We start from the raw sequence: 57,671 nt of genomic DNA, 5'->3' as shown, positions 1-57,671 counted from the left end.
TCGCTTGCTCGCAGAAAACCGCGGATGTTTCCGCTGATGGCGGTGCCCCGAAGAATGGGGGACTTCTGTGCTGGGGTCTGTTCTGTCTGGGCTGCGGTTTGAGCTTCTGCCTGAAGTTCAGTTTGTGCAGAGGAAAGGCTTGCTGTTAACGCGATTGCTGTAATAAGAACGTGTTTCATTAGCGAACCTCGTAAATCTTAGTTGCGTTCAAGGTCTCTCCGCTCTTCAGGAATACCTTGATCTTGATTTCGGTAGTCTTTCCTCGGATGATTCCTACCTGCCTGTCAAAAGCTGTTCCATGAAAATCGGTTTCGGTGAGAACGTCATCCTTTTCGCCGGACTGGCTAATGACAATGCGCTTGATAAACTGGGGATTGTTTTCGGGCAGCCCGTTAACCTTGAAACGGATCATCTGGTAAAAACGATTGGTGTGGTTCTGGGGCGGGCGCGGAACGCGGAGGCGGATCTTCTTCGGTCCTTCGACATCCAGGGTGGCATTAGTCTTGGGGAAACATCCCAAGGTCTTGCTAACCTTGCTTGTGTTGCCTGCCAGGTCTTCTGCAGTAAAGTTGTAGTTGTGGATGCCCTTGGTGGTCTTCAAGGTGTATTCACCGGAGTTTCCGTAAATCTGGTCGATGCCCTTGACTCCATCTACATAGGGGGTCAGTATGACCTGGTCACCTTCAGTATCCTTGATATTTAACTTGATAAAGCACTTGAGGGAATCGGTCCTTGTGATGCCGATGGTTGGAGAAATTGTATTGATGGTCTTGCTGTTCTTCTTGATGGCCAGCTTGAGTGTTGCCTTTTCGGTTCCGTATTTTTCAGAATTGTATTCCACTTCCACCAGTTCGCTGTTCCAGTTTTTCCAGGAGTCCTTGATGGATAGGTTGTAACGCAAGTGTCCATCGGGATTGCGCAGGAGCAGGTTGTCAGAAACCTTGCCATCGTGGGTTACCGTAAGGGTGGCATTGGGGTCGGACGGATCAAATCTTCCTTCGATGATGGTCGCAGACGGATCGCTAACGGTAAGGGGAGAGCTGGTGATGAGAGTCAAGGGCTCGTGGCCTGCCACAGAATCCCTGGGGGCGGAACTGACATAGTAAGTGGCCAAGTTTCCGCAGTCAAAGCTGGTCTTTCCCACTTGGCAGGTGACTGTAAATTTCTTCGGACCTTGCTGTTTCGGAGACCATTCCGGGGTGAAGGTGACGGAGCCTTCGTCGGAGTTCTGCATTTCGCCGCCGATACCGACCTTGATGCCCTGGGTGCACTGGCCCTGGATTTTTACGGAGTTTTCGCGGATGGTGTCCGGCAGAGCCTCGAATTCGCAACGCACGCCATCCTTCAATTTTTTCAGGGCTTCTGTACGGAGCTTGTCCAGTTCGCCGGCTTTCTTGAGCAGTTCCTCTTCCGTGATGGTGGAGTCGCCTGCCAGGCTGTCAATCTTGTCCAGGAAATCGGCGTCGGCTCCGGCGCTCAGGTCAATGACGACCAACTTGTCGCGGTGGGTGACAATGGCTTGATTTTCGTGGATGGATACGGCCTGAGTTCCCATGAACATGTCCATCTTACCAAAAATCAGGGCTGCAATGGGTGTCTGGCGTTCGCTAAGTCCTGTCAGACCGTAGGTTCCTCGGATAGCTGCCGTGGCGGTGCCCGTCTTGAACTTGAAATGACTTCCGCCATTCTGTTTCTGGACGTCGAACTTAATCTTGCCCGACTTGATTTCGGCGGTGATGTAATTCTTCCCGTCGTCTGTCATCACTTCGGTCATGGACACCAGGGAATTCTCTTCGATGGAAAAGTTACTTCCGTCGGGGAGGGCGATGATTGCCTGGGATTCCAGCAGGGTACGGATCAAGTCGCTCTGGTTGACCTTGTTTCCAACATTAAGGTCTTTCCAGTCTCCCTTGCCTTCCTTTTGGATCGTTACTTCGCCAATGCGGGAACGGACCTTGCCCGAGGCGGACTTGGCGGCGAAGGAGTTGGCTACCAGAAGGGCCAGGAATATCGCGATAACTCTAGAATAGCGTGAACACATATTGCCTCTCGTTCAAAGGGGTCTTCATGTCTTTTGGGGCAAATATAGCTTTAGGGGAAGATTCCTTTTTGTATCAAAAATAAAAGTTTGATGTATTCCGTGGACTAAAACCCCTTGGAGATTTGCTCTTTTGGCGAAAAAAGCTATATATATAGAAGTATTTCATAAAAGGATAGCACTATGGAAGTTGAAGAACTGACCGTTGCATTCAGCGACGAAGACTCTGGCGAAGAAGTCATCAAGGAATTGGGCAAGGAGATCCTCTCCAAGGGCGCATGGCCGACCGTCATGTTCCACTATCAGGAAAAGGATCCCAAGACCGGTGAATTCGGTGAACCTAAGGTTAGCCTCCGTCGTTATCGCAAGATGAACGGAAACTTCAAGGCCCAGGGTAAGTTCAAGATTACCGGCAAGGCCCAGGCTGAAGCTATCATCGAAGTTCTCAAGAAGTGGTACAACATCTAATGGACCCTGCTAGTTATAACATCGACTTTCTTACCGAAGGCGACATCGAGAAGTTCCCTTATCAGGACAAGTTTGAAAAGATGGCTCGCAAACTCCTGGCCGAAGAAGGCAAGGAGAAGGACGTCAATATCGTCATGTGTTCCGACGAATTCGTCCGCGAAATGAACAAGAATTACCGCGGTCTGGACAAGGTGACCGACGTGCTCTCCTTTGAATGGCATGCCGAGTTCCCCGGTGAACCCGAAATGCTGGGTGAAATCTACATCGCCCAGGAACAGGTCCGCAGACAGGCTCCGGAGTACGGCAACACTTTCTACGCCGAACTGAAGCGTGTCATTGTTCACGGCCTTTTGCACCTGTCCGGTTACGACCACATCAAGGCTGCCGACCGCAAGGTGATGCGCGCCCGCGAGTGCGAATTTCTTGGACTTGACCCCTACAAGGAGAAGGACTGATGGAATCTCCTGAAAGTTGGGCGATTGTTTTTTTAATCCTTTTCCTTTTTGTTTCCTTCTCTTTCTCGTTAATCAAGGCTGTGTTCAGTGGCATTTACGCCAAGCGTGATGCCAAGGACCGCGAAGGCCGTGAAGAGAAGGTGGCCGCCCTGGTGGAACTGGGCGGATTCAACGAGACCATTTCCATTGGCCGAATCTTCTGCAATGTGGGTAGCGGTGTCCTGGGATTCTATCTGTTCGAGATGCTCCCCTGGGCAAAGGACTTCTGGATTCTTGCGTTCCTGGCCTATATGGTGGTGGCCTGCATCTGCATTTATACCCTTACGGTTTTCTGCGCCAACGTTCTCGGAAACCTGAAACCCGACACCTTGGCCATTGTGCTGATCCCTCTGTTCAAGTGGATCCGCCTGCCCTTTGCGGTACCCGCAAAAATCTGCCACTGGATGTTTGTCAAGATCTTGAAGGTCATGGGTTACGATTCCAAACTCAGCTTCCTGCCCGAAGAACGCCGCGACGCTGTTCAGGCCGACTTGTCTGACGTCCAGGGCGACGATGGCGAAGGTCTGGAAAAAGAAGAACGTCAGATGATTCTGAACATCTTCGACTTTGTGGAAACTCCGGTTCGCGAAATCATGACTCCCCGCGTGGACATGTGCGCCATCGATGCCGATACCAGCCTGGAAGATTTGGTGAAGGTGCTGAACACCGAACGCCATTCCCGCTTGCCGGTGTATAAGGAAACCGTCGACAACATCGTAGGTATCCTTTCTAACCGCGATTTTTTGCAGTGGTACACCGAACATCACGAAACCGAAACTTTCGACATCATGAAGTTGGTGATGCCGCCGGTATTCGTGCCCTACCACAAGAAAATTGACGACATGCTGACCGACCTGCGAAAGACCGGTAACCAGCTGGCCATTGTGGTCGACGAATATGGTGGAACCGCGGGCCTTGTAACCCTGGAAGACATCCTTGAAGAAATCGTTGGCGAAATCCGCGACGAAGACGACGTGGATGAGGAACAGGACGTCCAGAAACTGAAGGACGGCCGCTACATCCTGGATCCGCTGATGACCCTGTCCGACCTGGAATACGAACTGGGCGTGGAACTGGAAGCTCCGGAAAATTCCCATGTGGAAACCCTTTCCGGCCTGATCCAGGCAACCCTCGGAATCATTCCCTCTCCTGGCGCCGAAGTGGTCATCAAGGGCTACACCTTCCGTGTGCTCAAGATGGAAGGCAACCGCATGGAAAAGGTTCTCATGATCCAGCCCGGCAAGAACAAGCCCAAGTCCGGTCCCCGTACGCAGGCCTTCCGCGTCACTTGATTTTGTTTGATTTGGGGACGCAGATCGAGTCCCGCAAACCTAAAAAAGAAGCCCGCCGAAGCGGGCTTCCTTGCGTTAAATTCGCGGTCTGTTTCGTCTGACGATCTAGGTTAAAGTTCGTCAACCGCTTCAGCACGGAGGTTCGTCACGATGTGGTCCTGGCGCTGGGGAGTGTTGTTTCCCATGTAATAGGCCAACATCTTGCCGAAGTTGGCGTCCGGCGGGAGAATCACGGTTTCCAGACGCATCTGGTCGCCAATGAACTGCCCGAATTCTTCGGGGCTGATTTCGCCCAGACCTTTGAATCGGGTGATTTCCAGACCAGTCTTGCCGATTTCCTTGGCGGCCTTGTCGCGTTCGGCTTCGTCATAGCAGTACTTGGTCACGTTCTTGTTACGCACGCGGAACAGCGGAGTCTGCAAGATGAACAGGTGCTTCTGTTCTACCAGTTCCGGGAAGAACTGCAGGAAGAAGGTCATGAGCAGCAGGCGGATATGCATACCGTCCACATCGGCATCGGTTGCGATAATCACCTTGTCGTAACGCAAGTCTTCAAGGCCATTTTCGATATCCAGAGCGCTCTGGAGCAGGTTGAATTCCTCGTTTTCGTAAACCACCTTCTTGGTAAGTCCGAAACAGTTCAAGGGCTTACCGCGGAGACTGAACACGGCCTGGGTCTGCACGTTGCGAGCCTTGGTGATGGAACCGGATGCAGAGTCACCTTCGGTGATAAAGATCATGGATTCCTTGTTCAGTGCGTTCTTCACGTCGGTCAGGTGGACCTTGCAGTCGCGAAGCTTCTTGTTGTGCAGGCTTGCCTTCTTGGCGCGTTCGTTGGCCAATTTCTTGATACCTGCAATTTCCTTGCGTTCGCGTTCGTTCTGGGTAATGCGATCCTGAAGGGCCTTTGCGGTTTCGGGATTCTTATGGAGGTAGTTGTCCAGTTCCTTGGAAACGTAATCCACGATCCAGGTACGGAGCTGAGCGCCTCCCGGAGAAACGGTGGTGCTGCCCAGTTTGGTCTTGGTCTGGGATTCGAACACCGGTTCCTGGATACGCACAGAAATGGCGCCGATAATGCAGTTGCGGACGTCAGACGGATCCAGATCCTTCTTGAAGAAGTCGCGGGCGCCCTTGACGATACCTTCGCGGAAAGCCTGCTGATGGGTACCGCCCTGGGTGGTATACTGGCCGTTCACGAAACTGTAATAATGTTCGCCATACTGGTTGCCATGGGTAAAGGCGATCTCAATGTCGGACTGCTTGAAATGGGCCACCGGATAACGGATAGAATCGTCTACGTGCTTCTGGAGCAAATCCAGGAGGCCGTTGGGGCTGACGTAGGTCTTGCCGTTCATGATGAGGGAAAGACCGTTGTTCAGGTAGGCATAGTTCCAGACCTTTTCTTCCATGTAGGCGGGAAGGAATCTGAAGTTCTTGAAAATATTGGCGTCCGGTTCGAAGAAAATTTCGGTACCGTTCTTTTCGGTGGTGTCCTTTTCCTTTTCTTCGCGGACAAGCACACCCTTGCTGAATTCTGCTTCCTTGACGCGGCCATCGCGGTAGCTCTTGACGATGAACTTGGTAGAGAGGGCGTTTACAGCCTTGGTACCCACGCCGTTCATACCTACAGACTTCTGGAAGGCGTCGGAATCGTACTTACCACCGGTATTGATCTTGCTGACGCAGTCGATGACCTTGCCCAGGGGGATGCCGCGGCCGAAGTCGCGGATGTGGGCGGAGTGATCTTCAATGTCGATAATGATCTTTTTACCGGCGCCCATGACGAATTCGTCGATGGAGTTGTCGATAATTTCCTTGACGAGAACGTAGATACCGTCGTCGGGGCTCTGGCCATCGCCCAGCTTGCCGATGTACATACCCGGACGTTCGCGGATGTGTTCGTTCCATTCCAGTGTTCTAATGCTGTCGTCTGTATACTTTGCTGCTGCCATAATCTTTAAATCAGAACGTTTAAGGTTAAAAAATCAGTTCAAAATGTCTATTTCAAAATGTCTATTTCAAAATTTTTCACAAAGATAAACTTTTTCGCTGACACTTTAGTGTCAAGATAGTTCTGCCCCTGCGAACTTTTCGGTCGACAATATAGTAAAAACGAAATGGGAACTGTTCAAAAGAGCAGTTCCTTGTCGCAAAAAAAAGGCCTGGCCCTGGGCCAAGCCTTTTCCATAAAAATTTGACCTTGTGGGTTAGACGCCCAGAGAAACTCTCATGAGCAGGCTGAAACCATGGAAAGTGTGGTTAATGGGTTCATAGGTGTTAAAGAAGTATTCACCATGAATCCAGGTGTTGAGACGTCTGTTACGATTCAGTAGGATGCCGCCACCAATGTGAGCCTGGAGGCCGTTGTCGCGGATTTCATCGCTGTTGTATTCGTAATCGATGTCAAAGGTTGTTGCAGACATACCCACGCCAATGTAGGGGGCAATCGGACCAGAGAGGATGGGGTAGTAGAAAGAGAAACCCCAGGCGATATAGTCTGTAGTGATGTCTTCGTACTTATCGTAATTATAGTAGTAGTAATCGCCGTTGTTAACCTTGTTATTTCTGTCGACTGTATTGACCTTGTGGCTGATGTTGAGGGTCAGCATGGTGATTGTGTACTTGGAATCGTACGCAAAGAAGAAATCGTAGGAGGTCAGGGGTTCGTAATCGGTGAATGCGTTGATTTCGTCACCGATGAACTTGGTCAGACCGAGACCGACACCGAAGTAGAGATTGGGAATGCGAGGCTTTTTGGCGGGTGCAGGTTCTGCGGCCGGAGCTGCTTCATAAACTGCGGGAGCCGGTGCTGCAACAGGCTGTGCGGCGGGCTGTTTTGCGGGGGCCTTTGCTACGGGCATGGGAGCCGGAGCAGCTGCGACTGGTTCTGCTGCCGGTTTGGGGGTAGGCTCGGCGACAGGCTCTGCAACCGGTTCGGCGGCAGGTTCTGCCTTGGCGACGGATTCAGCTGCGGGCTCAACGGCAGGTGCTGCAGCCTGATTTTCGGAACTCATGACTTCGGCCAGTTTTGCAAGGGCCTTGTCCATATTCTCTTCCTTGAGAATCTTGACCTGGTGATTCCAGACAGGCTTGTTTTCGGAATCCTGGATCTTGGCGCTGACCATGGTGGCCTGACCCAACTTGCTGACGTTGATGGAGGCTGTCTTCTGGCAACCTTCGGCAACAATCTGGTAGCTGCCCTGGCTGTCAACGTAGTTCTTGAAAAGGGAAGGAATACTAGCCTGGGTTTCGGCGGAAATGCCACTGGCTTCTACAGGAGAAAGGCAGAGAGGCTCTGCTGCGGAAATATATGCGGCAAGAGAAAAAAAGACAGGGATAAAAATTTTCTTATTCATACCGCAAAAGGTAAATAAAAATACGACGGAACGCATGGTTCCGCCGCATTTTCCGTTGTAAAAATGTGTGGTGTTAATCACATTTTTTCTGGGGTGTGGATTTTAACGGATTTGACGTCCTTTGAGATTGAAGTAGCGAGTAGATCCGTTAACATCGGTCTTTTTGATGTTTACGCTTCCCTTGCGAACAATCAGCTGGCTGCCAACTGTGTTTTTCGGGGAAATTTCGCGTTTCCTGGCGATACTGCTCACTTCAAAGTTGGCGGCAGAGGCTTTTTCGACGTCGAATACCTTGCCAGTAGAGGAAATTGCCTGGAGACCGTTGGCCAGGAAGGCGAAGGGGGCATTCCAGTTGATAGCCACTTCGTTACTGGCGTAGCTGCACTTGTTGTCGTAGAAGGATTTGGCGGGAGCGCTTTCATCGCGGTAGTCTACGTTGCCGCAGGACTTGATGTCGGTGGCGGCGGGGTTGGGACCGCCAGAAAGCATGCCGGGGACGGGGGCTTCAACGGTGTCAGCTGTGCTGGGACGATGGTGGGGGTGCATAACCTGGTTCACGCCATAGCCAGTCAGGTAAGACATATCCAGGGGGTTTCTTCCCATGAGGTAATCCAACAGACCTACTGCAGCATCCAGATACTTCTGTTCCTTGGTCAGGATGTAGGAGTAGATCAGGGCCATGCCCTTGTTGGCAGCGAAGCTATTGGAACCCCAGTTGAAATCCTTGCCGTCCATGGCGACGCCATAGCCGTTATCATTCAAAAGGTCAACGATCTTGTCTCCGAGACCCAAAACCTGAATTCTTGCAGAATCCACATCTGCCTTGTCAAAAATGGTGGGGTTGGTGGATACGGTGTAGGAAGTCAGCATAAAGGTGGTAGACCAGGTGGGCAGAGACGTTCTGGAATGGAACAGGGGGACTTCCTGGAACTTTGCCTTGATGGTTTCGTTCTTGCTGATTCGGAAAAGTTCGGCGGCGGCCCAGATTCGTTCGTCTGTAGCGGAGTTGTCGGAATAGGTTCCGGTGCCGACGCCCGAGGGCTGTACAAACTTTGCGTTAGGATTCAGTGTACCCCAGTAGTAAGCTTTTTCGGCGGCGCGAACGCACTTTTCTGCAAAAGCTTCGTCATAAGGTTTGTAGATGTCTGCTGCGAGAGCCATGACAGCTACGAAGTTCCAGGTAGCGGTGATGCTCTTGCCGATTGCGAAACGGACGGATTTGTCTTTTTCGGGCATGATTTCACCACAGAAATTCTTGGTGGTCAACTTGTGGAAAATACCGCCGTCGACATCCTGCATGGTCAGCATCCATTCAAGGTTCCAGCGGATTTCATCAAGAATGTCGGGAACGTCGTTCTTGCTTTCGGGAATGTTCAAATTCAGGGACTTGAAATAGTCTTCGTTCAGACGGTAAAGCTGAAGAAGGGTGTAGGTTGTGATGCCGGAGTTGACAATGTATTTGCCGTAGTCACCTGCGTCATACCATCCCTTGGCTCCATTAAAGGTGGAGATGTTGTCGATGATTCCTGTGGATTCGTGGTATCGAACAGCTGTGTCCGGGTGGCCTGCTGCGCGGGCGTACTTGCCGGCGAATTCTTCGGTCAGTTCGGTGGATGAACGCTGGAAGTAGAAGAACTTGAGGGCGGCCTTGCCGATTGCCTCATAGGCGTTATCGCTGACAATAATGGGGTAGCCTACGGCTTCATCGCCAATGTAGGCCTGGTAGGTGCCAGCCTTGGAAAGTTCGGAAAAATCTACAAGGGAGGCTGCTGTATCGCCTGCGGGTGCCCAAGGTGCCGCTGCAGGAACCTTTACGGACAGAGCCTTTGAACCGGAAGCGTCCTTGAAGGTAACTTCCATGCCTTCTGCGCCAACGACTGCAATTTGCTTGAGTCCCTTGGTCAAGAAGCCAATCTGGTTCTGGTGAACTGTTGCTGCCACAGCACTTTGGGCTGCTATAGTAGAGAACGCAGCGACAGTCAGGAATCTTGCGATACTTTTTTTGAAATTCATAAACCAATCCTCATGTTTGACTATAAAATTAAACAGAGCGAGGATTGTCTTGCTGAAATAATTGCACAAAAGTGTTTTCTGCTGAAAACACCCTAATGTGGAATGTTCTAGTATGTCTTACTTGGAAGAGAGTGCCTTATATAGGGCACGGATGGCATTGCCGCGGTGGCTGATGACTTTCTTTTCTTCAAGTTCCATCTGGGCGAAAGTTCTGGTTTCGCCATTGGGAACGAAGAGAGGGTCGTATCCAAAACCCATATCGCCTACGGGTGCATAATTGATGTTGCCTCGGCATTCGCCTTCATAAATCTTAGGCTCGGTCACGGAGAACTTTCCGTCTTCGCCCTTGATGACTTGCTGGTAGGAGAGGGCGCAGAAATAGCGGGCGGCGCGATCTTTGATTCCCTCAAGTTTTGCCATTAGTTTGTCATTGTTGGCGTTGTCATCGCCGTGACCGCCGGCATAGCGAGCACTGTAAATTCCCGGTTCGCCATTTAGTGCAAAAACTTCAAGACCGGAATCGTCGGCAAGAACGGTTGCTTCGATACCGCGGTCGGCGAGCCACTGGGCGGTAACGCTAGACTTGATGATGGCATTGGCGGCAAAGGAGTTTCCATCTTCTACGATATCCCCGTCAAAACCGATGTCCTTGAGAGTCTTGAATTCATAGTGGTCTGTTCCCAGGATGTGGGCGAAATCACGAATTTTACCTGCGCTGCCGGTAGCGATAACAAAAAGACTTTTCATGGGTGAGGTTCGGTTAAAGGTTGATGGGGAAGATTAGTAGTGTTCCGGTTTAAGGACAATGAGGATTGCGTCGACGACGATACCTACGCCGCAAAGACCTCCAGTGCAAAGCCAGAGGATTCCCGTCCAGATTTTTCCTTCGTAAAAACGGTGCAGTCCTAGATAGCCTAGTAAGATACAGAGGGCTAGAGCTATCCACTTGTTGTGTTCACCTTGTGCGGGCATAAGCATTCCTTTATTTACCGAGTTAAATATAGAAATTGTTCCTTTCCTGTAACACTTGGATATGTTTGATGTGTTACCCAAAGGAAATGAATTTTTAGAATCAAAAAAAATAAAGTCGGGCGGAGTTTTTTATATTCCCTAATGAATATGAAAAATTATACCGTTAAATGTTTTAAGGTCGGGGCCGTTCTCGCTGCATCGGCTTTTTCTTTTGGTTTGATGTCTTGTGCCGGAAGTAATTCCGGGGTCGATAAGAAGACTGAAATTGATTCTTCTGCAGAAATGGTTGCGCCTGTCATTCCGCTGCCGCCTCCTTCTTCACCGGTTGCCGTTTTCGAAATGAAAGTGGTTTCTGCAGACAAGCAGATTCGTGTGGTGGAAAAGCCCACCATGGCTGCCCTTGATTTTGCCGCCTATTTTAACAATCCTATCCGTTGGGCCGGTAAGGATGAAAAGCCTGAAAATTATACTGGTAAGATGGCTTCCGCCGAGCTGAAGGATTATCCGTTCCCCATGCTGGATTCTCTTTCTGCTTATGAACCGGCCGTTGTCGGTGGACGTGCTCCCATTTCTTGGGAACCTTTTGCCAAGTTGATGTATACCCAGTTGGGTAACGATTCCCTGAATGTAATTTTGAATTCCGTGGAAGCGGTCAAGTGGGACGAACCTGAAGTGTTCCGTGCCTTCCAGAATGTGAATCGCATGTGGGGTGTTCCCATGAGTGACGGTTCTGTGGAATGGTGGGTCGAGGTGATGCCTGCTTTCTGGACGGGTCGCAGTGTTTTCTATGGTAAGCTGAAGTACAAGTCTACTGGAGAGGCTGCTGAAATCCTGAATTACTATCTAACTGGTGAGATGAATGCGGATGATGCCATGAACTGGGCTCGCACTTTGTCTTCTTACTGGTATCCGACCTTGAATACAGATTTGGAACCGCATACGGCAGGTGCTCCCTGGGAAAATGGTAAACCCTTTGCCGTGATGCGTGGCAATCCAATGGGCACGCCTATGTGGATCGGCTTTGAAGTTCCTGCGTTCCGTATGAGTGATGAGGCGATTCGAGCTAAGCAGGTGGCTGATTCTCTGGCCAATTCCGGCGAAGTGATTCCGGTGGAACGTCACTTGGATACAACGTCTGCATTCCGCCTTGAAACTTTGAATGAAGTGAAGGGTTCCTGCCCGGCGAACGAAGCTACCGCAACATTCCGCAAGGCTCTGGCAGAACAGATGGCGAAACTGCCCAAGGAACAGAATGCCTGGGCCGAAGTAGATGCTAACGGCAAGAAGGTGGAGGGAGGTTTCCTCTGGTTCCGTCGCAATGCAAATTATCTGCTGGCTGACAAGATTAGTGCCCAGGATTCTCTCCATAATCCGCTGCCCCGAATGGTAGAATTGAAGCAGTATCTGGATTCTCTTGGTATCCAATTGTTGGTTGTTCCAGTTCCGGTGAAAGAAGAAATCTATGGTGAAAAGCTTGTGCCGGGGACTGCTGCTGACTTGTGCGTCAATCCTGAAGGTCGAGCCTTTACTCAGGAACTTCTGGAAGCGGGTATCGATGTGCTGGATATTTATCCGGCACTTATGTCGGCAAAGGCTGGCGATGAACCGCCTCATTTCAGCTACCAGCGCTACGATACCCACTGGGCCTTGCCGGGTGAACTTGCTGCCATGGAACTTTTGGCCGGCCGCGTGACGCAGTATAGCTGGTACGCAGAGACGGGGGCTCAGCCTGGTTCCCTGAATTTGCAGGAAACGACCACCTTGCGTGAAGGTGATCTGGTGGCTCATTTGCCGGATGCAGAAAAAGCAAAGTATCCTGCGGATACCTTGAACGTGATGAAGGTTTATAAGGGAACTGAAACTTATAAGGGTGGTAAGAATGCTCCTATTCTTTTGATGGGGGATTCTTTTACGGGTGTGTTTGAAAGTGTGGATCAGAAGAGTGGTGGACCGGGTTCCTTGCTGGCTTATGCAACAGGTTTGGATGTACAGGTGCTTACCAGTTGGGGCGGTGGCCCTGGCGTGCGCAGCCGTATGATGAAGATGAAGAAGGATATGCAAAGCAAGAGACTCGTTGTCTACATGATGACAGCAAGAGACCTCTGGCAATCCCCCATGGAGTGGGACGCGCTTCGGTGATGATTAGTTTTGCTCCGGGCGATGCGTTTCGGTTGGGTGAAAACGTATGAAAAAGTCGAAATACATCTTTAAGCTGTTTGTTCCTGGAACTTTGTTTGTTCTGGGGGGTATTGGGTTGTATTGGCTTTGGGGTGGTCAGGGTGGAAATCCTAGCTACTTGGAAATGGCTTGTGGCTTTGAGGGTCGCTCTGTGGATTGCGCTGATTCTACGGATGATTGGCGAAGGGGGCTTGCGTTTTACGACAGTTCCCTTGCAGCTTCGGGTGATACCTTAGGTTCCCTAAAAAAATTGCTCTGGAATTTCTGGGATATAAAATTTGCCGGGGCGGGGGAGGCTGCGGTATCGGAAGGTTCCATTTTACCGTTGAAGGTTCTTGATGCGAAAACCTCGGGTTGTATGGGATTGGCCTGGCTTGCCATGATGGTGGCTGAGGCTCGTGAAATCAATCTTTCTGCAATTCTCTTGCCGGGGCATGTTTTTTTACGCTATGGCTCAGTAAACCTGGAACCTAATCGCCAGGGGTATTCCTACACGGATGACGAATACCGTGAAAAATACAAGTCTGGACCATGGACGGGTTTTGAATTTAAACCGTTGACATCCTCCCAGTTCATGGGGCTTGCCGCCTTTAACATGGGCAATCTGTATTTAAAAGATGATGTACATCACGCTCTGATTTGGTATCGGGTTGCAGAACAGTTTTTTCCTGATTATGAAGGCATAAAGGTAAACCAGCAGGTTGCAAAGAATAGTCTTTAATTTTATAAATTTGGTTGTCTAACCAGGACTATTTATGCCTAAACATCTCAAAAAATATTTGACATCGTTCTTTGCTTTGGGAATGGTATTTTGTTCTCTTTCGTGCTCCGATTCTGAACCGGAGGCGAAGATTGTGATGCCGGAGTATCTTCAGCCTGTAATGGATAGGGATTCTGTCGAAGGTATGCTCCGGATTCTTGCCGCAGGGCACTCAACCTTCTTGGGCTCGGAATATGGTAAGGTCAATGAACGCCCCGTGATGAAGGTGGAATTCGATTACAATTTTTCTGTGGGACGACATGAGGTAACCTGTAAGGAATTTAACGAACTGAAACTGGTGCAGATTCCTTGCGACAACGATAGTCTGCCTGCAACCAATGTTACCTTCTATGATGCGGTTCTCTTTGCCAATGGCAAAAGCGTCAAGGATCATAGGGATACAGCCTATTCCTACACGAAGGCTGTTTTTGACACAGAAGGACATTGCACTGATTTAGAGGGTTTTGTCTTCAGGCCAGAAACCGATGGCTACCGTTTGCCAACGGAAGCGGAATGGGTCCTGGTGGCCTCTACGGGTTGGAATCCTGATTTGTCTTGGAATGCCGGCAATTCTGACTATGTACTGCATCCTGTGTGTTCCGTGAAAAAGACAGGAAATACCCTGTCTAGGAAAGCCGTTAAAGAAGAATTGATGCTTTGCGATATGGCAGGTAATGCCATGGAGTGGGTGAATGACTGGCTTGGTTATTTCAAGGATACTACGATTTTAAATTATACGGGAGCTCCTGATGGAGGCTCTCTTGGTGAACGTGTTGTAAAGGGTGGAAGCTATCGTAATGATTTAACATCCTTGAATGTGTATTCTCGTGGCGATATCTATACGGTGACTTCTTCGACTAGGGCGGACTATGTGGGATTTAGACTGGCTTATGGTAAAATCGCCAACGCAACATGGTTGTCTTCTGATGGCTCCGCCAACGGGAGCCGCGTACTTTCTCTAGTTAGCTCGTCTACCATGCAGTCCCTGGTGGGAACATTTTCTGCAAAGCTTGCTTTCCGAAACAATGTATCTGGAAACTTGAGCTTTGTGAATTATGCCAGTGGCCGTTCTACCGTTAGGGAAATCCATGATACACTGTCGGTTTATCATCCGGATATTTCCCCTGATGGTTCCAAGGTGGCCTTCTGTACCAAGTCGGAAGGAGTTAGCGGCCGTTCTGAACTTTATGTGCGTAATTTAGATGTGTCTGGTTTCGGTCTGGTTAAACTTGATGTTGAAAGTGCCGCTATACCTCGCTGGCGTGTTACCGAAGATGGGGATACGACGATTGTATATGTGACGGATGCTGGCAACAATAAAAATGATGATTCCTTTAAAGCAACTTCTACATGGCAGGTTTCTTTTGCAAACGGCAAGTTCGGTACTCCCAAGAAACTGTTTGATGGAGCCTATCATGGCGGTGTTAACGAAAAGTTGGCTGTAACCGGTGCTCGTTTGCTCCGTGCAAAAGTTGCCCGTAAGGGGGAAACCCTGGCTTCTTCCGCAAAGGATGAAGTATGGTACAATGGTGAACAGGCCTGTAACGTTTCCTTGTCTAAAGATGGCTCTGCAAGAACCTTATTCCTTGATTTTGGTGGAAAGACTGGTGCTGACTTTGTAGGCGAAAAATACAGAACTCACCAGCGCCTGCTGATTGCCGATGAGTCTGGCAAACTGGTACAGTCTGTTGCCGCTCCCGAAAACTATACCTTTGATCATAGCGAATGGGCTCTAAGAAACAATTGGAGCGACAAGGAAAATTTTGCTGTAGCTACTCTTACCGATTTGGAAGGTTCTCATGTTAGAATTGCCTTGATTAATCTTGCTGACAGTAGCGTGGTTGAACTGATTGAAGGTGATGACCTTTGGCATCCTAGTCTGTGGATTAAGCACAGCGGTCACGCAGGAGGAGAGTCTACGATTGATTGGGATAGTGCTGGCGTCTACCTCGGAGATGGCCATAATCTTGAACAGGCTCGCTATAGAATCAAGATTCAGAAGTTCTGGGAACAGTTAGACCGTACAGAAGTCCTGATGGTCGGAAGTTCTCGCAGTGAAATGGGCTTGAATCCCGACCTCTATCCGGAATGGAATATGCTGAATGTGGCTGTGTCGGGTATTGACGGTCATCGAGACTTGAATTTTATCCGAAACTACGCCTTGAAGCATGCAGACCGTTTGAAGGCTATTGTATTCTCTGTCGATTTGGATAACTGGCGTGGTGTCGAAGATCACTGGGCTTTGATTAGAGATTTTGTGCCTGGGTATATTTATGACGAAAACCACAATCATTGGGAAGATGGAATTCCAGAAGGCTTTGTTGATGCGGTTCGTGAAGCCTATCCTGCAGAAGATGAACTCGTGGAACAGTTTAGTGAACGCGGAAATATTTGGTCTGCTTCTCGCGGCTGGAATTCTGATCCGGTTGACGTCCTGTTTGACTCTGTCTTTACCGATAAACAGCTGGAATTCCTGGATAGTTGCTTGCAGGAAGTGGAAGCTCTGACTGATATTGCTGCAGAAAAAGGCATTTATCTTATAGGTATAATTTTCCCGCAGGCACCCCAATATGCCAATACCGGTAGCTTTGGTGTTTATGGCCTACAACGCAGTATCGCTGTTGAAAAAATCCAGTGGCTGAATGATTTGGCCAAGCGAAAGAAACATTTTATCCTGATGGATGAATACAAGATGGGTTACCATAACTACGCTGATGAAATGGCCTATAATCGTGACCATTTAAGTAGTGTGGGTGCCGAATACATAACAACCCGCCTTGTTGATGTGTTGAAAGGACTTAAGTAATGAAACGTGTATTTAGCCTTGCCTTGTGCATGATGGTCTTGCTTTTCTGGGGCTGTTCGGATTCTGCTAGCAGCTCTACGGAAGAAGGCTATATGCCAAAGGGAATGGTGTATTTTGATCCTGCCGCAGAATTTGACAACTTCCTTGGAACCGATGATGAAGATGCCAAGGAAAATGAAAAGACCAAGATGCGGGTCCTTTTCAACTACAGTTTCTACATGGATAAGCATGAGGTTACTTGTGGCGATTACAAGAAGTTGGCCAAGGGCGAAAAGTGGGGGAAGTTCGTTTCCTGTTCAAAAGAAAATTTGCCTGTGACGAACGTGACCTTCTATGATGCGGTTCTATATGCGAATGCCTTGAGTAAGCAAGAGAAGTTGGATACGGTTTATTCCTATACGGGAATGACTTTTGATTCCGACGGAAACTGCACTAACCTGGAAGGCTTCGTCTATAAAATGGAAAATGTGGGCTTCCGTTTGCCCACTGAAGCGGAATGGGCTTTTGCCGCAAAGACAAATTGGCTCCCGAAGAAAAGCTGGAATAGCGACAATTCTGATTATGAAGTTCATGAAGTCTGCACTACCGGCGATGATTTGAATGTGTGCGATCTGGCCGGTAACGTTGCGGAATGGGTGAACGACTGGCTGGGAAAATTTGCCGATACTACAGTGTATAACTTTGTGGGGGCGCTGAACGGCGGCTCCCTTGGTGAACGCATTATCAAGGGGGGGAGCTATCAGAATTCTCCCAAGTCCATGCATGTCTACAGCAGGGGAGACGTTTATACCGTAACATCTTCAACGAAGGCCGATTATGTGGGCTTCCGACTTGTCTATGGTCCCTTCCTTTCTGCGGTATGGTTGAGCAGTGATGGTACCATTAGTTGCAATCGCGTAGGTTCCGTTATTGACTATAACACCATATACCGCCTTTCAAAAAGTTATAAGGGAAAGCTTGCCTTTAGAGACGATATGACGGGAAATCTCGCCTATGTGGACTATTCTAACGGCTTCTTGAATGCTTATGAGTTTGATGATTCCGTTTCGGTCTATCATCCGGAAATTTCTCCTGACGGTCGATATGTCGCTTATTGTACAGGATTGGAAGGCGTAAGTGGAAAGTCTAACCTTTTTGTTAGAAACCTTGAAACTTATAAACGTTATAAGCTGGATAGCGATCATGCCGCAATTCCCAGATGGCGAGTTCTGGATAACGGAGATACCGTAATCGTTTATGTATCCGATGCTGGTAATAATAAAAACGAATCTGACTTTGAGAAAAAAAGCACTTGGCAGGTAACTTTCTCGAATAACCGTTTTGGAACTCCGAAGAAACTCTTTAACGGAGCCTATCATGGGGGCGTCAGCAACAACAATAAGTTTGCTGTGACGGGGGCCCGCCTGCTTAGAGCTCGTGTGGGTGGGGCGGATACGGTCTGGTATAATGGTGAACAGGCCTGCAACGTGTCGCTATCCCATGATGTTTGCAAGAGGACTTTGTTCCTGGATTTCGGTGGAAAGACAGGCAAGGAATTTGTTGGCGATGATTACAAGACCCACGAACGTATTCTTGTGGCCGATAGTACGGGCAAGCTCATTCAATCCGTAAAGGCTCCCGAAGGATTTTCTTTTGACCATAGCGAGTGGGTTCAGAATCGCAATCCTAATGAATGTTCTAACCTGATTGTGGCTACCGTTACCAATTCCAACAATGCTCATCCTAAGATCGTGCTGGTAAACCTTTCTGACAGTAGCGTTATCGATGTGGCCGAAAGTGATGAGTTGTGGCATCCCAGTTTCTGGATTCAGCAACCGATAAAATTGGAAAACGAATCTGTCCTTGATCCCGATAGCGCGGGTGTCTATATGAAACCTAGCGACAGTCAAAGTGCGCTTCTGATGCGCTATAAGATGGAACTGATCTGGAAATATAGGGATTCCGCCGAGGTTGTTATTGTTGGCTCGTCTAGACCTTTGGATGGTGTGTCTCCGAACAAGATGAAAGATGATTTCTTTTCTATCAATATTGCGCAGACGCCAAGCTCCATTTATACCATTAGGGATTTGCTGCACAAGTATGTGTTCAACCATGTGAAGAACATGAAATATATCGTCCTGTCGCTGGATATTGATTTCTGGCATAAGGTCGATGGTGCTGACGGTGATAACTTCTTTGACTCTTATTACAAGAACTATCCTGGTTATGTGTACGATGAAAATCACGATTATTGGAAGGATGGATATCCTGAAGGTCTTGCGGAATATACTGAAGACGGACCTGGTGTGTTGTCCGGTTCAGATTATAAGGTGGATTATGGACGTTACTGCAAGGCGAAATGCAAATCCTGGGGCAAGAATCCCGAGGTCCTGTTTGACTCCACATATTTAGATGATCATCCCGCATTGCTCGACAGTAGCTTTAATACGTTAGTTTCCATTATCAAGGAAGCTAAGAAACGTGATATCTATGTGGTTGGCGTTTTGTTCCCGCAGAATCCGGCATACAAGAAAACAGGCGCTTACGGACGCTACGGCTTGCGTCGCAGTAAGGCCAAGAGCCTTATCAAGAAGATTGAGGCGCTGAGCGAAAAGTACCCGAATTTCGTGATGATGGATGAAAATAAGATGGGAAACCACGACTACGATGATGACATGGCTTCTGATGCAGACCACCTCTGCTATTATGGGGCTATGCGGATTACTAGCCGTATTGATTCCTTGCTTAAGACCTTGGAGTAGTCTTGCCTAGGATGCTTTCATTTATCTGTTTGACGGCAATTCTGGTTGCACTATTCCCGTTAACGGATACTGATATCTGGTGGCACCTGGCCTGTTCGCGAGAATGGGTGGTTACGTGGACTCCTGTTCGTGAACCTGTCGTAAATGTACATGAATACTTTCAGGCCGTTACGGGTTTTGTCTATGGTCTAGGTGGAGCCCCCTTGCTTGTATTTGCAAAGTCCTTGCTTTGGGGCTTGGTATTTTGGCTTTTCCTCCGCCCTTGCTATAAAACCTTAAGTTGGCTGGTGACGGTGTGCTTCGCCATTTTACTTTTTGTTTTCCGTTATCAGTTTGAAATCCGTCCTGTTGTATTCAGTCTTGTATTTCTAGGACTGTATTGGAATCTCCTTGAAAAAGTTTTTGATTCTGCCTGGGCCTTGAAAAAGAAAATGATGGTGTCGCTGCTGGTTCTCTTGGTACAGTGGCTATGGTGCAAATGCCAGGGATTGTACATTCTCGGCCCTCTCTTTGCATTCTATGTTCTTGTTTTCAGGGTTAAATGCTGGTGGCGTTCTCCATGGATTGCCTTTGTAATAGCAATGTTCTTGATGCCACTTCTTCATGCTGAAGGACTCCGGCTTTTCCTGTATCCGTTTGGACTTCTTGACCGGCTTTTAGGGCTTACGGAATCCGCCTCTATTTTTGCAAGTGAAATTGCCGAGAACAGGTCACCCTTCAAGATTCTTCTTGCCGGAGAATCTGTGGGAACTTCTGCACTTGTAATCTTGATGTCGCTGGCGGGAATTGCGATTAGCCTACGGAGTTCTTTTAAGTATCGCTTTTGCCTGCTTGTGGTTTCGGTTCTCGCTTTGACCGCTGAACGGAATTTCGTGCTGTTCCTGCCCGTGTTCATCTACAGTGTGGTTGTGGTGACTGCCGGAGTGAATCTGTGGATAAAGAGAATGACCGCCCATGGGCGGCAAGTCGTATGGGGCATTCTGTGTGCGGCATTGATGTTTGTCGCAGGGCTTTGGTGCCGTTCTCTAACAACGTACGATTGCTCGATGATTTCGTATCAGCGTGTGCCTGTGTTGGCGGCACAGTGGATGTCGATGCATCCTCATTTGGGAAGATTGTTTAATGATGACCGTGCTGGAGGGTATCTAGCCTTTATAAATCCTGCGGATTCAACGTACATCGACGGACGCTTTATTTTAAAGTCAGCGGATTTTTTTCAGCAGTATCTAAACTTTGCCGAAAATCCCCAGGAGTTTGTAACTCATGCGCAAATTCATAATATAGATAGGGCCGTTCTTCCCTTGCGATATTACGCCCGTTGGGAAAAGCTGATTAATTCCTTGATTCAGTCGGGTCGGTGGACTTGCGTTTATAACGATGAGTACTTTGCAGTACTAGATCGCGTCAACTAAACGGATTCCAGGTTACGTTCTTTTATCTGTATGCATTCCTGGATGCGAAAATGGCCGCCAGCGTTATGGTTTGACCCACGGCCGGCGACCTCTTCTCTCTCATAGAAAATTTGAGTTACTTGATGCTGATTGCCTTCATCTTGGAAACGGATCCAGACTTTACGCGAACCAGGTACTTACCTGCAGGGAATGCGGCAAGGGAAAGTTCGCCCTGCACGTTGTTGATGTCCATCAGCTTGTCACCCTTTGCGGTAAAGATTTCAACGTTGGCGGTAGCACCGGAAACGTTCAATGCCTTGCCCGAGAAGGTTACGTCAAAGTTTGCGCTGTGCAAACCATGGATTGCTTCTTCCGGATTGGGTTCCGGAATGGGGGCGGTGGCGCACCTGGTGTAAGTGGTGGGATTGGTTGACAGATATTCCTTGACCATTTGGCCGGAGGTGGTGTACTGCAGGCTGTTCCTGTTGGATCCGCTGCTGAATGCGGCGGTACCTTCTTCAACCTTGGAGGCACTCCAGTTTGCCCAGGAAAGTTTATTCTGATTCATCCAATTCTGCCAGCTGGTGTTGCGGCCGGTATCGGGATTGCCGCCGCCGTTTGCGTCGGCGGTTCCCCATTCAGACACGAATACGGACAGACCGGCGTTGATTGCCTGCTGGGCATTGGCGCCTTCGCAGGGGTCACCCCAGCTTGTCTGACCTTCCCAACAATGGGAATTGGCGTAATAGTGGAAGGTGTAGGCGATGTTTTCGCCGGTTACTTCGTTATTGATGGCTTCCTGCGGGTTTTGGTCATACTTTCTGTTGCCCACAAGAATCAGGTTGTCGGAATGTTGACGGATGGCGGAAACGACCTTGTCTGCGTAGTCCTTGATCACGCCCCAGGATGTTTCCTTGGGCTCGTTGTAAAGTTCGAAAATGACGTGGTCATACTGACCCCACTTCTGGGCCATTTCTGTGAAGAATTTTGTTGCGTTGTCCACTTCTTCGTGAGCCTGATGGGAATGCCAGTCGATAACGACATAGATGTCGTTCTTGATGGCTGCTTCTACCACGGTGTTCATAAGATTGGTCTGGAATTCGGCATCGGTTGCATAGCCGGTAATGTGCTTGGACTTGTCGTTGCCGCAACTTTCCGTTCCGTCCTTACATCCCCACCAGTCTTCGTTGGTTGTACCCATGGCGGCACGGACAATCTGGACGTTCATGTCGTTGACCATAGTGGCGATACCTTCGGGAGTCCAGAATTCGGTAGACTTCGCGACCATACTCCAGTAAAGGCTCATGCCGCGAACCTGTACTTCGGCACCGTCCTTGACGCCTTCGCAGGAACCGTAAATGCGGCCCTGACCGGCAGAATTCTTACCGGTGATGAGCTGGCCGTACTGGCTAACGGGACCCACGCGGGTGGGGGTGATTGTCTGAGCGGATGCCAGGCCAAAACCCAGGGTCATGGCGCAGGCGAGAGCGGGAATAGAAAACATCTTCATATAGCACACCTTTTTTTGTACTAAAATAAATTCAAAAGTTTAATTTGCGATTAATTGTAAGTGATTTATGTATACGGATGGAACCGATTGTGTTTCTCGTCAAGTTTTTGACCTTAAAAATGGGGAATGTCGGGTATAAAATGCTGATTTTTTTTAGAAAATAAGGTTGTGTTGCTATCTTTTGAGAGAAAAGTATAAGGCGCGAATTGAGGATTTTATGAAAGCAATGAAGTTTGTATTGCCCAGTCTGTTTGCAACTGCTATGGCTTTTGCCCAGCAGGGTGCTCCTACCGGAGCTGCCGTTGACCCCACCGCCGATGAACAGAAGGCTTTGGACGCCTTGAAGGGCAAGGTGGAAGGTGTAATCGCCTGGTCTACAAGTCGAGCAAATTCTCATCACGATATCTGGCTTATGAATGCCGACGGAACTGGCGCTCATGCCCTGACTGCTAGTGACAATGTGGACTGGTTCCCCAGAATTTCCCCCGATGGATCCAAGGTGCTCTTTAACCGCAGCAAGGGCGGTTGGGTTCCCGAAAACGATGCCAACTACCCCGAAAAGTGGGACCTCTGGATGGTAAATCTGGATGGAAGTGATGCCCATAAGGTGGTTGAGAATGCGACCTGGGGTACGTGGCGCCCTGATGGAAAGTCTATTGTGTTTAGTCGTGCAGGCAAGGTCTTTACCATGGATTTGGCTTCCAAGGCAGAAACTATGATCCTTGACGGCGAAGTCGCTTTTGACAAGTCTGGCGTAATTCTTCAGGAACCGAATATGAGTCCTGATGGAAAGCACTTGGCTATAACTCTTCGAGGCTCCATGCGCGAAACCGGCGTGTGGAATTTGGAAAAGGGTGGCTGGATCAAGTCTGGTGACGGTTGCCAGATTGACTGGAACTTTGATGGTTCTAAGCTTTATCGCGTGAATCCCACAGGTAATGGCGGTACTGCCGCTCCTAGCGAAATTTTGTGGTTCTCTGCCAAGGATGGCAAACAGGTTGAAAAGGTTGGCTTCTTCGGTATACCCAAGAATGTTCGTCTGATGGATTTGCCGGGTCGTCGCAGTCATGAATACTTCCCCAGAATTTCCCCTGATGGAAAGTGGCTTGTATGGGGTGCAACTGACAAGGGCCACGACCACGATATGTTCGACTACGAACTCTACATGTGGAAAATTGGCGAACCGGTGGAAACTGCGGCACGTATTACTTATCATTCCGGTAATGACCGCTGGCCGGATATCTGGCTGGGCAAGGTTCCTGTTAAGGCCGCGCCTGTTGCCGCCGTTGCTGATGTAAAGGCCCAGGCTGCCGCAGCCGTTGCAGGTGGTGCAAGCGATGCCAAGATGGATGAGCTGATCAAGGCTATCGACCGCCTGACAGATGCCGTGAACGCTCTGACCCGCACTCAGATGGACAAGAACATGGCCGCCGAAGGCGCTGAACACATTCCCGCAGGCGTCGCCGAGGCCAAGTAATGTTCTCCTCCCGCGTGTCATCCTGAACGAAGTGAAGGATCCAGCAAAATATGTTCTCTGAAAAGAAATTTCTCGCTACAAAGGAAACCTCCAAGTACAAGCGCTTGGCGGAACTTCTCCGCGTCATCATCCTCCAGCTGGGGGATGACGTTCCCCGCGCTCGGCGGGAATTTGAAACCTACGCCGGTTGGATGAAGCTTCCTGCAGAAGAAACTTTGGTGGGCAAGAACCAGGCTCAGATGATTGACCTGTACAAGACCTTCCGCACCCGCGCTGGCCTTGGCTTCGAAAGGGATGTCTACCTGGAGCAGGAACCAGGTGACCGCGAGGTTGCCAATGAAATGCCCATCCAGTTTGCGGTCCTGGTTCATAACCTCCGCAGTGCCTTTAATGTAGGCTCCATCATTCGAAGCACCGATTGCTTCGGCCTGGAAGGCGTTCATCTTTCCGGTTACAGCTGCAGTCCTGATCATGTGACTGTGAAAAGTGCCGCCCGCGGCTGCCAGGAATGGATTCCCATCAAGCGCTGGGAAGATCCCTTTGACTGCATCAACTGGCACAAGGAAAACGGTTACGAGATTATCGCCCTTGAAACTGGCGAAGACATTCCCGATATAAACAAAGTAACGTGGCCGGAAAAGGGCCTGATTATCTTGGGTAACGAAGAACTGGGAATCGCTCCCGAAATCATGGCCGCCACCACCATGAAGGTGACCATTCCCATGGCAGGTCGCAAGGCCAGCATGAACGTGGCTGGGGCATTCGCCATCATGGCCTTTAAAATCCGCTCGGACAAATCTGCATAAAAATAGAGGCTGTTCTTGAAGCTCTCTGAAATTTTTGCAAGGAAATGGAAATGAAAAAGATTTTTTTGACATGTGTTGTGCTGGCTTTGGGCCTTGTGGCCTGCGATGACAGTACTTCTGCGAATGGTTCGTCCGGGGATGAAAATCCCGCTGAAGAATCCTCCTCTAGTGTCATCCCGAGCGAAGTCGAGGGATCTAGCAGCTCAGTAACTTCCTCTAGTTCCGTGGAGTCCTCTTCGTCGGTTGTTAGCTCCTCTAGCGAGAAAAGTTCCTCTTCAGTTGCAAGTAGTTCCTCCGTAAAGAGCGGCAGCTCCGTTGCTGACAAGGCAAACTGGGCCTACCTGAATCCAAGTATTGACTACGGCGAGTTCACTGATGCCCGCGATGGCCAGGTGTACAAGACTATCGAGATCTGCGACAAGGAGAACAAGAACTGCCAGACCTGGATGGCCCAGAACCTGAACTATGCTTACACCGGAGTGGCTTTTGACAACGGCTATTATACCTCCGACTCCATCAGCTGGTGCTATGACGATGATCCAAGTAATTGCGCAACCTATGGTCGCCTATATACCTGGGCAGCCGCGGTTGACTCTGTTGCTATTTACAAGAATTACGGTGAGGAATGTGGCTATGGCAAGTCTTGTACCCGTTTCAGTGCCTCTGCATTGGCTACGGCGCCTGTTCGTGGCGTTTGCCCCAGCGGCTGGCACCTGCCGAGCAATGCTGAATGGGGTGCTCTCTATACGAATGTGGGCGGGGCCAGCTATGCCGGTCAGAAGCTGAAGGCGAACACCAGCCTGTGGACCTCTTATAGTGGAGTGACTAATGATGATTCTTTTGGATTCTCGGTTCTCCCTGCCGGTGGCCGCAACTACTACGGTTATTTCTACGGTCAAGGCGACTACGCCGACTTCTGGAGTTCTACTGATTACGAGTACAGCAGCAGCTATGCGTGGTACCAGAGCTTCCACTACAACAACGGCTACGCGGAACAGGACTACTACGGCAACTACGGCAAGAACAACGCGTTCTCCGTCCGTTGCCTTAAGGACTAAAGCGAAATCATAACCGAACCTGAGCGTAGGCGCTTTAGCGCCCTATTATCCTGACGAGAGAAGCTCGACAGGCGGTTGGCTAACACATGTGAATTTTTTGTAAAAAGTGTACTTGACTACCATTTTTACAAAATTTATATTTGAGGCATGATTAGGCGCCAAATCAAAGACTTCCTGTTAAAGTCTGCTTCGCAATACCCGGTCGTTCTGGTTCATGGCCCCAGGCAATCCGGGAAAACAACTCTTTGTCGCGACACTTTCGCCGACAAACCCTACATATCTCTAGAAAATCCTGACACCAGGGAACGGGCCTTACAGGATCCCCGGGGGTTCTTCAAAAGTATCCCCAATGGGGCCATTCTTGATGAAATTCAAAATGTTCCCCATTTGCTATCCTATATGCAGCAGATTGTCGATGAATCAAATCAAAAGGGTTTGTTCATTGTCACGGGCAGTAATAATTTTGCATTACAGCAAGCTGTGACTCAGACTCTTGCCGGTCGTGTCGCCATGCTTAAACTGCTGCCTTTTTCCCTGGACGAAATCAAGGAACTGAACGCAAGTGATTCCATCGACTGTCTTATTCTTTCGGGAGGGTACCCCCGCTATATAACGGAACGTCCAGACAGGTTCTTCTTTTACCAGAATTACATTTCAACTTATGTTGAGCGGGATGTTCGCCAGATTGTCAATATAAAGGATGCGGCTCTTTTTCATAGATTCCTTGTTCTTTGCGCTGGGCGAATCGGCTCCATATTGGATTACACGTCTCTTTCTAACGATTGCGGAATCAATGTTAGGACAGCGAAGGAATGGTTGTCGATTCTTGAAGCTTCGTTTATCGGTTTCACGTTAAATCCGTGGTACATGAATAGGACTAAACGCTTGATAAAATCGCCCAAGTTCTATTTCTACGATACTGGGCTTGCATGCGCCTTGCTTGGAATTACCGAAGAATCACAATTAAACCGCGATCCCTTGCGAGGCAATCTTTTTGAAAACCTTGTGATTCTTGAAAGAATGAAGCATTCGTTTAATTGCGCGGAGCAGAAAAATTTCTGGTATTATAGAACCAGTGACGGCAAGGAAATTGACCTTGTTGAAGAAACTGGAAGAATCTTGACTCCTTTTGAAATAAAGTCTTCGGAAACCTTCAATTCGGAATTCGTCAAAAATTTCGGAGTTTTTGAAAAGGAATATCCCGAAATGTGTGGCGAAAAAACTGTGGTTTATGCAGGCCACGAAAGTTTTGAATTCAAGGGCGTTCAAGTCAAAAATTTTAGATAAAAGTTTGCGTTCTAGTTTTCTCAAAAAAACACCCCTAAAAACACCCCAAAATGGGTGTTTTTTGCTTTAAAATGTCAGGTTTTTACAGCCCGCTTTGTAAGAAATTTCTATTTTTTATAGAGCATGCAAAATACCCCTAGAACACGAGTTCTCATCGTAAACGACGATGGGTTTAGGAGCGGCAATCTGCGCGCTCTTGCGGCTGCCTTGTCCAAGGTTGCCGATGTGTTCGTCTTTGCCCCCGAAACGGAGCAGAGCGGGGTTTCTCAGGCCTTTACCGTGCGTAGGGCTCTGAGGATTAAGGCCGTTCCCGCCGATGGTGATGCTCCGGTGGCTGCCGATGGATCTAGGAATTGGCCTTTCGGTTTTTATTCTGTGTCTGGAACTCCCGCTGACTGTGCCAAGTTTGCCCTTGGCCATTTCGCCAAGTTCGGGCTTTCCCAGGAACCGGAGGGTTGCCCGGGTGTAAGTTCTGCGGCAGGGGAGTTCGACGTCTGTTTCTCTGGCGTAAATGTGGGTGAAAATTCCGGCGTCTCGTCCTTGTATTCAGGTACGGTGGCTGGTGCCCGTGAAGCCGCCCTGTGGGGTGTTCCTGGCGTAGCTCTTTCCCTCCGCGGTTGTGGGGGAGACCTGCTGGAAACTGCCGTGGAATTTGCCGTTCGTGTGGTCAAGGATCGCCTGTTCGAGAATATCGCTCCCGGTACTTTCTGGAATGTGAACTTCCCCAAGGTAAAGCCTGCGGACTTCAAGGGCTTCAAGGCTGCGGTCATGACCCGCGAAATGTTTACGGACCATTATAGTCTGGTAGACGCAGAAGATGGCTCTGGCGACAAACTGTGGCTGCTGGATGGCGACAAGTTGTGGAATGAATCCCCTGTGGATAGTGATGACTATCTGTTGAACCAGGGTTATGCGACTATTACGCCCCACCGCATCAACCAGACCGCCTACGAAAGTTTGAAATTAATAGATGAGATGATAAATGAAAAATTAGCGGAGGGTGGCCAAGTTTAGGAGTGCTTTCCTAACCACTAACCACTAACCACTAATCACTAATTTGAGGATAAGTAATGTCTGAAGAAATGCTTCCAGGTACTCAGTTCAAGTCCTTGATTGAACAGGACATGCAGGACTGCTACCTCCGCTACTCCATGAGCGTGATTGTGGCTCGTGCTCTGCCCGATGCCCGTGACGGCTTTAAACCGGTGCATCGCCGCGTCATGTACAGTATGCATAAGCTGGGTGTGCTTCCCAATAAGCCCACCGTGAAGTCTGCCCGTATCGTGGGTGACGTGATCGGTAAGTACCACCCCCATGGCGACTCCGCTGTATACGAAACTCTGGTCCGTATGGCTCAGGACTTCTCCCTGCGCTATCCGCTGGTTTTCGGTCAGGGTAACTTCGGTTCTATCGATGGTGACGGCGCCGCTGCAATGCGTTATACCGAAGCCAAGATGAACAACCTGGGTGTTCTCATGCTGGAAGATCTTGAAAAAGATACCGTAGACATGGGTCCCAACTTCGATGAATCCTTGGAAGAGCCGAAGGTCCTGCCTTCTGCCATTCCCAACATGCTGGTGAACGGTACTACCGGTATTGCTGTGGGTATGGCCACCTCCATGGCACCCCATAACCTCCGTGAAATTGCAAACGCTATTCATGCTCAGGCAGTAAATCCCGACATTACGGGCGAAGAACTGCTGAACTATGTCAGCGGTCCGGACTTCCCTCTGGGTGGCATCATCTGCGGTCGCGCAGGTATCCGTGATGCATACCTCACTGGCCACGGCAAGGTCCGCCTCCGTGCCCGCACAGAAATTGAAACCGACAGCCGCGGCAAGCCCCGCATCATCGTGACGGAAATTCCGTACATGGTGAACAAGGCTGAACTCTGTAAGAAGATTGCTGAACTTGTAAAGGATAAGCGCGTCGACGGCATTACCGACATCCGCGATGAATCCAACAAGGAAGGTATCCGCGTCGTTATCGAACTCCGTAAGGATGCCGTTGCAGAAGTGGTTCAGAACAACTTGTTCAAGAATACCCAGCTGCAGACTACCTTCAGCATTTACAACCTGGCCCTGGTGAACAACCTGCCCAAGGTTCTGACCCTGAAGGACTTGATCCAGATTTATATCGACCATCGTCTTGATGTGATCACCCGCTCCACCCAGTTCGACTTGAAGAAGGCTGAAGCCCGTCTCCACATTATCGAAGGTCTGCGCATCGCTACTCAGAACATTGATGAAGTGGTGCAGATTATCAAGAGCAGCGCAACCACCGAAGCCGCAAAGAAGTCTTTGCAGGATCGCTTCAACTTGGATGAAATTCAGTCCCAGGCTATCGTGGACATGCGTCTTGCCCAGCTTACCGGCCTGAACCTGGAAAAGTTGGAAAACGAATACAACGAACTGATCGCTCTCGTTGCCGACTTGAAGGATATCCTGGAAAAGCGCGAACGTCGCATTGCCATTATGCTTGAAAAGCTGGATGCCGTTGTGGCTAAGTTCGGTGACGAACGCCGCACCTCCATCGAAGATGCTGTAGACGATTACGACTACGAAGACCTGATTGCCGAAGAAGAACAGGTAATTACCTTGAGTAAGGAAGGCTACATCAAGCGCCTGCCTATCGATACCTTCAAGGCTCAGTCTCGCGGCGGTAAGGGCGTTGTTGGCACCGGCCTCAAGGACGATGACGACGTGGACCAGATCTTTACTGCAAGCACCCATAGCTACCTGCTGGTGTTTACCAACAAGGGCCGTGCCTACTGGACCAAGGTTTATCGCCTGCCCGAAGGTAACCGCAACAGTAAGGGTCGCCCCATTATCAACTTCATTGGTCTTACCGAAGGCGAAAAGGTACAGGCTATTGTGCCCGTTCGTAAGTTCGGCGGTTACTTCTGCCTGGTATTCGCTACCAAGAAGGGTATCGTCAACAAGAAGGACCTCACCCTCTTCAGCCGTCCCCGTAAGGCTGGCGTCAATGCCATCAGCCTGGATGAAGACGATGAATTGGTGAAGGTACAGCTGGTGGGTATGTCTGCCGAAGAATTTAACGCCTCTCAGGAAGGTGACGACAATGATGAATCTGTAGAATCTCAGACTGCAGAGAATCAGGCCGCCCCTGAATCTGAAGATGGCGACGATACCGCTGCCCAGCCCATTGCCAAGGACCTCCTGATGCTTGCCACCAAGAATGGTCAGGCCGTAACGTTCCCCATTAGCTGCATGCGTTCCATGGGTCGTGGCACTCACGGCGTGAAGGGCATTACCCTGGCCGAAGGTGATGAAGTCATCTCCCTCATCTGGCTCAAGGAAGGCAACAAGATCGTGACCATTACCGAAAAGGGCTTTGGTAAGCGTTCTCAGCCCAGCTCCTACCGCGTGACCAAGCGCGGCAGCAAGGGCGTTCGCAACCTCAGTGCCGACGGTATGGAAAAGACCGGTTCTGCAGTATTCGTAGAAAGTGTTGCAGATGATTACGACTTGATCATTACCAGTAAGGAAGGCCAGGTCATCCGTATCGAAGCCGATTCTATCCGTCTTACCAATCGTAGCGCGATCGGCGTGAAGTGCATCCGCCTGAACGATGGCGACACCGTCCAGGATGCAACTGCTCTGCCTAGCGTCGAAGACATCGAACATGATTCCGCTGAAGCCAAGGAAACCTTCGATCACGTCGAAGGCGTTGAAGTGGATGACGATTCCGTTGTGAAGGATGATTCTCCGGAACAGCAGATTGGTGCTCCTTCTGAAGACTAGCGATAGTTTGTTTTAAATTATCGGTTAAAACTTTTAATCCCTGTTGCTTATTATTGCAACAGGGATTTTTTTACGGAACTCTATAAAGCCAACGTTCTTTTTGTTGATTTTTTTTTAGAAAAAAACTGTTTTTTACCTGTTGTAGCTGTTGTAGAAGGCTACAACGGAATTGATCCAGTAGTGCTTAACAACCGATGTAGAATAGTATAGATTAGAATAGAGTACAAATAACCCCCCGAGAGGATAAGTATGAGTATCAAAAAAGTTTTAACAACAGCCTTTGCCATGGCTGCAATTTCGTCATCCATTTCCTGGGGACAGACCGTTACCTGCTCCAATGGCACATCCCAGAAAATGGGTAGCGCCGGTGGCTATGATTACGAACTCTGGAGCCAGAATGGTGCCGGTTCCGCAACTATGAAGCTTAACGTAAGCGACGAAAATGGTGGTGCTTTCGAAGTTGAATGGCAGGGTACTATCAACATGTTAGCCCGTACCGGAAAGCGTTGGGGATCTAACTCCAGTGTTACCGTACAGAATGTGGGTAATATTACCTCTGAATTTGAAGTGGAATGGAGCTCCACCGACAACGTGAAGTATGTCAGTGTCTATGGCTGGGGCTATTACGACCAGGCGGACATTCCCAGTGGTTTCAGCAATGAAATTGAATACTACATTGTCCAGGATCGCGGAAGCTACAATCCTACCCAGGGCGGTAAAAAGTGGGGTTCTGCAACTATCGATGGTATTAGCTACGATTTCTATACTACCGACCGTATTCAGCAGCCTTCTCTTTCGGGTACCAGCACCTTTAAGCAGTATTGGTCCATCCCGTCGAATACTAGCCAGCATCGTACCAAGGGTACCATTTCTATTTCCAAGCACTTCAGCGAATGGGCTAAAGCTGGTATGAAGATGGGTAAGCTGTATGAAGTTGCTTCCATGAAAATTGAATCCTACACTGGAAATACGGGTACTGCAAAGGGTTATGCTAAAGTTAAGAAGAACCTGCTGAAAATCGGTGGCAGTGCCGATGAACTTGCCCTCAATGTAACTGCATCTCCGGCTGCTGCAGGTACTGTGACAAAGAGCCCCAGCGCTAACTATTATGCTCCCAAATCTACTGTACAGCTCACCGCCAAGGCCAACGAAGGTTGGAAGTTTGTGGGTTGGGAAGGTGGCGCTACTGGTTCTACCGAAACCATTTCTGTAACCATGGACAAGGAAAAGTCTGTGGTCGCCAAGTTTGAATTGGTTGGCGAAACCTCTGTGAACCTTCTTAAGGATGGTAATTTCCCTAGCGGCAGCGTGATTTCTACAAGCAACGATGCATCTTGGTTCCTGGGTCAGGGCACAAACTGGGGTGGCTCTGCTGCAAAGACTTCTGTTGCTGGTGGCACGGCTACGGTTGACGTTACCACTACTGGTAAAGAAACTTATATGCCGCAGCTTGTTCAGTACGGTGTGGCTCTTGATAAGGGCATGAAGTACAAGTTGTCCTTTAAGGCTAGCGCAGATGTTGCTCGCAAGATTGAAGTTTCTTTCCAGCAGTCCGTAGACCCCTGGGGTGCATACGCCACTAAGGAATTTGACATCACCACCACGGAAAAGGAATACGCATTTATCTTTGCTATGGAAGAAGATTCTGATGATGCCGCTCAGTTTGCCTTCAATTTGGGACAGGCTACAGGTGCAGTCAAGATTAGTGACGTCAAGCTGGTCTTCACCACTGCTGAACCGGGTTCCGAAAGTAAAAATGATTCTGGTACGACTTCTTTCGGTTCTATGGTTCAGGGTGTTCAGTTCGAACTGGCTGTGGGCAGCTTCCAGGTATTCGATATGCAGGGTAAGAGCCTGGGCTTGGTTGAAGTTGCTGCCGGTACCTCTCTGAAGGATGCCCTCAAGGCCAAGTTCCAGCAGAGTGGTGTCTACATGGTTCGCCAGGGCAATCGACTCCAGAAGGTTTCTGTCTCTCGCTAAGAAAGGCAAAAGGTTTCGTTACTCACTCAATTGCTCCTTACAAAACCTCTGTGATTAACGAAGAAACGTCCCGTGAATGCGGGACGTTTTTTATGTGTGCGTGATATATGAAAAATTCCCGAAAGATGAAGGAGGCTTTTTGGGAGCCTCTTCAAGGGCGGTTTTCGGGACTTGTTTTTTATTTCAGCAAATCTTCGGGAACGGCCTCCGCCATGGCCTTATAGGCTGCGGCGCTAGGATGCAGGTGGTCACCAGAGTCAAAGCCTGGGGCGAAACATTCTGGGCGGGCGGAATCGCGTACAGCGGCGTCAAAATCAACGCAACCGTCGAAATCCGCTGCGGTTCTCAGCCATTGGTTGAATGCGTTACGGATGGCGTCGCGGTTTTCGTTGTAGGTGCGCCAGCCGTAAATGGGGAGCAGTGTGCCGCTGTAAACTTTGAGACCTAGCTTGCGGGCGTGGGTGAGGTAGATTTCCTGAATGCCGCTAATCAGATCTTCTGCGGTAGGCATGTCGCTCCAGGGACGGAACTTATTGACTTCGACGCCCACGGGATGGATGATGTCGTTGATGCCATGCTGGATAATTACTGCAGAAGCTCCCGCTACGTTCAATTCGATGGGGAAGCGGGTGGCGCCCTTTAAACCGTAGGCGGCATAGGTGATGCAGTTGTATTCGCGGAGAATGCGGGTGCCGCTGACGGCGCGACGAATGACGGACACATTGCGGAAGCCTGCGTCCCATGCGCGCAGGGCGAGATAATCGGGCCAATCCTGGGCGGTAATGGAATCACCGTAGCAGACCAGGGCGTGGTTCTGTTCTTCGGTGAATACGTCGACGGTGTTCAGGAAGTAAAACCAGTTGGTGTTGCGGGTTAAATCGGCGGGAAGGTCGCGGTCCTTGGCGAAATTGCCGTAGCTGTACTTGCCATTGGAAAGAGGGCCCGTAATCAGGGTGCCTGCGTTCATTTGTGTGAAGTCTGCGAAGTGCATGCTGACTTCTATGGTTTCGCCGGCGGTAATGTCAAAGGCGATGGCGTCGCTTTCTACTTCGGTGCCGGGGGCCATGGTGATGGAGACCTTGCTATCAAAGGTGATGGCTGCGGGGGTGTAGGTCGTTGCGTTTGCGGTTTGCGGAACTTGCTTGGCGACGAATGCGCTTGTAATGGTGACGGGTTCAGTTCCTGTCAGATTGGAAAATCTGAAACGGATCTTACTTCCCGAAAAACAAATGCGGATGGGGTAGCGGAGGGTGATGTCCTTGGCGTATACCGCTGCAGTTCTGTCTGTGATAGAGGTGGCGTTACCCCAGGCGGCAACCCATTTGGTGAATGTGGACATTGACATAACCTTTTTTTAAAGTTAGCGTTCCTAACCTGATTTACCGGAATCCAAATTTAGCTAAAATGGGAAACTTTCTATCTTTGGTGTCATGGAGCTCCCGCAAAAAATGGGAGAGTGCATTATGAAGTTTTTTGTTACAGGTGTGGGTGGCCAGTTAGGTCACGATGTGATGAATGAATTGGCTAAGCGCGGTCATACCGGTGTCGGTACGGATATGGCTCCTGAATACAGTGGTGTGGCCGATGGAAGTGCCGTTACCACGATGCCCTACGTTCAGTTGGATATTACTGATGCCGCTGCCGTTGAAAAGGTGATTTCTGAAATCAAGCCCGACGCCGTGATTCATTGTGCTGCCTGGACTGCCGTGGATATGGCTGAAGATGACGCCAACGTGGCAAAGGTACGTGCGGTAAATGCCGGCGGTACCCAGAACATTGCCAACGCCTGTAAGAAGCTGGATTGCAAGATGACCTACATCAGCACAGACTATGTGTTCGATGGTCAAGGTTCTGAACCCTGGCAACCGGATTGCAAGGATTACAAGCCTCTGAATGTTTATGGTCAGACTAAGCTGGAAGGCGAACTTGCCGTTTCTAACACTCTGGAAAAGTACTTTATCGTTCGCATTGCCTGGGTCTTTGGCTTGAATGGCAAGAACTTCATCAAGACCATGATCAACGTGGGCAAGACTCACGATACCGTGCGCGTGGTGAACGACCAGATCGGTACTCCCACTTACACGTTTGACCTGGCCCGTCTGCTTATCGATATGAATGAATCTGAAAAGTACGGCTATTACCATGCTACCAACGAAGGCGGATTCATCAGCTGGTACGATTTTACCTGTGAAATTTACAAGCAGGCTGGCATGAGCACCAAGGTTGTTCCTGTGACTACTGCGGAATATGGTCTTTCTAAGGCGGCTCGACCCTTTAACAGCCGACTGGATAAGAGCAAGTTGCGTGAAGCTGGCTTTGAACCGCTGCCTACCTGGCAGGATGCCCTGAGCCGTTACCTAAAGGAAATTGCGGAATAAAATGAACGAAGAAAAAGAAACCTATCGCGAAGTAATGCCCGGTGAACTCCCCTGTGAATGCCCCGAATGCGACGGTGTCATGGTGGTGGATCCGGATAACAGCTACAAGTTCACCTGCGACAAGTGTGGACATATCAAAGATTAAAACCGGCGGTTTTAATCTTTGAATTACAAAGTACGAATTATGAGATAGGTGATCTTGGCTGGACCATGCCATAGGATTCTCGTAACTCATACTTCATAATTCATAATTGTTCTGATGGATCTTACTGCTTTAAAGATTGAGTACCCGGAGCTTCCCGTTGTTCAGAAACGGGAGGAGTTTTTTAAGCTACTTGAAAAACATCAGGTTGTGATCGTCAAGGCGGATACGGGATCCGGTAAGTCTACCCAGTTACCGAAATTCCTGCTGGAGTATTTAATCACCAAGGGTGGTGATTTCAAGATCGGCGTGACGGAACCTCGTCGCTTGGCGGCTATGTCTATTGCAGACCGCCTGCGTGAGGAACTGAAGGCGGATGAACTGGTCAGCACCAAGATCCGTTTCTGGGAACAGGGAACCAATGATGCTCCTATCAAGGTCATGACCGATGGTATCCTGCTTCAGGAATTCCGTCGCGACAGACTTTTTAAGCAGTACTCCGCCATCGTGATTGACGAAGCTCACGAACGCTCCTTGAACATCGATATCCTGCTGGGGATTTTCAAGTCGGTGCTGAAGGCGCGTCCCGAGTTTAAGCTGATTGTGGCTTCTGCCACCTTGGATGCGGCCCTCTTCGAGAAGTTCTATGATAACAGCTGTGTGCTGGAAGCGGAAGGCCGCACGTTCCCTGTAGAAGTGGAATATTACTTCCGGGATGCGGTGCAGAAGAGCAAACCGAGGGATGGTTTCCGCGGACCTTGGGATGATGACGACGATGATCGCCGTGATGCCTCTGGCAAGGGGGACTCCGGTCTCATAGAAGAAGCCCGCGATGCCATTCTGGATCTGGAAAGCCGCCATCGCGACCATCTGCTTTGCTTCTTGCCGACGGAACGTGATATTCAGGATTTGGCCAACGAATTGAAGCCGGATCTGGATGCCGCCAGCTTTGATATTTTGCCGCTGTATGGCCGCATGAGCCCCGATGAACAGCGCCGCATTTTCAAGAGTTCCAGCAAGACCCGTGTCGTTCTTGCCACAAACATTGCTGAAACTTCCCTGACGATTCCCGGTATCGCCTACGTGGTGGATACGGGTATGGCTCGAATTTCACGTTACAACGCCCAGTCCCGAATTCAGGGCTTGCCTGTGGAAGAGGTTTCCAAGGCTAGCGCCCGTCAGCGTACAGGTCGTGCGGGCCGTGTGAAGCCCGGTGTCTGCATTCGACTTTATTCTCCCGAGAATTTTGAAAAGCGTGACGACTTTACGGAACCGGAAATTCGCCGAAGCAATTTGGCCAACGTAGTGCTGCAATTGCGCAGTCTTGGCCTTGAAATGGAAAGCTTCCCTTTCTTGCAGGCTCCGCCTCATTCTGCGTTCCGTGGCGCCTATAAGACTCTGTTTGAACTGGGTGCCCTGACGGCGGATAATGCCAGCGGTCATGTGACGAAGTTGGGCCGCGATATGACGAAGCTGCCTATGGATGTGGCTTTGTCTGCGGTGCTGCTGCGTGCTCGTGATGCGGGTGTTTTGCAGCCGGCCCTTATTGTGTGCGCCGCCCTTTCTATTCAGGATCCGCGAGTGGTTCCTAACGAGGAGCCGGAACGCGGTCGTGTTCGCGGACTCCATCGAAAGTTTGCGGGACACAAGAGCGATTTTATCACCTATGTGTGCATGTGGAATGCATTCTGCGAAGCCTGGGATACCGATCAGAAATCCTGGAACAAGTTGCGCAAGTTCTGCGACAAGATGAGTCTGCATTTTTTGCGTTGCCGCGAATGGATCGATTTGTACGAACAGTTCGGACGAATTCTGGATGCCAAGTTCGAAAGCCGCATTTGCCCGCCAGACAAGTTCCATCAGGACAATTTGCACATTGCCTTGCTCAGCGGTTTCCTGGGCGGTATTGCCCGCCGTGATATCGAGAACGGTTGCTACCGCCTGGTAAGCGGTCGTGAAACTCACGTGTTCCCGGGTAGCGATCTGTATGGCAAGAGTGTGGAATGGCTGTTCAGCGCCGAAGTTCGCGAAACCAGCCGAATCTTCTTGACCAAGGGCGCAGAAATCAAGCCTGAATGGATTATGCAGGTGGCGGAACCTTTCTGCACTCGCCGCTGGTATGCGCCGGTGTGGAACAAGGAACGAGGCTTTGTAGAAGCTGTTGAAGAAGTGACCTTCCGCGGTCTTGTGATTAGCCGCGGTCACCGTGTGGATTATGCCCGCGTGAACCCTGAAGAATGCTGCCAGATCTTCTGGCGCGAAGCGGTTGTGGTGGGCGAGATGGCAAGGCCCTTCCCCTTCATGGTCCACAATGAACGTGTGGTGGAAGATTTGCATGCCCTGGAAGCCCGTAAGCGTCAGTTTGGTCTGGCTCCCAGCGAAGATGCCCTGGTGGACTATTATGTGCGTATTGCACCTAAGGTTAATTCCATCAGGACCTTGAAAAAGTATTTGGAAGAGTCTGGCGACCAGTGGCTAAAATTCGATGCGAAATTCTGGCTGGATCAGCTAGACGAAAAGATGGGCGTTGCCTTGCAGTCTAGCGGGGACCGCAGTCTTGGAAAGTTCGGCGATTTGCTGGATGGTGCCTTAAAGGGTCGCGGTAATGATCCCCGTGCCGCCAGGAAGCACGAAGAAAAGCCTCAGGCGGAATTGGGTGGTTCTGTAGAACAGTTCCGCATTATGGAATTGACTCGCGGTAAGGAACGTGTGGTGACCGGCGAAATGGTTTTCGACGCCACCAAGGATTGCGACGGCATTACCTTGAGATTCCCCTATGACTTGCTCACGGAAACTTCTCCGGCTACTTTGGCGCTTTCTATTCATCAATGGCGTGAGTGGATGGTGGAATCCATCGTTCGCGAAATGCCCAAGTCTGCCAAGAAGTACCTGGAAGGCAGACGTACTCAGATTGATGATGCCTTCTGCGAAAAGCTGGTGAACAATCCCCATAAGGCTCCGCTGTTGTGCCTGTACGAGGCTTTGGCTGAAATTAAACAGTTGGACTGCGATATTCCTACCGTAACTCCGGAACGTGAAAATCATCTGCGCTTGCATCTTAAGGTGTTTAAGCAGGGTGTAGAAGAAAAGTTCCCGCTGGAACTTTCTCCGGAGTGGGGAAGCTACCGCCTGTTCCTGGCGGTGCGTCCGGTGTTGGTGACTTTCGGTATTGATTTCCCGCTGGAGAACTTGCGCTTTGGTTGGCGCCTGGGAGAGTCTGCCTTGATGGCTCCCGAGGAATCGACTTTCTGGCAGGATTTCCGCAAGCGTCTGGAACGGGGCTCGATGGCTAATTCCGGGACGGGTTCTGCTGCGGGTGCAGCTGACCTTGTTGCGGACCGCCTGAATATGCTGGAAACGGGCGGCCTCTATTCCGACGGCTTCAAGACGGCCCTTAAAATCTGGGTGGCGAAATCCCTTAACGCAGACGGTCTGGACGCTAATCGCTGTACCCGTTTTACGGGGCTGGAATTTTCCCGCGGCAAGAAAATTTCTGATTTCAGGAATTTGGCAAACACTACTCGCAGTGAAGACGAAGAAATTCGTCTGGCCCTCGTTCGTGGGACTTACGAAGCAGGCCTCCTTGGCGGAAATGCTTTTGTCAAGGCTTGGGACATTCTGAAGAATTTCAGTGTGGCCATGCGTCAGGGCCACGATCATGCGGTTGATGCTGCGGGATTCGTGGTGAATAAAATTGCGGCTCTTTACCAACAAGATAACGCTTTGTTTGACCGCGTTCAGGCGCTTGGCAATTTGCTGGATCATTCTCTTGATCAAAAAGTTAGCGGAACCCGTCGTGACGTCCATCCCATAGATTCGGCCGGGACTCCGGCCCGTGAACTGGATGCCCGCGCTCTTCGCGACTTGTTCCGCCCGTACCTCAAGGCTCGCTTTATGAAGGATCATGAGCTGAAGGCGGCTCGTGACCTGCTTTCTCAAATTGAACGCAAGAATAGCGATGATGCTGAATTCCCGGAACTTTTCTTGCAGGCCAAGGCCATGCTGGAAGATTTCGAGATTGTTCGTTTCAAGCGGAAAGGCGACGATTCCGAAGAAGTGGTTGAAGTGGACGCTTTGGCTAAGCTAAAGGGCCGATTTGGCCGTCTTTAACGTGGTTTGGAAGGACGTAATTTTCTAAATTGTGTCCGATGAAATTTAATTTCCGCAATTTTTGTATTTCTTGTGTGATGGGCCTTGCCGCCCTTACGCTGACTGCTTGTGATTTGCCCTTTAGTTTGGGCAAGAATGATTCTGTGATTGTTTCTGTTGGCGAATCTAAGTTGCAGGATTCCGACGTGCGCCGCATGGCTCCGGATTGGGATTCCTGGGACAACCGTCAAAAGCTTTCTTTCCTGGAACACTGGATTAATGAAGAAACCATTTACCAGGAAGCCTTGGCCAACAACGTGCTGGAAGATACCGTGCTCCAGTATCAGATCGAAAAGACGGTTCGAAAGATTGTCGTGGATCACTTCCTTCAGACTTTTGCAGATACCATGATGGTGGGCGATGGCGAACGCCTGGACTACTATACCAATCATCAGGATTTGTTCCTCCGTGGTAAGACCACCATTTCTGGCTTCCTGATTTACTTCAAGGATTGGCAGAGCGCTGACACTTATTACAAGGGCCACAAGAATACGGTTTACGATTCCGTTCCGGGCCCCCATTACCTGGTTAAGAAGTACGAGACTTTTGACTCTGTGGCGGTGACGCCGGACAGTTGCACCATTCCGTCTCTAGATAGTGTGTCTGTGGGTAGCCTGACCCGCATGAAGTATTGCGGTGGTTCCCTCAAGATGGCCGTGGTTCTTTCTCGCCTGGATTCTGCCGATGTGCTGCCCTATGCCGAAGTGGCTAACGATGTGGCTGATCGCGCCTGGGTGGAACATCAGAAGGTGGTGATGGACCGACTGAAAAAGGAATGGAAAAAGGCTCGCCCCATTTTTTCACAGATGAATGTTTTTAGTGGAAAGGAACAATAAAAGGTATGATGATGAAGTTCCGTTTGATTTTGTTGGCGTTGTGTGCTGTGGCTTCCTTGGCTTCTGCAGAACCGGTCTTGATGGAAGGGGTTGCAGCAGTTGTAGACGGCAAACCTATTATGCGTTCCGAATATTTGAGCAGCCTTTATCGGTATCAGGAAACACCTGAAGGCTCTGCCATGAGCGAAGCGGATCAGCGTAAGTATGTGCTGGATCAGCTTATCGAAGAAAAGGTTCTGCTTTCTCGAATCGACCGCGATTCCATTGTGGTGTCTGACGCCGAAGTAGATCAGCGTGTGACGGCCCACTTGCAGCAGTTGGCTTCTAGCCAGAACACCAACTTGGCCACTTTGGAAAAGGCAATCCGTGCCCAGCTGGGGATTAGCATGGCGCAGTACCGCGACCAGCTGGCCAAGCAGATTCGTGGCCATATCGAAATGAGCCGTGTCCGTCAGCGTCATGTTGGCTCCATCAATCCCACCAAGAAGGAAGTGGATGCCTTCTACGCTGCCTATAAGGATTCTCTGCCGCCGCAGTATAATTGCGTCTTGCTGAGCCATATTCAGATACCCATTGTTCCCGATGCCGCCATTGTGGACTCCGTGAAGAAGTTGGCCGAAGCCTTGATCGATACCCTGAACTTGGGTATGAGCTTTGAACTTTTGGCCAAGGCCCACTCTCAGGATACTGCCGCTGCCAAGGGCGGTGACCTGGGTTATTACAAGCGCGGTCAGCTGGACCCTGTATTTGAACGCGCCCTGGATCAGCTGAAGAACGGTCAGTATTCTGCAAGCCCGGTAAAGACTTCTCTGGGTTGGCATATTCCTCGCGTTCTCGGTCGTAAGGAAGACGGCGTTCGTTCCGCACAGATTTTGCTCTATACCATTCCCTCTGCCAAGGACAGTGCCGACATTCTGGCTCGCGCCGACTCTCTTCATAAGTCTATCAAGTCTGCCGAAGATTTTGGCAAGGCTGCCCGTAAGTTCAGCGAAGACAAGGCCAGCAACTTTGCCGGTGGTCGCCTGGGCTGGTTCCAGAAGAGCGAAATGGTTCCTGCCTATGTAGATCCTGTCTCTAACTTGGAAGTAGGTCAGGTTTCTGAACCGGTGCTGATTGATGGTGCCTACCATCTGTTCCGCCTGGATGATTCCCGCCAGATTCGTGAACTGACTCTGGAAGAAGATTACGGCAAGATCGAACAGATGTGTGCTACCCACATGGAAAACGAAAAACTCGGCGCACTCATTAAGAAGTGGCGCGAGGAAGTCCATGTGGAAATCCGTATGACCGAATAATTTTTTTGCTGAACCATGATTCATTTTAACCACGTCACCAAGTCTTACGAAGAAAACTGGAAAGCTCTTTCCAACGTTTCTTTCCGTATTCACAAGGGTGAGTTTGTGTTCTTGACGGGTCATTCCGGTGCCGGTAAGTCTACGCTGTTGAAGCTGATTTACATGGACGAACGCCCTGACGATGAACGCGGTGGACAGGTCATGGTGAAGTTTACCGGCGATTGCCTTTACGATAGCAAGAACACTCCCGACAAGAACATCCAGGCGCTGCGTCGCAAGATGGGTATCATCTTCCAGGACTTTAAGCTGTTGCCGGATCGCAATGTTTTTGAAAATGTGGCCTTGGCCCTGCGTATTGTGGGCACTCCCAACAACAAGATTAACGCCGCCGTTTTTGACGCCTTGGCTTTGGTGGGTATCAGTCAGAAGCGTTTTGCCATGCCTTACACATTGTCTGGCGGTGAACAGCAGCGTGTGGCCATCGCCCGCGCCATGGTGCATAACCCGTACTTGTTGCTGGCTGACGAACCTACTGGAAACCTTGACCCGAAAAACGCCGAAGAGGTGTTCAAGATTTTTAAGGAAATCAATGCCCGCGGCACTACCGTTTTGATGGCAACCCATAATCCCGACTTCTACATGAACAGCACTTTCCGCCGTCTGACTCTTGACCACGGCGAACTGCTCAATCGCGATATTATTTAATGCCTCCGAATATGTTGAGGGGAATGGCTGTAAAAATCATTTGCTGCTTGGCAATGATTTGTTCCTGTTCCTTTGCTGGTGGGCTTTGGACGTCATCCTGGTTTCCATTCCATTTAACTCGTTTTTGGATTGCCATAGAAATGGCTCTATTCTACTTTTAAGAAATCTGGATTTCCTTGATGCAACCTGGTTTAAGGTCGCCTAAAATAAATTCATCAATCTGAATGCGGACCAGGCGGAGAACCTCGTAGCCTAAGTGGGCTAGCATGCGGCGAATTTCGCGGTTCTTGCCTTCGGTCAATGTGATTTCTAGCCAGCAGTTCTTTTCGCCTTCGGTGTGGAGGACGGCCTGCTTGGCGTGCATGAATTCTTCGGATTCCCCGAAAACGCGGGGCGGAACTATAAAGCCCTCTTCCATTTTGTGAAGGTCTTCGGCGGTGGGCTTGCCCTTGGTCTGCACGCGGTAAATTTTCTTGTGGATGTCTGTGCCGGCGCTCTCGTCTCTCGCCTCTGGTCTCTCGTCTGATTTGCGGGGTTCCAGAATGCGGTTGGCCCACTCAGTATCGTTGGTGAACAATAGCAACCCTTCGCTGGCTGCGTCTAGGCGGCCCACCGGCGAGATGTGGGGCGGTTCCTTGCCCGAATACATTTTGCGGTATTGCTCTGCGAAAACTTCCATGACGGTGGCGCGTCCCTTTTCGTCGTTTGCCGTGGTGACGATTCCCCGGGGCTTGTTCATCATGAAGTACACTTTGGCGTTGGCTTCGATGCGCTTGCCGTTGATGATGATTTCGTCGCTTTCACGGGCAGGAGTTTCGGGGTCGTGGATGATGCGACCGTTCAGGGTGACGCGGCCTTCACGTACAAGCATTTCGGCCTTGCTTCGGCTGCAGTAACCCCGCTTGCTAATAACGCGGGCAACGCCGTGAGCGCCTCCGCCAAACTTGTTGGCGGTTTTTCCAAAGGATGGCTTACCCTGTTGCGGACGCTTGTTGAAACTGTTGCGAGAATTGAAGACCATTTTTTTACGTGTCATCCTGAGCGAAACGAAGTGGAGTCGAAGGATCTAGAGCACATCTAGAAGGCTGAATATTTTTTTATTTAAAGCATTGTTTGTGGCATCCGCAGAGCCTTCGTCAATGCCTTCCGGGAAATCCTGGTTCCGAGCCCGTTCTCCGCAAATGTCCACCCCAAGTATTTTACGGTGGGCAAACAGATTCTTCAAAATATTTTCCAGTTGTTCAAAGGTTAGACTGCCTTGGTCCCAGTTGGTCACCACGTCGTCAATGGAAAGGACATCCTTGTCGATACTGATATATAGGTTTGATGAACGTAGGGCGGCAAGTGCTACCTGTGATATATCAAAATTTGGGGTGCGTAACAAAGTCTCGGGAATGAATGTCACGCGGCTTGCGTACTTCTCGAATTCCGCACTAGGTTCGTTCTTGATTTCTTCAATCAGATGGTCCGCAACGCCGATAAGCACCACATTTCTAATAAACTTGTTGTTGTCCAGAACTTCCTTGACCCAGCCCCCGCAACTGAGAATCCCTTCAAATCGGGGTGGCTGCATATCGGGATGATGATCGAATATGACCAGGTCAAAATCTTCGTTGACGCGGTCCGTCCACAGCTTGCTCATGTAGTGGTAATTGCCGTTGTCAAAGAAGTGGATGCCGGTGAAACCGGCGTCGTTATTAGCTGTGATGCGGTCTGCGGCTTGGTCCATCATTTTACGGATTTCTGCTTGGGCGTCGTCATCGCAGTAACAATCAGTGCCGCTGATATTTGTGCAATCCATCCAGTAGACGTTGGCGCGTTCCCGCAGCTCCTGCATAAAAGGCTGTTCGCTATGGATGCCGGTAAAGTCTTGGATGGTGCAAAAATTCATGACGTAAAGTTAAGAAAATTCTTTTAGCTCTATTTCGGTATCCTTTTTGATGTCTCGGGTGAGCAAGTAGAAAATGGGGGTGTCGCAGGCCGCAAGAATCATCTTGAAGAAGTATTGCCCCACCATCATGGAAAGTAGCACCGGGCGCATTTCTGCCTGGAACAGCCAACCGAATCCGAAACCGAAGGCGATGCCGATAAACACAACGGTATCTAGAATTTGGCTGGTCATGGTGGAGGCGTTATTCCAGATCCAGCGATGTTTGGTATCGCCATGCTTGGCGATGTAACGGGTGCGAATGCTGTGGAAAATCCAGATGTCCCATTTTTGTGCGATGAGGTAGCCGGCGAGGCTTGCCACCACGAACACCCAGTTCTGACCTAGAAGGCGAACGTAGGTTTCTTGCATGCTGTCGTCTGCGGCGGGCAGGTGCTGGGTCAGCAAAATCAGGAGGGTGGCAAAAACTTGCCCCACTAGGCCGAAGATGACCGCCTTGTTGGCTTCTTTCTTGCCCCAGATTTCGCCGATGATGTCGGTGGCCAAAAAGGTAAAGGCATAGCAAACGCCCGCACCAGGCAAAGTGACTGCGTTGCCGAAAAGGCTAATGCCTGTGTACATCAGCTTGGCAGTAACCACATTTGAGATGACCAAGCCAACGGTGAAGATTATGTTTAGAAGAATCAAGTTTTCGTTGGTCTTTTTCATGAGTGAAATCCTTATGCGATGGCGGGGTCCTTCACGTTGTTGGCGGCAAAAGCTTTAGCGCGGTCGATGCAGGTGCCGCATTCGCCGCAGGGTTTATCGCCGCCTTCGTAGCAGCTCCAGGTCAGTTCAAAGGGGGCTTTAAGCTCCAGACCTTTCTTGACCACGTCTGCTTTTGATAGTCCTGCAAAAGGAGCGGTGACGCGGACTTGTTCGTAGGTGCCGATAGAAATGGCTCTACTCATGGTGCTTACGAAAATTTCGCTGCAGTCGGCGTAAGCGTTGCCGGCGGAGTCATCTCCGTGGGCACCCAGGTAGATTTCCACGTCATCGTTTTCGAAAATGCTTTGGGCGAGACTGGCGCAAACACTGAGCATTAAGCCGTTGCGGAAAGGAACGTAAGTGGAAACCTTGCCATTGACGGGCGTGATTTGCTCGGCGTAGCTTTTGTGCTCGATGGCTTGTGTAGACTGGGCTAACAACGAACAGTTTGAAAACTGCAGTACACTGGATAAGTCAAATTCGTAATGAGGCAACTTGTAATAGTCTGCCACCTTGCGGGCACATTCCAGTTCCTTGTTGTGTTTTTGACCGTAAAAAATGGAAGTGGTGGCTACATTTTCTGCGCCGTATTTAGCTACGGCCATGGCCACGCAGACGGTGGAATCCACACCGCCTGACGAAAGGACGATTGCTTTTTTCATAGAATAGTGGTTAGTGGTTGGTGATTAGTGGTTAGAATTACAGAAAATGGACTTCTCCTGCCACTTCTGCTTACTAATCACTAAGCACTGCTTACTTATTTCCAGGAGTTTCTGCGGTCTACGCTGGCGAAAAGCCGGTCGGTTGCCTTCTGTTCGTAAATGGTACCCGGTTTGCCATAGTTGGCGAAGGGGTAAATGGAGATGCCGCCACGGGGCGTGAAAATGCCTTCCACTTCAAGGTACTTGGGTGAGAGCAACTTCACCAAATCCTTCATGATGATGTTGGCACAATCTTCGTGGAAATCCCCGTGATTGCGGAAACTGAAAAGATACAGCTTCAGTGACTTGGATTCCACAATGTACTGGTCCGGAATGTAGTTGATGCGGATTTCCGCAAAGTCCGGCTGACCGGTTTTGGGGCAGAGGGAAGTAAACTCCGGGCAATTCAGCATGACCATGTAGTCATTGTCGGGATGCTTGTTGGGGAAACGTTCAAGAACGTCGGGATCGTAATCGTACTTGTACTTGGTATTCTGATTGCCAAGCAAGGTGACGCCTTCCAATTCAGCGTCGGTACGGCCGGAATTAACGGACGTATTGTCGGTCATATGTGCTCCTAGTTTTGTTTAGAGACAGGAGGTTTTCGAACTGTCTTTGCGTACCGCAATTTAGAAAAATAAAGGCGGTCCATCAAGACCGCCTCGGATAACTTTTTATCACCAAGTTGTATAACCTTCGGTAGGAGTTCCGCATGTTCCTAAAGGACCGATTTTTTGAATTTCAAATCCACCTTTATAGGATCCGTCCAATTCTGGTCCGTTGTCTTCGAATTGGACCATGAATCCCACGATTCGCGTGAGGAAGTCTTCCTTTGTTACCCGTTGTTCTGCAAAGCCATCCTGACGACTGAAAACTTCCCAGGGAAGGTCTGCTATGACAAGGGAATCTGCACTTTCCATCCATGCCATATAATTGATTCCTCCCGAATAATTTTTTGCATCTTCGGGGACAATGCCGAGGAAGAATCTACCTTCTGATTTGAAGACGGCGCAAAGCCCACCCCAGTCGGTTATGTCTTGCTGTTCTTCGTAAATGCGAATAGTTGCGCCGGCATAAGTGGATTCTCCCATTTGGCATTTTACAGCGCCCTTCAAACCTGTAAAGTCGTACTCTTCGTAGTAAACGCTTGATGCTGAAATTTTGCAGGCGTCGCAGTTATCTTCGTAAAAACTCCAGACACCCAACTTATTGGATGTATCTTCGCTACTGGAGGAACTATGAATTTCGGATTCATTCGATGATTCCGCAGTTGCTTCACTGCTGGAAGAAATTTCTTGACTGTTGGAATCAGAGGATTCGCTTATGCAACTTGTGCTAGAAGTATCATCTCCGCAAGCCCAGAATGCTAATGAAAAGGCTAGGACAGAGCCAAATAAGAATCTGTTTTTCATATAAACCTCCTACTGGAGGAATTATAGAAAAAGTCTTATTTAAATCGTTTGCAGAAAGTACAGTTTTGACAGAAGGGATGGCGCAGCTCGTGATTGGTAAAGCCTTCCTTGATTTGGACCGCAAGAGGAGAATGCAAAATGTTTAAAAGACTGTTGTCTTGAATTCGTCCTAACGTAATTTGTCCGCTGTGATCCAGACAGCAGGCGACTACGCGGCCGTCGTGAAGGATGGCACAGTGAGTGTCCAAGGCGCGACACGTTCCCTTCGGAAAGTTTGCACAAGAACTTGAATTGTCGTCGTTGGAGACGGCCGCGGGCCATTCAAATCTTGAGTCCTGATGAATATAAATGCGGCCTTCCACAAGGAAACTCTTGTGGCGGCTGCAGAAATGCACCAATGTGATGGGTGTGCGGCTTTCTTCCGGTGCACTGTTCTCATCTGCAGAGCCTGTGCGGCCTAAGGCTTTATTCACCTGCTCCAGCATGTAGTTGTTCCAGGCGTTGGAACTTTCGTCGCCTACATTCCACAGTCGCAAATTGATGTACAAGTCGGGACGTTCCGCAGCGGCCATACGGCAAAAGTCTAGAATATTCTGCAGGTTTTCCGCGGCTTCGTCAAAGGGCAATTCCGCATAGGCGTGGGTTGAAAAATTCACCTGTCGGACAGCGGGGGAGGCTAGAATTGATTTGCCACAGCGTGCTATGGTGGTGCCATTTGTAGTTAAGTTCAGTTGGAGCTTTTTGCCGTCGGTGCGGGCGTTGGAAACTTCCTCCAGCTTTTTCAGGTACAGGGAAAATCCCGGATGTAATGTGGGCTCCCCAAGAACGTGAAAGTAAACTTGTTCTGTAACGACGGCTGCTTCGGTAACACAACGCTCAAAAAGATCCGAGCTCATGAATTCACGAGGCGCTTCTGTCTTACGCTTTCCGCAAGGGCAGAAACTGCAGTGCAGATTGCACACATCCGTGATTTCAATGTAAACGCCGTTCATTTTCTACCTGAGTGTCATTCTGAGCAAAATGCCGTAGGCTTGGATTCGAGGAATCTAACGACTGGATCCTTCGACTTCGCGGGGCTTCGCTCAGGATGACGTTTTCGCTTGTTTCTTGAGCTTTTAAAAGAGTTGCCTAGAACTTCAGTTTCAGTTTCTTCTGGTTGTAAATGGATTGTCCGCCGTTGCAAACATAAGCTGCAATGCAAACCACAAAGAATGCGGGCAGACCGTCGAAACCGAAAACTTCACAGCCGATTAAAATCGGGGCCCAAAGGGTGTTGGTTGCACTTCCGAAAACAGCGGCGTAGCCAAGGGCTGCTGCCAGGGGGAAGGGTAGGCCGAACATCACTGCAGAAACTGCACCAAGGCTTGCGCCGATGCTAAACAGCGGAGTGACTTCGCCTCCTTGGAATCCTGCGGCCAATGTCAAAATGGTCAATGCAAATTTCAGAATCCAGTCGTAGCTCTGGATGCCGCCGGCGATATTGGAACCGTCAGCAATGCCTGCGCCAGAGAAACACATGTCTATCAGGTTGGTGCCCAGGCCGGAATAGCGACCCTGCCACAGCAACAGGAAAAGTGCGCTCAAGGTAACGCCCATAATGGCGATACGCTTCATTCCGTCGGGGAATTTCTTGGCGAAAAATTCCTTGGCCAAGCTCAGCAACTTTGCAAAGCCTCCACCAATAACGCCAAACAAAACGCCCAGCAAGGCAAGCTTCACCACAAAATTCATGTCCAGTGCGCCGCCATTCATAAAGAGCCCGCTAACGGTTGCGCCGCCGTCGGTGCTCAAAATTCCATTCAGGTCTACCGCAAACTTTTCAAGGCCCAGCATATTGGAAACCTTGCAGGCGGTAAAAGCAGCCACTGCAGCCGGCAGCAAAGCCATCAGGTCCATGTGGCCAACAATCAGCACTTCCAATGCAAAGGCCGTTGCCGCCATAGGAATCTGGAAAAGTCCGCTGAAGCCTGCGGCCATGCCCGCCACCAGCATAATGTGGGACGCATTTTCAAAAGGCAGTTTCTTGCTGATGTTGTGACCCAGTGCGCCACCAATCTGTACTGCCACTCCTTCGCGGCCGGCGCTTCCGCCGAACAAGTGGGTAAGCCAAGTGCCCACAGCCACCATGGGAATCAAACGCAACGGAATGTGGCTTTCCTTGCCCTGTCCCACAGAGAAAATCAAGCCCATGCCCCGTTCTGCGCCCTTGCCCCATTTCTTGTAGGCGAGAACGATGGCGATACCAGCCAGAGCCAAACCCGGAATAAAGTAGATGGGGTGTGCATCTCGCAATCCGCCAACAGTCAGCAAGACCTGGCCGAAGAATGCCATCAGCGCGCCAATGGCTGCACCCATTCCTGCGGCAACGATTGTCAAAACCGGCAGGGAGAACCACTTCTTGAAAAAGCCTCCAACACGGGCCTTCATCTGTTCCTTCGCCATCTTCATCATCTGCTCCTTCATTTCGGGAGACATGTTGGCGAACTGTTCCTTGAACTGGTTGTATTTTCCAAAGTCGCTAAAATTCATAAAAAATCTCGTGATTGTGCAGGGGTGGCCTGCTTTAATTTACGGCGACAAATTTAGAAAAAAGGTTGGTCCGCCGTGTAAACGATTTCTTGCTTCGGGATAAAGCTTTTTTAAAAGAAAACAATCTATATTCATTGCGGCATAAGAGGATTAGATGAAGCGTTCTATTTTGTTTGGTGTGGTGGCCTCTGCGGTCATAGGCTTGAATTTAGGGGCCTGTAGTGATGATGACGTCAGTACGGGTATTGCTAACGAAATTTCCAGTTCGTCGGAAGATGCGGCTAATGAAATGCCTGCGGGTACTTCTGCGCTGATTCCCGAAGATACAATATCCAATGTTTCTGCCGATACCGCGTTGACTGTTCCTGCAGATTCCTCGACGGTTCCCGTTGACACCTCTGCGATGGTGCCTGCAGACACGACGATAGTGCCTACAGATTCCGCGGCGGTACCTACTGATTCCATGACGATCGCTCCCGCGGATACGGCAAAAATTTCTTATGTACTTAAACCGTATGACGGACCATTAGCTAACCCCCATAAGGGCTTTACCGTTCCTGTGGGCGGCACCTGGACTTTTGTCCCGGAATTTAAACATGGTCCCTATGGTGAATTGAACAATCGTGCCTGGGATTTGATCACTTATGGCTCCGGCTATTTCCAGTGGGATTCGCTGAACCCTGGCGAAGGTGTGTACAATTGGGCTCCTGTAGAAAAAATCCTGGAGGCTTGTCAAAAGAATGGTTTGACGTATGCGCTCCGCGTTCTGCCTTATACGCCGTCCTTTATTAAGGGTAATGATACTCCCGAAGAAAAATACGACTGGACTCCCAAATGGGTTTATGAAAAGGGCGCAAAAAAGATTACCGCAAAAACTTTGAAGGAAGGTTACGACGCCACCGTTCCTGTTTGGGATGATTCCATTTACTTGCAGGCCGCCAAGGATTTTGGAACCGCGTTGGCTGAAAAGTATGATGGGGATCCCCGCCTGGAATACATTGATATTCGTTCCTTTGGGGAATGGGGCGAGTGGCATGCTTCCCATTTGGTGGGGAGCGAAATGCCTTCTGCCGAAATCGAGAAGGACATGCTGAAACATTACGCTTCCGTTTTCAAGAAAACCTTGATTGTACTGCCTTCCAGTGGTTCCGGCGATGTGTATACATACGCTCTCGGCTTGGGTATTGCAAAGCGTGATGACGGATTTATCGGTACTCCAGGCAGAGCAGATTCCCTGGTACGTTGCTACAAGGCAGGGCTGCCTACAATTGCGGAAAACTTGGGTGGCTATCAAACCATGCTCACGTATAACGACGTCATTCCTGGTGGCTATCTGAAGTGGACGCCGCAGCGTTGGGTGGATGCCATTACTACCGCACACCTGACCTACTACGTGCTGGATCAGGATAGCGATGATGGCTACTATTTCTACAAGGATAACAAGGCGCTGGCGGATTCCATGACCCATGTTATCGGTTATAATTTTACGATCGCCAAGGCGGAACTGCTAACCGTAACCGAAGCGACGGTGACTACAAATAAGTTAAATATTGCGGTGAGGAATTCCGGTGTGGCTCCCTGTTTCTTTGACGTGTATCTGGTGGCTGAATTTGTGGATGGCGAGGGAACGTCCCTGGCGCAGATTGGCAAGACCGTCCATATTCCCAAGAAAACGTTCAAGGATGGCATGACTCAGGAATTCTCTTTCACCCATGAAGTTCCTGCAAGACAGACCAATGTGGCGGCTTTGCCTGGCGTAACTATAGCCTTGTCCATTTATGAAAGCGAAGAGGCTTATAAGAAGGGCGAAAATCCAACCGTCCGATTTGATAATGAGGGCCTTCAGGAAAACAGGAAACTGTATTTAAAACCGTAGGGGAGTCGGATATTTCTCTATAGATAGGATCCAGGGTTGTTGCCTTGGATTTTTCTATATGCAACAGAGTGTTTGAAAATTGCGATTTCATATGCGATGGCTGCAAGTGGCAATACACTCCGCCTCCCATGTAATCGTAACCTTTTCTAAAAAAGTAAAAGTCCAAGGCAGTGAATGAACCTTGGACTTTTCATTTGTGATTTAGGCTAGATTGCCACGCTTCGCTCGCAATGACAACTGCCTAACGATTTTGCTTGGCGGAATTACAGTCCGCTCAGTTCGCGGGCCTTGGCTTCGACGCCTGCGGTGTCCTTCGGGTCCTTCAGCATGATGTTCACGAATACGGAACCTGCCACCACTGCATGCACGTGCTTGCAGAGAACCTTAGACTGTTCGCCGGTACGAATGCCGAAACCGCCAAGAACCTTGGCGCCGCCCTTTCCCACGGTATCCAGGAAGTCGAGAGTTGCCTGGTCGATGACCGTCTGGGAGCCGGTAGTACCTGCGCGGAGTGCTGCGTAGATGTACTTGAATCCCTTGGAGGCCATTTCTTCGAGACGCTTCTGGGTCATGGAAGGTGCTGCCACGGGGATGTTTTCCATGCCGTACTTCTTGCAAGCGGCGGTGAGGCCTTCGTCGTTATCGAAGGGAAGGTCCGGAATGATGCAAGCGCTAACGCCTGCGTCCTTGCACATCTTCACGAAGTTTTCGACACCGGGGGTAAATGCCAGGGAGCCGTAGGTCATGATGTAGATGGGAATGTCCGGATGCATGTCGTGAATCTTCTTCACGATTTCAAGACCCTGCTTGGTGGAGTAGCCCTTTTCCAAAGCCACGGTAGAAGCGGTCTGGATAGCGGGACCGTCGGCGCTAGGATCGCTGAAGGCCAACTGGATTTCGAGAATGGAGGCGCCGCCCTTTACCAGAGCGTCGGCGATTGCCACAGAAGTTTCTCCATCAGGGAAACCGGCGATCAAATGGGACATTAAACGGATAGGTGCGTTCATATTTTTAGGTGTGAGGTGTGGGGTCGCTCGCGTTGCTCGCTTTGAGGTCGGCCTTTGGCCTCTGAGGTTAAAGTTCAAAGGTTGAAATTTGAGGTTGTGTTTACTCGCTTTGATGTGAAGTTCTTTTGCCTCTAGGTGCCTTGGCACCGACCTCATTGCTCAAAGCGCGAAAGCGCGTCCTCAAACCTATTTATTCATAATTTCTGCGTCGTGGATATCTTCATTGTTTTCGAGGCGCTTCAGTTCAGCGGCCAGGAATTCCTTCCACTTTTCGGGGCGGAACACGGGACTGGTAATGAAGATGTCCTTGTCGCCACGGCCACTCATGTTGATGATGATTGCCTTATCCTTGGGATAATCCTTGGCAATCTTCATGGCGGCGGCACCGGCGTGGGAACTTTCAAGAGCGAAGAGGATGCCTTCGTTCTTGGCGAAGAAGTTCACTGCTTCCAAAGCTTCCTTGTCCAGGATGCTGGTGAATTCCACGCGGCCACATTCGCCGAGGGCGGCAAGCTGCGGGCCAATGCCCATGTAGTCAAGACCTGCGGAAATGGAGCGGGTGGGCTGGGACTGACCATCGTCATCTACCAGGAACTTGCTCTTGTAACCCTGAACGATGCCCACCTTGGCAGCATTGCCCACCATGCGGGCTGCGTTTTCGCCAAGCTTCGGGCCTACGCCACCGGCTTCTGCGCCGATGAGGCGGACCTTTTCGTTTTCGATAAACGGAGTGAATACGCCGATGGAGTTGGAACCACCGCCTACGCAAGCCACGATGGCTGCAATGTCGATGTTGCGTTCTGCAGCCTGGCGCTTAACTTCTTCACCGATGATGCTCTGGAAAGTACGGACGATATCGGGGAACGGTGCGGGGCCGAGGGCGGAACCCAGAACATAGTGGGTGGTGGCGAAGTTGGTTGCCCAGTCGCGCATGGCTTCGTTTACCGCATCCTTCAAGGTGCGGCTACCGCTGGTGACAGGCACCACCTTGGCGCCGTAAAGTTCCATGGTGGCAACGTTGGGCTGCTGACGACGAACATCCACTTCGCCCATGTAAACGATACATTCAAGACCCAGCTTTGCGCAAGCTGCTGCAGTGGCGAGACCATGCTGACCAGCGCCGGTTTCTGCGATAATGCGGGTCTTGCCCATCTTCTTTGCCAAGAGGCACTGACCGATGGCGTTGTTAATCTTGTGGGCTCCTGTGTTGGCAAGACCTTCCAGCTTGATGTAGATCTGTGCGCCGCCCAAAAGCTTTGTTGCGGTAGGGGCATAGTACAGCGGAGTTTCGCGGCCGATGTAGTCGCGCTGGATAATGCGCAATTCTTCCAGGAATTCCGGATCCTTGATGTACTTGTTGAAGGCTTCTTCAAGATCGTCCAAAGGGCGACGGATGATTTCAGCGACGTACTTGCCGCCGAACTCGTTGAAAAAGCCGTTATCTGATTCTACCAGAGACTTTGCCATAATCAGTATTCAGGTTTGAGGTCGTTCGCTTCGCTCTCTTTGAGCTCGGCCTACGGCCTTTCAGGTTAAAGTTACGCGGCTTCGCCGCAAGTTTTATACTCCTAAAAAATAGCTTTTTAGGCTTAGGTTCCTGGACCCGGAGGTTTTCAAATGTTTGGAAAAAAAATAAAAGCCTCCAGGGAGTCTGGAAGCCTTTTGCCTTGATCAACTATACTCGCAAAAACCAGACTCTATGTTAGAGCCCGCGCCACCATCGGCCGTCAAAGTTTTCGCAAAGTACGTTAATCATCTTCATGTGCCAAAATTTATGAATATCCCCAAAAATTGGCAAGGGAACGGTGGCGAAAATGATGAAAAAGACGTAAGTTTTGTTATATTGATGGTATGATCAACATTCCCGAAAAATTGCAGCAGCAAATCGTTCAGTTCGCAAAGAAGTGTGAACTGAGTCGTGTGGTGCTGTTTGGTTCCCGCGCCCGCGGCACCAATCGGGATCGTAGTGATGTTGACCTAGCTGTATTCGGCAAGAATGTTTCTGATTTTCAGTACATGCTTGAAGACGAAGCCGACTCGCTTTTGTCCTTCGATGTTATTGATATGGGGACAGTTGTATCCCAGAAGTTGAAACAGAATATCGAACGTGAGGGAGAGTGCCTTTATGCAGAAGTTTGATAATTTCAAAAACTGTTTTGATGTTCTGAAAAAGTCTGAAAAGGCAAAAGCTTTGGCGGATGAAATTTATAGAACAGGTGTGATTGGCCAGTTTGGTTTGGCTTTTGAGTTGGCCTGGAAAACCCTTCAAGAGTTGATGCGAGCGCATGGAATCGAGGAGGCCGAGAATGGATCTCCTCGAGAAATTCTCCGTGCCGGATTTAAGTACGGATTCCTGAATGATGAATCGGTATGGCTTCAGATGTTGAAGGATCGCAATTCCGCAACGCACATTTACGATGAAGAAGCATTTAATGCTGTTTTGGACCGCGTCTATTCAAGTTATATTAACTTGTTCGATAACTTCAAGACGACCTTGGAATCTAAGATTTCTGTACTAGAGAACTCTGCCGAAAATAAGCTGTAGTTTTTTGCTGGGTTCAAAAAGAACCCTATAAGATGAAAAACGGCACCCCCTTGTAGGATGCAGCGACACACTCAACGGTAGAACCGTCTACCTGGATAGATACTTTCTGTAGAGAGTCAATATAAGCCAAAACAAGCCGCCATGTTTAACGATTTCTTCGTCAAACATACGATTTACCGTGGCAAAATGTTAGTAAAATGTCACATTTAAAAATGGAACGATGTCTCTAGTAAACCAATCGTTCTCCATTGACGAAGGAAAACGGAGAGACCATTTTACACATTCATAGAAAAAAACGAAAGACAGCAATGTCAAAACGAACACCACATACTTATTCCTAAATAAGTGAACAAAACCAAAGAATATAGCAGACACCAAACCCGTAACCATTGGCAAAGCCAACGGAAGTACCATAATCAATGCTATTTCTATTAAGAATTCCATATATACCCTATGTGAATATATACAAAATCAATAAAAATATCCATCTTTTTAAAAAGATGGAACAATCATATTCCCATACAAAGCATCTTTGTAACCATTTTGGCTTACTTCGTTTTCCCCTGGTTCAAAAAGAACCCCTATAAGATCAAGACTGCTTATCAGAAGGCTTTGAAGACGGCGAAGTGATGTTCAATTGCACGGCTATTGCGCCTGCTATGTAAAAAACTGTTGAAAGCAGTGGGACAAATATTGCTGAATCGTAAAATATAGTACAATAGCCGTTCATTTTTATTGTTGTGCAATAATGCCAGCCGATGGCGTAAAAACCCCAATACAAGCAGAAGAATGTAATCTGCTTCAGTATGATATCCAGGATTTTTGCTTTCTGCTTTTCCATACGATAAATATACACTCTTTTTAACCAAATGGTTAAACTAAAAGTTAATCAAGGTTAAATGTTTAAGTTTTCCCCTGGTTCAAAAAGAACCCCTATAAGATAAAATGAAATCCTGGATTGCAGACATAGTACAAAAATAGCCCCTCCGGATTTCAGGAAGGGCTGATAGCTAAATTCTTGTGGATTTAGTAATCTTCGCCGAGGTACTTTTCAAAACGCTTGTCATCAAAGCCATCGCCGATGTCCACCTTGTCGTTGTGATGCTTATTCCAGGATTTTCCCATTAAAACAAAAATATCCCAGTCGCACCAATCAACGAGTCTCGGCTTTATAGTAACCGGATTTTTCTTGACAGAATTAACAACCTTGATAATGTCGTTTTCATCTTTTTCGTAAACTTCGGCCATATTAGCCCTCCAAAGTACACTCTAATATAAGAATTCCGTTTGAGTCACGTTCTTCTATTATTCTTAAGTTTTCTCCCAGGTTCAAAAAGAACCCTTATGAAACAAGCTCCATCACCCTAAAGCTTTCGTAAAGCGGCAACATCAAGGTTTCGGTTTCTTCGACACTAGTGGTTCCAGCATTTTTCATGGAAAGTTTTAGACCTTTTTTCGGTTTGAATTTTTTGCAGAACTGGTTGTAGCTTTTGGCCTTAGTGTGCTTTTCGGCTTTGACTTCTACTGGAATCAGTTCATTCCTGACTTCAAGGAGAAAGTCCAGTTCGGCTGTGTTTTCTGAACGCCAGAAATAAGGATGAAAGTTCTGTTTTAGAAGTTCGTTTAGAACAAAGTTTTCTGTAAGCGCACCCTTGAAGGTGGCGTAAAGAGGTGTCTCGTTAAGGATTGTCTGCGGGTCCAGACCGGATTTTACACGAAGCAAACCTACATCGCTCATATAGACTTTGAAGATCGATCCTTCTGCGTTGTTTGAAAGCGGGAGTTCCGCGTTGGTAACGCACTCGAGCTTATGCAACAGACCTGCGCTGAAAAACCATTGCAAAGCGTCTTCCAGATCTGCAGCTCGCTTGCCCGCCTTGACATGGGAGAAGACAAACTTGTTGTTGTCCTTTGCAAGTTGCTTTGGCACGGAATCCCAAATCAGGTGTAGCTTTGGAACATCGTGAATGGGGGCATGCTTTGAAAAGTCGTCGCTGTAATCCTGCAGGATGTTGGAAAGAACCTGGCTGACTGCTTCAAAGTCGTGGGTTTCAAAAAAGGTGGCTACGGCTTCGGGCATCCCTCCGACAATATAATAGTAGCGCAACAACTTTTCGAGAGGCTCTGCGAAAACAGTTCGCAGCGGTTCAAAAGCTTCAGTGGACTTGGCCGCCTGCAAAAGAGTCTCGCCGTTTTCGCTAGCCATAACGAATTCCTCGAAACTCATGGGGAACATTTGCAGGCGTTCCACCTTGCCGACGGGGAATGAAATTTCTTGTTGCCGGATGACGACTCCGAGAAGTGAACCCGCGGCAATCACATGGAGTTCCGGCATGTTTTCGCAGAAGTATTTTAGGCTGGTGATGGCCTTGGGGCAAGCCTGGATTTCATCAAAGAAAAGCAGGGTTTTGCCCGCTTCGATTTTTTGACCGGAATAAAGGGTAAGCTCGCGAACGATGCGCTTGACATCCAGATCGTAATCGAAAATGGATTTCAGGGCTTCGTTCCCTTCAAAATTGATGTAGGCGAAATTTGCAAATTCCTGCGTTCCAAATTCCTTGATGGCGTATGTTTTTCCGCACTGTCTAGCGCCGGTTATTACCAGTGGCTTTCGCTTGGCTTTGTTTTTCCAATCTAAAAGTTGTTTGCTGATGGATCTCTTCATAGTACTGAAAATACATTTTTCCTATGAATTTTGCAAATGTTACTGCGTTTTTTATATGAATAATGCGAAAATGACGCATTTTTGATTGTAGATTTTGCTTTTCGTTTTCCCCTGGTTCAAAAAGAATCCCTATAAGATTTGACTTTCCCTAAAAAAGAGTTATATTTGTATTGAACTTGTTATGGTAGTCCACCCTGATGATTAACAAGAGTCCCGGATGCAGGTGAGATGCGCCGGCGCCTTTTTTTGCATTGCTCAGCGGCAATGCTTTTTTTACATCGGGCTTCCCTTTGGTGTTTTCCCCTGGTTCAAAAAGAACCCCTATAAGATTAAAAGACGCGAATTTCTCCACGCCTACGCTGTCGTTCCTGGGCCATACCCACGCAACAGCTGCAACTGGTG

At 49.4% G+C, this 57,671-nt stretch carries 47 protein-coding genes (1 of these 47 running past the window's edge); 24 read left to right on the top strand and 23 right to left on the bottom strand.

Annotated features, from left to right (window positions below; genetic code table 11):
• Together B7992_RS00230 and B7992_RS00225 are read right to left on the bottom strand one after the other, a co-directional pair.
• On the bottom strand, positions 1 to 179 hold the start of the coding sequence (locus B7992_RS00230) for a right-handed parallel beta-helix repeat-containing protein (protein ID WP_088665340.1). 2,971 nt of this gene lie to the left of the window's left edge; 179 of the gene's 3,150 nt are visible here — the first part of the coding sequence; it begins with the start codon at positions 177 to 179; its stop codon lies off the left edge, out of view.
• A complete protein-coding gene (locus B7992_RS00225; RefSeq protein WP_073283685.1) occupies positions 179 to 2,041 on the bottom strand; it encodes a FecR domain-containing protein in 1,863 nt (620 codons plus the stop codon). Before B7992_RS00225 ends, B7992_RS00230 begins: the two co-directional genes overlap by 1 nt.
• A 180-nt stretch (positions 2,042 to 2,221) precedes the next feature.
• On the opposite strand from B7992_RS00225, the gene B7992_RS00220 reads away from it, so the two are divergent.
• From B7992_RS00220 to B7992_RS00210, 3 genes are read left to right on the top strand one after another with little or no spacing between them, the layout of a single operon-like run.
• The gene (locus B7992_RS00220) at positions 2,222 to 2,506 is read left to right on the top strand and encodes a hypothetical protein (RefSeq protein WP_073156826.1); all 285 of its coding nucleotides are present in this window, start codon (positions 2,222 to 2,224) and stop codon (positions 2,504 to 2,506) included.
• Positions 2,506 to 2,961, top strand: a complete 456-nt coding sequence (ybeY, locus tag B7992_RS00215; RefSeq protein WP_083538114.1) for an rRNA maturation RNase YbeY — start codon at positions 2,506 to 2,508, stop codon at positions 2,959 to 2,961. The genes B7992_RS00220 and ybeY overlap by 1 nt, the downstream gene beginning before the upstream one ends.
• Positions 2,961 to 4,292, top strand: a complete 1,332-nt coding sequence (locus tag B7992_RS00210; RefSeq protein ID WP_073156823.1) for a hemolysin family protein — start codon at positions 2,961 to 2,963, stop codon at positions 4,290 to 4,292. The genes ybeY and B7992_RS00210 overlap by 1 nt, the downstream gene beginning before the upstream one ends.
• 110 nt (positions 4,293 to 4,402) lie before the next feature.
• On the opposite strand, the gene B7992_RS00205 is transcribed toward B7992_RS00210, so the two are convergent.
• The 5 genes from B7992_RS00205 to B7992_RS00185 all read right to left on the bottom strand — a co-directional run bounded on the left by B7992_RS00205 (position 4,403) and on the right by B7992_RS00185 (position 10,642).
• Positions 4,403 to 6,247 (bottom strand): DNA topoisomerase IV subunit B, encoded by a 1,845-nt coding sequence (locus B7992_RS00205; protein WP_073156822.1) that lies wholly within the window; start codon positions 6,245 to 6,247, stop codon positions 4,403 to 4,405.
• A gap of 255 nt (positions 6,248 to 6,502) precedes the next feature.
• On the bottom strand, positions 6,503 to 7,651 hold the full coding sequence (locus B7992_RS00200) for a hypothetical protein (protein ID WP_139259103.1): 1,149 nt from the start codon (positions 7,649 to 7,651) through the stop codon (positions 6,503 to 6,505).
• Between the two features lie 102 nt (positions 7,652 to 7,753).
• Positions 7,754 to 9,664, bottom strand: a complete 1,911-nt coding sequence (locus tag B7992_RS00195) for a glycoside hydrolase family 9 protein (protein ID WP_073283676.1) — start codon at positions 9,662 to 9,664, stop codon at positions 7,754 to 7,756.
• Between the two features lie 117 nt (positions 9,665 to 9,781).
• Complete coding sequence (rdgB, locus tag B7992_RS00190) at positions 9,782 to 10,411, bottom strand: RdgB/HAM1 family non-canonical purine NTP pyrophosphatase (RefSeq protein ID WP_073234722.1); 630 nt, start codon at positions 10,409 to 10,411, stop codon at positions 9,782 to 9,784.
• A 33-nt stretch (positions 10,412 to 10,444) separates the two neighbouring features.
• Positions 10,445 to 10,642: a TM2 domain-containing protein gene (locus B7992_RS00185; protein ID WP_346348703.1), complete on the bottom strand. Its 198-nt coding sequence runs from the start codon at positions 10,640 to 10,642 to the stop codon at positions 10,445 to 10,447.
• A 141-nt stretch (positions 10,643 to 10,783) separates the two neighbouring features.
• Between B7992_RS00185 and B7992_RS00180 the strand changes: the two genes are divergently transcribed.
• From B7992_RS00180 to B7992_RS00160, 5 genes are all read left to right on the top strand, one after another.
• On the top strand, positions 10,784 to 12,775 hold the full coding sequence (locus B7992_RS00180; RefSeq protein ID WP_249269301.1) for a hypothetical protein: 1,992 nt from the start codon (positions 10,784 to 10,786) through the stop codon (positions 12,773 to 12,775).
• 46 nt (positions 12,776 to 12,821) lie between these two features.
• Positions 12,822 to 13,535 (top strand): transglutaminase family protein, encoded by a 714-nt coding sequence (locus tag B7992_RS00175; protein WP_073156812.1) that lies wholly within the window; start codon positions 12,822 to 12,824, stop codon positions 13,533 to 13,535.
• Between the two features lie 82 nt (positions 13,536 to 13,617).
• Positions 13,618 to 16,380 carry a TIGR02171 family protein gene (locus tag B7992_RS00170; protein WP_176421807.1) on the top strand — a complete coding sequence of 921 codons (2,763 nt, stop codon included), beginning with the start codon at positions 13,618 to 13,620 and terminating at the stop codon, positions 16,378 to 16,380.
• Positions 16,380 to 19,121 carry a TIGR02171 family protein gene (locus tag B7992_RS00165; protein WP_073156806.1) on the top strand — a complete coding sequence of 914 codons (2,742 nt, stop codon included), beginning with the start codon at positions 16,380 to 16,382 and terminating at the stop codon, positions 19,119 to 19,121. The genes B7992_RS00170 and B7992_RS00165 overlap by 1 nt, the downstream gene beginning before the upstream one ends.
• Positions 19,122 to 19,132: 11 nt before the next feature.
• The gene (locus tag B7992_RS00160; RefSeq protein ID WP_088665408.1) at positions 19,133 to 20,533 is read left to right on the top strand and encodes a hypothetical protein; all 1,401 of its coding nucleotides are present in this window, start codon (positions 19,133 to 19,135) and stop codon (positions 20,531 to 20,533) included.
• 115 nt (positions 20,534 to 20,648) lie between these two features.
• Here the strand turns inward: B7992_RS00160 and B7992_RS00155 are convergent, their stop codons facing one another.
• A complete protein-coding gene (locus B7992_RS00155; protein WP_073156803.1) occupies positions 20,649 to 22,022 on the bottom strand; it encodes a glycoside hydrolase family 5 protein in 1,374 nt (457 codons plus the stop codon).
• A gap of 217 nt (positions 22,023 to 22,239) precedes the next feature.
• Here B7992_RS00155 and B7992_RS00150 point away from each other — a divergent pair, with 217 nt between their 5' ends.
• The 7 genes from B7992_RS00150 (at position 22,240) to B7992_RS00120 (ending at position 32,394) form a co-directional block, all read left to right on the top strand.
• A complete protein-coding gene (locus B7992_RS00150) occupies positions 22,240 to 23,499 on the top strand; it encodes a PD40 domain-containing protein (protein ID WP_141100326.1) in 1,260 nt (419 codons plus the stop codon).
• A 50-nt stretch (positions 23,500 to 23,549) separates the two neighbouring features.
• Positions 23,550 to 24,305 carry a TrmH family RNA methyltransferase gene (locus tag B7992_RS00145; protein WP_088665337.1) on the top strand — a complete coding sequence of 252 codons (756 nt, stop codon included), beginning with the start codon at positions 23,550 to 23,552 and terminating at the stop codon, positions 24,303 to 24,305.
• A gap of 50 nt (positions 24,306 to 24,355) precedes the next feature.
• Entirely contained in the window at positions 24,356 to 25,363 is a 1,008-nt protein-coding gene (locus tag B7992_RS00140; RefSeq protein WP_176421806.1) for a fibrobacter succinogenes major paralogous domain-containing protein, read from the top strand.
• Positions 25,364 to 25,510: 147 nt separating this feature from the next.
• Positions 25,511 to 26,650, top strand: coding sequence for an ATP-binding protein (locus tag B7992_RS00135; RefSeq protein ID WP_088665335.1), 1,140 nt, complete (start codon positions 25,511 to 25,513; stop codon positions 26,648 to 26,650).
• Positions 26,651 to 26,773: 123 nt separating this feature from the next.
• Positions 26,774 to 27,664, top strand: a complete 891-nt coding sequence (gene surE / locus B7992_RS00130) for a 5'/3'-nucleotidase SurE (RefSeq protein WP_088665334.1) — start codon at positions 26,774 to 26,776, stop codon at positions 27,662 to 27,664.
• Between the two features lie 56 nt (positions 27,665 to 27,720).
• Positions 27,721 to 30,414, top strand: a complete 2,694-nt coding sequence (gene gyrA / locus B7992_RS00125; protein ID WP_088665333.1) for a DNA gyrase subunit A — start codon at positions 27,721 to 27,723, stop codon at positions 30,412 to 30,414.
• A 249-nt stretch (positions 30,415 to 30,663) separates the two neighbouring features.
• Positions 30,664 to 32,394 (top strand): glycoside hydrolase family 11 protein, encoded by a 1,731-nt coding sequence (locus B7992_RS00120; protein WP_088665332.1) that lies wholly within the window; start codon positions 30,664 to 30,666, stop codon positions 32,392 to 32,394.
• 178 nt (positions 32,395 to 32,572) lie between these two features.
• Here the strand turns inward: B7992_RS00120 and B7992_RS00115 are convergent, their stop codons facing one another.
• Positions 32,573 to 33,739, bottom strand: a complete 1,167-nt coding sequence (locus B7992_RS00115; RefSeq protein WP_088665331.1) for a GDSL-type esterase/lipase family protein — start codon at positions 33,737 to 33,739, stop codon at positions 32,573 to 32,575.
• A 118-nt stretch (positions 33,740 to 33,857) separates the two neighbouring features.
• On the opposite strand from B7992_RS00115, the gene rfbD reads away from it, so the two are divergent.
• The 6 genes from rfbD (at position 33,858) to ftsE (ending at position 41,899) form a co-directional block, all read left to right on the top strand.
• Positions 33,858 to 34,772 (top strand): dTDP-4-dehydrorhamnose reductase, encoded by a 915-nt coding sequence (rfbD, locus tag B7992_RS00110; RefSeq protein ID WP_073161475.1) that lies wholly within the window; start codon positions 33,858 to 33,860, stop codon positions 34,770 to 34,772.
• A 1-nt stretch (position 34,773) separates the two neighbouring features.
• Complete coding sequence (locus tag B7992_RS16480) at positions 34,774 to 34,917, top strand: hypothetical protein (protein ID WP_158236671.1); 144 nt, start codon at positions 34,774 to 34,776, stop codon at positions 34,915 to 34,917.
• Positions 34,918 to 35,031: 114 nt separating this feature from the next.
• Entirely contained in the window at positions 35,032 to 39,024 is a 3,993-nt protein-coding gene (gene hrpA / locus B7992_RS00105) for an ATP-dependent RNA helicase HrpA (protein WP_088665330.1), read from the top strand.
• Positions 39,025 to 39,062: 38 nt separating this feature from the next.
• Positions 39,063 to 39,899, top strand: a complete 837-nt coding sequence (locus tag B7992_RS00100; RefSeq protein ID WP_073234746.1) for a hypothetical protein — start codon at positions 39,063 to 39,065, stop codon at positions 39,897 to 39,899.
• Positions 39,900 to 39,904: 5 nt separating this feature from the next.
• On the top strand, positions 39,905 to 41,194 hold the full coding sequence (locus B7992_RS00095; protein ID WP_249269302.1) for a peptidylprolyl isomerase: 1,290 nt from the start codon (positions 39,905 to 39,907) through the stop codon (positions 41,192 to 41,194).
• A 15-nt stretch (positions 41,195 to 41,209) separates the two neighbouring features.
• On the top strand, positions 41,210 to 41,899 hold the full coding sequence (gene ftsE, locus B7992_RS00090) for a cell division ATP-binding protein FtsE (RefSeq protein WP_073161471.1): 690 nt from the start codon (positions 41,210 to 41,212) through the stop codon (positions 41,897 to 41,899).
• On the opposite strand, the gene B7992_RS16475 is transcribed toward ftsE, so the two are convergent.
• The 9 genes from B7992_RS16475 to B7992_RS00050 form a co-directional block, all read right to left on the bottom strand.
• Positions 41,892 to 42,035 (bottom strand): hypothetical protein, encoded by a 144-nt coding sequence (locus B7992_RS16475; RefSeq protein WP_176421805.1) that lies wholly within the window; start codon positions 42,033 to 42,035, stop codon positions 41,892 to 41,894. The two genes, ftsE and B7992_RS16475, sit on opposite strands and share 8 nt — an antisense overlap.
• Positions 42,036 to 42,056: 21 nt before the next feature.
• Complete coding sequence (locus B7992_RS00085; protein ID WP_073161470.1) at positions 42,057 to 42,920, bottom strand: pseudouridine synthase; 864 nt, start codon at positions 42,918 to 42,920, stop codon at positions 42,057 to 42,059.
• Between the two features lie 45 nt (positions 42,921 to 42,965).
• Complete coding sequence (locus tag B7992_RS00080; protein WP_088665329.1) at positions 42,966 to 43,790, bottom strand: arginase family protein; 825 nt, start codon at positions 43,788 to 43,790, stop codon at positions 42,966 to 42,968.
• 9 nt (positions 43,791 to 43,799) lie between these two features.
• Positions 43,800 to 44,495: a queuosine precursor transporter gene (locus B7992_RS00075; protein WP_088665328.1), complete on the bottom strand. Its 696-nt coding sequence runs from the start codon at positions 44,493 to 44,495 to the stop codon at positions 43,800 to 43,802.
• A gap of 11 nt (positions 44,496 to 44,506) precedes the next feature.
• Complete coding sequence (queC, locus tag B7992_RS00070) at positions 44,507 to 45,196, bottom strand: 7-cyano-7-deazaguanine synthase QueC (RefSeq protein WP_088665327.1); 690 nt, start codon at positions 45,194 to 45,196, stop codon at positions 44,507 to 44,509.
• 95 nt (positions 45,197 to 45,291) lie between these two features.
• Positions 45,292 to 45,804 carry a preQ(1) synthase gene (queF, locus tag B7992_RS00065; protein ID WP_073161466.1) on the bottom strand — a complete coding sequence of 171 codons (513 nt, stop codon included), beginning with the start codon at positions 45,802 to 45,804 and terminating at the stop codon, positions 45,292 to 45,294.
• A gap of 108 nt (positions 45,805 to 45,912) precedes the next feature.
• Positions 45,913 to 46,647 (bottom strand): hypothetical protein, encoded by a 735-nt coding sequence (locus B7992_RS00060; protein WP_073161465.1) that lies wholly within the window; start codon positions 46,645 to 46,647, stop codon positions 45,913 to 45,915.
• Between the two features lie 35 nt (positions 46,648 to 46,682).
• Positions 46,683 to 47,639 (bottom strand): radical SAM/SPASM domain-containing protein, encoded by a 957-nt coding sequence (locus B7992_RS00055; protein ID WP_088665326.1) that lies wholly within the window; start codon positions 47,637 to 47,639, stop codon positions 46,683 to 46,685.
• Positions 47,640 to 47,775: 136 nt separating this feature from the next.
• Positions 47,776 to 49,095, bottom strand: a complete 1,320-nt coding sequence (locus B7992_RS00050; RefSeq protein ID WP_369680970.1) for a chloride channel protein — start codon at positions 49,093 to 49,095, stop codon at positions 47,776 to 47,778.
• 235 nt (positions 49,096 to 49,330) lie between these two features.
• On the opposite strand from B7992_RS00050, the gene B7992_RS00045 reads away from it, so the two are divergent.
• Complete coding sequence (locus tag B7992_RS00045) at positions 49,331 to 51,052, top strand: beta-galactosidase (protein ID WP_088665324.1); 1,722 nt, start codon at positions 49,331 to 49,333, stop codon at positions 51,050 to 51,052.
• Positions 51,053 to 51,315: 263 nt separating this feature from the next.
• Here B7992_RS00045 and trpA read toward each other — a convergent pair whose 3' ends face one another.
• Positions 51,316 to 52,059, bottom strand: coding sequence for a tryptophan synthase subunit alpha (gene trpA, locus B7992_RS00040; RefSeq protein ID WP_254917560.1), 744 nt, complete (start codon positions 52,057 to 52,059; stop codon positions 51,316 to 51,318).
• Between the two features lie 186 nt (positions 52,060 to 52,245).
• The gene (gene trpB / locus B7992_RS00035; RefSeq protein WP_176421813.1) at positions 52,246 to 53,514 is read right to left on the bottom strand and encodes a tryptophan synthase subunit beta; all 1,269 of its coding nucleotides are present in this window, start codon (positions 53,512 to 53,514) and stop codon (positions 52,246 to 52,248) included.
• A gap of 396 nt (positions 53,515 to 53,910) precedes the next feature.
• On the opposite strand from trpB, the gene B7992_RS00030 reads away from it, so the two are divergent.
• The gene (locus B7992_RS00030) at positions 53,911 to 54,198 is read left to right on the top strand and encodes a nucleotidyltransferase family protein (RefSeq protein ID WP_073284649.1); all 288 of its coding nucleotides are present in this window, start codon (positions 53,911 to 53,913) and stop codon (positions 54,196 to 54,198) included.
• A complete protein-coding gene (locus tag B7992_RS00025) occupies positions 54,185 to 54,604 on the top strand; it encodes an HI0074 family nucleotidyltransferase substrate-binding subunit (protein WP_073284646.1) in 420 nt (139 codons plus the stop codon). Before B7992_RS00030 ends, B7992_RS00025 begins: the two co-directional genes overlap by 14 nt.
• A gap of 1,026 nt (positions 54,605 to 55,630) precedes the next feature.
• On the opposite strand, the gene B7992_RS00015 is transcribed toward B7992_RS00025, so the two are convergent.
• From B7992_RS00015 to B7992_RS16905, 3 genes are all read right to left on the bottom strand, one after another.
• Complete coding sequence (locus tag B7992_RS00015; RefSeq protein WP_073284643.1) at positions 55,631 to 55,852, bottom strand: hypothetical protein; 222 nt, start codon at positions 55,850 to 55,852, stop codon at positions 55,631 to 55,633.
• Positions 55,853 to 55,946: 94 nt separating this feature from the next.
• Entirely contained in the window at positions 55,947 to 57,269 is a 1,323-nt protein-coding gene (locus tag B7992_RS00010; RefSeq protein WP_073284641.1) for an ATP-binding protein, read from the bottom strand.
• A gap of 148 nt (positions 57,270 to 57,417) precedes the next feature.
• Positions 57,418 to 57,671 (bottom strand): hypothetical protein (locus B7992_RS16905; RefSeq protein WP_217897565.1); only part of this gene is annotated, 254 nt, incomplete at its 5' end.

Origin of the sequence: Fibrobacter sp. UWH1 (genome assembly GCF_002210365.1) — a bacterium.
GTDB lineage: Bacteria > Fibrobacterota > Fibrobacteria > Fibrobacterales > Fibrobacteraceae > Fibrobacter.
The sequence above is the reverse complement of the archived record's forward strand: the minus strand, read 5'-3'. Positions and strand labels throughout refer to the sequence as shown.

Coding starts and splice junctions, on each gene's coding strand:
- B7992_RS00225 (WP_073283685.1), bottom strand. CDS start 2,041: ATGTGTTCACGCTATTCTAGAGTTATCGCGATATTCCTGGCCCTTCTG.
- B7992_RS00220 (WP_073156826.1), top strand. CDS start 2,222: ATGGAAGTTGAAGAACTGACCGTTGCATTCAGCGACGAAGACTCTGGC.
- ybeY (WP_083538114.1), top strand. CDS start 2,506: ATGGACCCTGCTAGTTATAACATCGACTTTCTTACCGAAGGCGACATC.
- B7992_RS00210 (WP_073156823.1), top strand. CDS start 2,961: ATGGAATCTCCTGAAAGTTGGGCGATTGTTTTTTTAATCCTTTTCCTT.
- B7992_RS00205 (WP_073156822.1), bottom strand. CDS start 6,247: ATGGCAGCAGCAAAGTATACAGACGACAGCATTAGAACACTGGAATGG.
- B7992_RS00200 (WP_139259103.1), bottom strand. CDS start 7,651: ATGAATAAGAAAATTTTTATCCCTGTCTTTTTTTCTCTTGCCGCATAT.
- B7992_RS00195 (WP_073283676.1), bottom strand. CDS start 9,664: ATGAATTTCAAAAAAAGTATCGCAAGATTCCTGACTGTCGCTGCGTTC.
- rdgB (WP_073234722.1), bottom strand. CDS start 10,411: ATGAAAAGTCTTTTTGTTATCGCTACCGGCAGCGCAGGTAAAATTCGT.
- B7992_RS00185 (WP_346348703.1), bottom strand. CDS start 10,642: ATGCTTATGCCCGCACAAGGTGAACACAACAAGTGGATAGCTCTAGCC.
- B7992_RS00180 (WP_249269301.1), top strand. CDS start 10,784: ATGAAAAATTATACCGTTAAATGTTTTAAGGTCGGGGCCGTTCTCGCT.
- B7992_RS00175 (WP_073156812.1), top strand. CDS start 12,822: ATGAAAAAGTCGAAATACATCTTTAAGCTGTTTGTTCCTGGAACTTTG.
- B7992_RS00170 (WP_176421807.1), top strand. CDS start 13,618: ATGGTATTTTGTTCTCTTTCGTGCTCCGATTCTGAACCGGAGGCGAAG.
- B7992_RS00165 (WP_073156806.1), top strand. CDS start 16,380: ATGAAACGTGTATTTAGCCTTGCCTTGTGCATGATGGTCTTGCTTTTC.
- B7992_RS00160 (WP_088665408.1), top strand. CDS start 19,133: ATGCTTTCATTTATCTGTTTGACGGCAATTCTGGTTGCACTATTCCCG.
- B7992_RS00155 (WP_073156803.1), bottom strand. CDS start 22,022: ATGAAGATGTTTTCTATTCCCGCTCTCGCCTGCGCCATGACCCTGGGT.
- B7992_RS00150 (WP_141100326.1), top strand. CDS start 22,240: ATGAAAGCAATGAAGTTTGTATTGCCCAGTCTGTTTGCAACTGCTATG.
- B7992_RS00145 (WP_088665337.1), top strand. CDS start 23,550: ATGTTCTCTGAAAAGAAATTTCTCGCTACAAAGGAAACCTCCAAGTAC.
- B7992_RS00140 (WP_176421806.1), top strand. CDS start 24,356: ATGAAAAAGATTTTTTTGACATGTGTTGTGCTGGCTTTGGGCCTTGTG.
- B7992_RS00135 (WP_088665335.1), top strand. CDS start 25,511: ATGATTAGGCGCCAAATCAAAGACTTCCTGTTAAAGTCTGCTTCGCAA.
- surE (WP_088665334.1), top strand. CDS start 26,774: ATGCAAAATACCCCTAGAACACGAGTTCTCATCGTAAACGACGATGGG.
- gyrA (WP_088665333.1), top strand. CDS start 27,721: ATGTCTGAAGAAATGCTTCCAGGTACTCAGTTCAAGTCCTTGATTGAA.
- B7992_RS00120 (WP_088665332.1), top strand. CDS start 30,664: ATGAGTATCAAAAAAGTTTTAACAACAGCCTTTGCCATGGCTGCAATT.
- B7992_RS00115 (WP_088665331.1), bottom strand. CDS start 33,739: ATGTCAATGTCCACATTCACCAAATGGGTTGCCGCCTGGGGTAACGCC.
- rfbD (WP_073161475.1), top strand. CDS start 33,858: ATGAAGTTTTTTGTTACAGGTGTGGGTGGCCAGTTAGGTCACGATGTG.
- B7992_RS16480 (WP_158236671.1), top strand. CDS start 34,774: ATGAACGAAGAAAAAGAAACCTATCGCGAAGTAATGCCCGGTGAACTC.
- hrpA (WP_088665330.1), top strand. CDS start 35,032: ATGGATCTTACTGCTTTAAAGATTGAGTACCCGGAGCTTCCCGTTGTT.
- B7992_RS00100 (WP_073234746.1), top strand. CDS start 39,063: ATGAAATTTAATTTCCGCAATTTTTGTATTTCTTGTGTGATGGGCCTT.
- B7992_RS00095 (WP_249269302.1), top strand. CDS start 39,905: ATGATGATGAAGTTCCGTTTGATTTTGTTGGCGTTGTGTGCTGTGGCT.
- ftsE (WP_073161471.1), top strand. CDS start 41,210: ATGATTCATTTTAACCACGTCACCAAGTCTTACGAAGAAAACTGGAAA.
- B7992_RS16475 (WP_176421805.1), bottom strand. CDS start 42,035: ATGGCAATCCAAAAACGAGTTAAATGGAATGGAAACCAGGATGACGTC.
- B7992_RS00085 (WP_073161470.1), bottom strand. CDS start 42,920: ATGGTCTTCAATTCTCGCAACAGTTTCAACAAGCGTCCGCAACAGGGT.
- B7992_RS00080 (WP_088665329.1), bottom strand. CDS start 43,790: ATGAATTTTTGCACCATCCAAGACTTTACCGGCATCCATAGCGAACAG.
- B7992_RS00075 (WP_088665328.1), bottom strand. CDS start 44,495: ATGAAAAAGACCAACGAAAACTTGATTCTTCTAAACATAATCTTCACC.
- queC (WP_088665327.1), bottom strand. CDS start 45,196: ATGAAAAAAGCAATCGTCCTTTCGTCAGGCGGTGTGGATTCCACCGTC.
- queF (WP_073161466.1), bottom strand. CDS start 45,804: ATGACCGACAATACGTCCGTTAATTCCGGCCGTACCGACGCTGAATTG.
- B7992_RS00060 (WP_073161465.1), bottom strand. CDS start 46,647: ATGAAAAACAGATTCTTATTTGGCTCTGTCCTAGCCTTTTCATTAGCA.
- B7992_RS00055 (WP_088665326.1), bottom strand. CDS start 47,639: ATGAACGGCGTTTACATTGAAATCACGGATGTGTGCAATCTGCACTGC.
- B7992_RS00050 (WP_369680970.1), bottom strand. CDS start 49,095: ATGAAGATGGCGAAGGAACAGATGAAGGCCCGTGTTGGAGGCTTTTTC.
- B7992_RS00045 (WP_088665324.1), top strand. CDS start 49,331: ATGAAGCGTTCTATTTTGTTTGGTGTGGTGGCCTCTGCGGTCATAGGC.
- trpA (WP_254917560.1), bottom strand. CDS start 52,059: ATGAACGCACCTATCCGTTTAATGTCCCATTTGATCGCCGGTTTCCCT.
- B7992_RS00030 (WP_073284649.1), top strand. CDS start 53,911: ATGATCAACATTCCCGAAAAATTGCAGCAGCAAATCGTTCAGTTCGCA.
- B7992_RS00025 (WP_073284646.1), top strand. CDS start 54,185: ATGCAGAAGTTTGATAATTTCAAAAACTGTTTTGATGTTCTGAAAAAG.
- B7992_RS00015 (WP_073284643.1), bottom strand. CDS start 55,852: ATGGCCGAAGTTTACGAAAAAGATGAAAACGACATTATCAAGGTTGTT.
- B7992_RS00010 (WP_073284641.1), bottom strand. CDS start 57,269: ATGAAGAGATCCATCAGCAAACAACTTTTAGATTGGAAAAACAAAGCC.